This is a genomic window from candidate division WOR-3 bacterium (genome assembly GCA_039804165.1).
Taxonomy (GTDB): domain Bacteria; phylum Hydrothermota; class UBA3072; order UBA3072; family UBA3072; genus JAFGHJ01.
Genome location: JBDRZZ010000011.1, coordinates 1 through 52,992, shown reverse-complemented (window position 1 = coordinate 52,992; position 52,992 = coordinate 1). Strand labels below are relative to the sequence as shown.

General features: G+C 33.4%; 47 protein-coding genes, 1 rRNA gene and 1 pseudogene. 28 read left to right on the top strand and 21 right to left on the bottom strand.

All coding sequences use genetic code 11. The annotated features are described in order from the left end of the window. Positions 1 to 119 precede the first annotated feature (119 nt). Positions 120 to 305, top strand: a complete 186-nt coding sequence (locus ABIN61_05450) for a hypothetical protein (GenBank protein MEO0293649.1) — start codon at positions 120 to 122, stop codon at positions 303 to 305. Between the two features lie 21 nt (positions 306 to 326). On the opposite strand, the gene ABIN61_05445 is transcribed toward ABIN61_05450, so the two are convergent. Next, positions 327 to 1,967 carry a DUF5597 domain-containing protein gene (locus tag ABIN61_05445; GenBank protein MEO0293648.1) on the bottom strand — a complete coding sequence of 547 codons (1,641 nt, stop codon included), beginning with the start codon at positions 1,965 to 1,967 and terminating at the stop codon, positions 327 to 329. A 158-nt stretch (positions 1,968 to 2,125) separates the two neighbouring features. Between ABIN61_05445 and ABIN61_05440 the strand changes: the two genes are divergently transcribed. Further along, positions 2,126 to 3,004 carry a PD-(D/E)XK nuclease family protein gene (locus tag ABIN61_05440; protein ID MEO0293647.1) on the top strand — a complete coding sequence of 293 codons (879 nt, stop codon included), beginning with the start codon at positions 2,126 to 2,128 and terminating at the stop codon, positions 3,002 to 3,004. A 7-nt stretch (positions 3,005 to 3,011) separates the two neighbouring features. After that, positions 3,012 to 4,652: a hypothetical protein gene (locus ABIN61_05435; protein ID MEO0293646.1), complete on the top strand. Its 1,641-nt coding sequence runs from the start codon at positions 3,012 to 3,014 to the stop codon at positions 4,650 to 4,652. A 7-nt stretch (positions 4,653 to 4,659) separates the two neighbouring features. On the opposite strand, the gene ABIN61_05430 is transcribed toward ABIN61_05435, so the two are convergent. From ABIN61_05430 to ABIN61_05410, 5 genes are read right to left on the bottom strand one after another with little or no spacing between them, the layout of a single operon-like run. Next, positions 4,660 to 5,460 carry an MlaD family protein gene (locus ABIN61_05430; GenBank protein ID MEO0293645.1) on the bottom strand — a complete coding sequence of 267 codons (801 nt, stop codon included), beginning with the start codon at positions 5,458 to 5,460 and terminating at the stop codon, positions 4,660 to 4,662. A gap of 10 nt (positions 5,461 to 5,470) precedes the next feature. Beyond that, complete coding sequence (locus ABIN61_05425) at positions 5,471 to 6,232, bottom strand: ABC transporter permease (protein ID MEO0293644.1); 762 nt, start codon at positions 6,230 to 6,232, stop codon at positions 5,471 to 5,473. Positions 6,233 to 6,235: 3 nt separating this feature from the next. Continuing rightward, positions 6,236 to 7,006: an inositol monophosphatase family protein gene (locus ABIN61_05420; protein ID MEO0293643.1), complete on the bottom strand. Its 771-nt coding sequence runs from the start codon at positions 7,004 to 7,006 to the stop codon at positions 6,236 to 6,238. After that, positions 7,006 to 7,872, bottom strand: a complete 867-nt coding sequence (gene xerA, locus ABIN61_05415; protein ID MEO0293642.1) for a site-specific tyrosine recombinase/integron integrase — start codon at positions 7,870 to 7,872, stop codon at positions 7,006 to 7,008. Before xerA ends, ABIN61_05420 begins: the two co-directional genes overlap by 1 nt. A gap of 5 nt (positions 7,873 to 7,877) precedes the next feature. Then, positions 7,878 to 9,092 carry an asparagine synthetase B gene (locus ABIN61_05410; protein MEO0293641.1) on the bottom strand — a complete coding sequence of 405 codons (1,215 nt, stop codon included), beginning with the start codon at positions 9,090 to 9,092 and terminating at the stop codon, positions 7,878 to 7,880. A gap of 158 nt (positions 9,093 to 9,250) precedes the next feature. Between ABIN61_05410 and holA the strand changes: the two genes are divergently transcribed. From holA to ABIN61_05385, 5 genes and pseudogenes are all read left to right on the top strand, one after another. Continuing rightward, a complete protein-coding gene (gene holA, locus ABIN61_05405) occupies positions 9,251 to 10,210 on the top strand; it encodes a DNA polymerase III subunit delta (GenBank protein MEO0293640.1) in 960 nt (319 codons plus the stop codon). A 2-nt stretch (positions 10,211 to 10,212) separates the two neighbouring features. Further along, complete coding sequence (locus ABIN61_05400) at positions 10,213 to 11,055, top strand: zinc ribbon domain-containing protein (protein MEO0293639.1); 843 nt, start codon at positions 10,213 to 10,215, stop codon at positions 11,053 to 11,055. A 61-nt stretch (positions 11,056 to 11,116) separates the two neighbouring features. Further along, on the top strand, positions 11,117 to 12,364 hold the full coding sequence (rho, locus tag ABIN61_05395) for a transcription termination factor Rho (GenBank protein ID MEO0293638.1): 1,248 nt from the start codon (positions 11,117 to 11,119) through the stop codon (positions 12,362 to 12,364). A gap of 12 nt (positions 12,365 to 12,376) precedes the next feature. Next, positions 12,377 to 12,505, top strand: a pseudogene (gene rpmE, locus ABIN61_05390) (50S ribosomal protein L31). 354 nt (positions 12,506 to 12,859) lie between these two features. After that, positions 12,860 to 14,158, top strand: a complete 1,299-nt coding sequence (locus tag ABIN61_05385) for a UDP-glucose/GDP-mannose dehydrogenase family protein (protein ID MEO0293637.1) — start codon at positions 12,860 to 12,862, stop codon at positions 14,156 to 14,158. 4 nt (positions 14,159 to 14,162) lie between these two features. Here ABIN61_05385 and ABIN61_05380 read toward each other — a convergent pair whose 3' ends face one another. Genes ABIN61_05380 through lpdA form a run of 8 tightly spaced genes read right to left on the bottom strand, consistent with a single transcriptional unit; the run spans position 14,163 to position 23,181 of the window. Then, positions 14,163 to 16,277: a polysaccharide biosynthesis tyrosine autokinase gene (locus tag ABIN61_05380; protein ID MEO0293636.1), complete on the bottom strand. Its 2,115-nt coding sequence runs from the start codon at positions 16,275 to 16,277 to the stop codon at positions 14,163 to 14,165. Continuing rightward, positions 16,249 to 16,827 carry a phosphoribosyltransferase family protein gene (locus ABIN61_05375; GenBank protein MEO0293635.1) on the bottom strand — a complete coding sequence of 193 codons (579 nt, stop codon included), beginning with the start codon at positions 16,825 to 16,827 and terminating at the stop codon, positions 16,249 to 16,251. Before ABIN61_05375 ends, ABIN61_05380 begins: the two co-directional genes overlap by 29 nt. After that, positions 16,802 to 17,533 (bottom strand): orotidine-5'-phosphate decarboxylase, encoded by a 732-nt coding sequence (gene pyrF / locus ABIN61_05370; GenBank protein MEO0293634.1) that lies wholly within the window; start codon positions 17,531 to 17,533, stop codon positions 16,802 to 16,804. The genes ABIN61_05375 and pyrF overlap by 26 nt, the downstream gene beginning before the upstream one ends. Continuing rightward, on the bottom strand, positions 17,530 to 18,414 hold the full coding sequence (locus tag ABIN61_05365; GenBank protein ID MEO0293633.1) for a dihydroorotate dehydrogenase: 885 nt from the start codon (positions 18,412 to 18,414) through the stop codon (positions 17,530 to 17,532). Before ABIN61_05365 ends, pyrF begins: the two co-directional genes overlap by 4 nt. After that, positions 18,407 to 19,144: a hypothetical protein gene (locus ABIN61_05360; GenBank protein ID MEO0293632.1), complete on the bottom strand. Its 738-nt coding sequence runs from the start codon at positions 19,142 to 19,144 to the stop codon at positions 18,407 to 18,409. Before ABIN61_05360 ends, ABIN61_05365 begins: the two co-directional genes overlap by 8 nt. Next, positions 19,107 to 20,420 (bottom strand): tetratricopeptide repeat protein, encoded by a 1,314-nt coding sequence (locus ABIN61_05355; GenBank protein ID MEO0293631.1) that lies wholly within the window; start codon positions 20,418 to 20,420, stop codon positions 19,107 to 19,109. The genes ABIN61_05360 and ABIN61_05355 overlap by 38 nt, the downstream gene beginning before the upstream one ends. After that, complete coding sequence (locus ABIN61_05350) at positions 20,417 to 21,883, bottom strand: Rne/Rng family ribonuclease (GenBank protein MEO0293630.1); 1,467 nt, start codon at positions 21,881 to 21,883, stop codon at positions 20,417 to 20,419. The genes ABIN61_05355 and ABIN61_05350 overlap by 4 nt, the downstream gene beginning before the upstream one ends. Then, on the bottom strand, positions 21,880 to 23,181 hold the full coding sequence (lpdA, locus tag ABIN61_05345; protein MEO0293629.1) for a dihydrolipoyl dehydrogenase: 1,302 nt from the start codon (positions 23,179 to 23,181) through the stop codon (positions 21,880 to 21,882). The genes ABIN61_05350 and lpdA overlap by 4 nt, the downstream gene beginning before the upstream one ends. A gap of 125 nt (positions 23,182 to 23,306) precedes the next feature. Here lpdA and cmk point away from each other — a divergent pair, with 125 nt between their 5' ends. From cmk to rrf, 7 genes are all read left to right on the top strand, one after another. Next, positions 23,307 to 23,978, top strand: a complete 672-nt coding sequence (cmk, locus tag ABIN61_05340; protein MEO0293628.1) for a (d)CMP kinase — start codon at positions 23,307 to 23,309, stop codon at positions 23,976 to 23,978. Beyond that, entirely contained in the window at positions 23,956 to 24,558 is a 603-nt protein-coding gene (locus ABIN61_05335) for a lysophospholipid acyltransferase family protein (GenBank protein MEO0293627.1), read from the top strand. The genes cmk and ABIN61_05335 overlap by 23 nt, the downstream gene beginning before the upstream one ends. Beyond that, entirely contained in the window at positions 24,558 to 25,421 is an 864-nt protein-coding gene (gene ispH / locus ABIN61_05330) for a 4-hydroxy-3-methylbut-2-enyl diphosphate reductase (protein ID MEO0293626.1), read from the top strand. Before ABIN61_05335 ends, ispH begins: the two co-directional genes overlap by 1 nt. Further along, positions 25,411 to 27,147, top strand: a complete 1,737-nt coding sequence (gene rpsA, locus ABIN61_05325) for a 30S ribosomal protein S1 (GenBank protein MEO0293625.1) — start codon at positions 25,411 to 25,413, stop codon at positions 27,145 to 27,147. The genes ispH and rpsA overlap by 11 nt, the downstream gene beginning before the upstream one ends. A gap of 5 nt (positions 27,148 to 27,152) precedes the next feature. Continuing rightward, a complete protein-coding gene (locus ABIN61_05320) occupies positions 27,153 to 28,862 on the top strand; it encodes a CTP synthase (GenBank protein MEO0293624.1) in 1,710 nt (569 codons plus the stop codon). After that, positions 28,859 to 29,620 (top strand): energy-coupling factor transporter transmembrane component T, encoded by a 762-nt coding sequence (locus ABIN61_05315; GenBank protein MEO0293623.1) that lies wholly within the window; start codon positions 28,859 to 28,861, stop codon positions 29,618 to 29,620. Before ABIN61_05320 ends, ABIN61_05315 begins: the two co-directional genes overlap by 4 nt. A 41-nt stretch (positions 29,621 to 29,661) precedes the next feature. Then, a 5S ribosomal RNA gene (gene rrf, locus ABIN61_05310) occupies positions 29,662 to 29,776 on the top strand. A gap of 400 nt (positions 29,777 to 30,176) precedes the next feature. Here rrf and ABIN61_05305 read toward each other — a convergent pair. From ABIN61_05305 to ABIN61_05275, 7 genes are all read right to left on the bottom strand, one after another. Then, entirely contained in the window at positions 30,177 to 31,412 is a 1,236-nt protein-coding gene (locus ABIN61_05305) for a homocitrate synthase (protein ID MEO0293622.1), read from the bottom strand. A 17-nt stretch (positions 31,413 to 31,429) separates the two neighbouring features. After that, on the bottom strand, positions 31,430 to 32,623 hold the full coding sequence (locus ABIN61_05300) for a pyridoxal phosphate-dependent aminotransferase (protein ID MEO0293621.1): 1,194 nt from the start codon (positions 32,621 to 32,623) through the stop codon (positions 31,430 to 31,432). 23 nt (positions 32,624 to 32,646) lie between these two features. Beyond that, positions 32,647 to 34,419, bottom strand: a complete 1,773-nt coding sequence (locus ABIN61_05295; GenBank protein MEO0293620.1) for a phosphoenolpyruvate carboxykinase (GTP) — start codon at positions 34,417 to 34,419, stop codon at positions 32,647 to 32,649. A gap of 184 nt (positions 34,420 to 34,603) precedes the next feature. Further along, positions 34,604 to 34,969, bottom strand: a complete 366-nt coding sequence (locus ABIN61_05290; GenBank protein MEO0293619.1) for a DUF2294 domain-containing protein — start codon at positions 34,967 to 34,969, stop codon at positions 34,604 to 34,606. A 3-nt stretch (positions 34,970 to 34,972) separates the two neighbouring features. After that, positions 34,973 to 36,007 (bottom strand): aspartate--ammonia ligase, encoded by a 1,035-nt coding sequence (asnA, locus tag ABIN61_05285; protein MEO0293618.1) that lies wholly within the window; start codon positions 36,005 to 36,007, stop codon positions 34,973 to 34,975. Positions 36,008 to 36,018: 11 nt separating this feature from the next. Continuing rightward, positions 36,019 to 37,131: a SufD family Fe-S cluster assembly protein gene (locus ABIN61_05280; GenBank protein MEO0293617.1), complete on the bottom strand. Its 1,113-nt coding sequence runs from the start codon at positions 37,129 to 37,131 to the stop codon at positions 36,019 to 36,021. After that, entirely contained in the window at positions 37,128 to 37,886 is a 759-nt protein-coding gene (locus ABIN61_05275; GenBank protein MEO0293616.1) for an ABC transporter ATP-binding protein, read from the bottom strand. The genes ABIN61_05280 and ABIN61_05275 overlap by 4 nt, the downstream gene beginning before the upstream one ends. 359 nt (positions 37,887 to 38,245) lie before the next feature. Between ABIN61_05275 and ABIN61_05270 the strand changes: the two genes are divergently transcribed. The 13 genes from ABIN61_05270 to cmr5 all read left to right on the top strand — a co-directional run bounded on the left by ABIN61_05270 (position 38,246) and on the right by cmr5 (position 52,849). Next, entirely contained in the window at positions 38,246 to 38,527 is a 282-nt protein-coding gene (locus ABIN61_05270) for an RNA-binding protein (GenBank protein ID MEO0293615.1), read from the top strand. Positions 38,528 to 38,679: 152 nt separating this feature from the next. Next, a complete protein-coding gene (locus ABIN61_05265) occupies positions 38,680 to 39,987 on the top strand; it encodes a radical SAM protein (protein ID MEO0293614.1) in 1,308 nt (435 codons plus the stop codon). A 98-nt stretch (positions 39,988 to 40,085) separates the two neighbouring features. Further along, positions 40,086 to 40,862, top strand: coding sequence for a CRISPR-associated endoribonuclease Cas6 (cas6, locus tag ABIN61_05260; protein MEO0293613.1), 777 nt, complete (start codon positions 40,086 to 40,088; stop codon positions 40,860 to 40,862). Further along, positions 40,855 to 41,889: a hypothetical protein gene (locus ABIN61_05255; GenBank protein ID MEO0293612.1), complete on the top strand. Its 1,035-nt coding sequence runs from the start codon at positions 40,855 to 40,857 to the stop codon at positions 41,887 to 41,889. Before cas6 ends, ABIN61_05255 begins: the two co-directional genes overlap by 8 nt. Then, positions 41,886 to 42,821 (top strand): hypothetical protein, encoded by a 936-nt coding sequence (locus ABIN61_05250; GenBank protein MEO0293611.1) that lies wholly within the window; start codon positions 41,886 to 41,888, stop codon positions 42,819 to 42,821. Before ABIN61_05255 ends, ABIN61_05250 begins: the two co-directional genes overlap by 4 nt. Then, positions 42,818 to 44,512, top strand: coding sequence for a CRISPR-associated helicase Cas3' (cas3, locus tag ABIN61_05245; protein ID MEO0293610.1), 1,695 nt, complete (start codon positions 42,818 to 42,820; stop codon positions 44,510 to 44,512). The genes ABIN61_05250 and cas3 overlap by 4 nt, the downstream gene beginning before the upstream one ends. Continuing rightward, complete coding sequence (locus ABIN61_05240; protein ID MEO0293609.1) at positions 44,493 to 45,224, top strand: hypothetical protein; 732 nt, start codon at positions 44,493 to 44,495, stop codon at positions 45,222 to 45,224. The genes cas3 and ABIN61_05240 overlap by 20 nt, the downstream gene beginning before the upstream one ends. Beyond that, a complete protein-coding gene (cmr1, locus tag ABIN61_05235; protein MEO0293608.1) occupies positions 45,217 to 46,311 on the top strand; it encodes a type III-B CRISPR module RAMP protein Cmr1 in 1,095 nt (364 codons plus the stop codon). The genes ABIN61_05240 and cmr1 overlap by 8 nt, the downstream gene beginning before the upstream one ends. Next, entirely contained in the window at positions 46,308 to 49,061 is a 2,754-nt protein-coding gene (gene cas10, locus ABIN61_05230) for a type III-B CRISPR-associated protein Cas10/Cmr2 (protein MEO0293607.1), read from the top strand. The genes cmr1 and cas10 overlap by 4 nt, the downstream gene beginning before the upstream one ends. Before the next feature lies 1 nt (position 49,062). Next, positions 49,063 to 50,151, top strand: coding sequence for a type III-B CRISPR module-associated protein Cmr3 (gene cmr3 / locus ABIN61_05225; GenBank protein ID MEO0293606.1), 1,089 nt, complete (start codon positions 49,063 to 49,065; stop codon positions 50,149 to 50,151). Next, positions 50,148 to 51,332, top strand: coding sequence for a putative CRISPR-associated protein (locus tag ABIN61_05220; GenBank protein MEO0293605.1), 1,185 nt, complete (start codon positions 50,148 to 50,150; stop codon positions 51,330 to 51,332). Before cmr3 ends, ABIN61_05220 begins: the two co-directional genes overlap by 4 nt. Positions 51,333 to 51,334: 2 nt before the next feature. Continuing rightward, complete coding sequence (gene cmr4, locus ABIN61_05215; GenBank protein ID MEO0293604.1) at positions 51,335 to 52,411, top strand: type III-B CRISPR module RAMP protein Cmr4; 1,077 nt, start codon at positions 51,335 to 51,337, stop codon at positions 52,409 to 52,411. A gap of 15 nt (positions 52,412 to 52,426) precedes the next feature. Further along, positions 52,427 to 52,849, top strand: a complete 423-nt coding sequence (gene cmr5 / locus ABIN61_05210; GenBank protein ID MEO0293603.1) for a type III-B CRISPR module-associated protein Cmr5 — start codon at positions 52,427 to 52,429, stop codon at positions 52,847 to 52,849. Positions 52,850 to 52,992: the final 143 nt, after the last annotated feature.

The window sequence follows — 52,992 nt, the reverse complement described above, 5'->3', positions numbered from 1 at the left end:
AGAAAGGATAGAAAGAGAATTCTTTGATATAGAAGTCTTTGAAGGGAAAGAGCATTTCTTTCATAAAGTCAATAATTATCTATTTTTCTTTAATACGATGAGAAAGAACTCAAACAAGAATGATAAACACTTTAGAGACACTTATTGAGAGAAGCAAATCTCCTGAACTTGTCCACTTGTTTGTGCCGGATCTTGATAAACTCCTGGAGAAGAAAATGGATATGACTCTTGATCTGGAATTAGACCTTGTGAATGTTAAAATATCTCAAAGTGTCCACCACCTGCCTTGGAAGGTCTGGTTCTAATCTTATCCTTATAAATCTTAACTATTTATAAATGTACAATTTAATTTTCTGAATCCCATAAACACCTTTTGGTATCCGCAAATGCCTACCCTGATGACTTTCATCTCCATTTAGTCTTCTCCTAGGCACCCATTCACCGTTTTTAAATTCTCCTTCTTCAATTCTTAAAATACCAACTTTTGAACTACCATCTATTGTCTCAAAATTTATCACCACACCACTCCCGGCCACATAAAACTCATCCTGATCCGTATTTATAATAAGAACCCCTGATAAAGGCCAGGTTTCATTTTTTGATTCTTGGGACCAACCAAGAGTAAAATCGTGTTTAACAATAAGCTTATATCCTCCAAGAATCACTTCTTCTTCTTTTTTATTATGATCTAAGAGACACCCCCGCATCTTTCCCATTCCTTGATTTTCTAAGATAAGACCAGACAATTGCTTTATAATTTCATAAGCCTTAGATATTGCTTCTTCTTCCAAAGCTTTTATTGATTCTATAGAAAAAGGGCTAAAACCTATAGCATTATGATTACCAAATACATAAAAAGCTTTCATTCCTACCTCAGGTTCCAAGCGAGCTTCAGGAATGAAAAATGGATTCTCTTTTCTATCATATTTATGGCACCAATTTTCTATATCAGGGAAATAAATATCAGGAGAAAGAAAGTCAATCGAAGGAGCTCCGGCTCGCCATACATCCATTAAGTGGGGTAATGGACCTGCACTCGGATACTGCCCTGGCTCATACCCTTTCCTCATTAAAGCTGCATTCACAAACATAGGAATATTATGTTCCTTTTTTCCAGCCTTTGCCAATTCCTCTACAAAAATAGCGTAATGCCAAGCCATAAATAATTCATCCGTAAATTTACTTTTCCCAAATACCTCCTCCCAAGACCCTTCCTTCTTGAAACCATTTGTTGCCCATAAATTATATAATTCCTGGGTCAAATTATTTTTGTTCTTTTCCAAATAATCAATAAAATCCCTTGGAACATTTTGGTTAAAGGCCAATTTTGCCTCTCCACAATAATCTCTTGCAACTGGAATCATTCCTATCTCATTTTCAACCTGGACCATAATTACCGTATTTTTTTTCTTATCAATCTTCGCGATATGTCTCATTAATTGTTGAAAAGCTCTTAAATCCGCTTGAAGATTATTCTTGCTAAAAACTGTAAGAATTTCCATTGCGTTACCCTTATCATCTCTGGCTCTTGGAAATCTTTTTTGATCAATCTTTACCCACTCTGGGGCATAACATGACATACTATTTTTCCAACTACCAAACCATAAAAAAACAATTTTCAAGTTGTTTTCTCTTGCCATATAAATTAGAGTATCTACAATCCTAAAATCAAACTTCCCCTCTTCGGGCTCTATCAATTCCCAATAAACAGGGATAAGAACTGTGTTTAAATTCAACTTCCGGAGAATTGGCCAAATATTCTTCATATATGATAAGCTGGAAGCACTGGAATTACCCAACTCTCCTCCAAGAATTAAAAACGGCTTATTATTCACAATAAGTTGAAAAGCTGTGCCTTGTCTCCTCAAATGAGGCAAATTACTCTCTGCTTCACTTAAGATTGGTAAAGGAAGGAGAAGAATAAAATTCGAAAAAAGATTTATAAATAAACTCTTCTTAAAAATCATATTTTTATTATATATACAAAAAAGAAAAGCCTTGTCAAGTTAAATCAAACTTTTCTTTCATAATGAATTAAAAAGGACCTTTCTCAGCATTTCCAAGCAGAAAAGCTTATTGACATTTCCTAATCTTTCTTTAAAATTCAATAAAAAGGAGCATTAAATTGATTGAGAAATTTCAGTATACTCCAATTCTTGGATGGTCATTTAGAAGATACGAAATCTTCAAAATGTGTAAAAGACAATACTTCTATGAGTATTATCCAAAATTTGATGATTTTTATTCTGAATATAAAATCAAAGAACTAAAAGCCCTTACCTCAATTCCTCTTTCTATAGGAATTATTACTCATAAAATAATCGCTATAATCTTAAAAAGACTTATGAGATCGGAAAGAGAAATAAATATAAATAAGCTTTGGGAATTCGTAAAAGAAGAAATTGAAAGATACTGCAAAAATAACACTTTTTCAGAGATTTATTATGGAGAGACAAAAAAACTCAATAAAGAAAAATTATTTTCTTCAATAAAATTAAGCCTTGAAAATCTTCTTGATAGCAATCGTTTTAACTGGATAAAAGAAAATGCAATAAAAAACAAAAAAAATTGGATCATTGATCCCCCAGGCTATGGAGAATTTAGACTCTCAGGAATTAAATTATATTGCAAAGTTGACTTTCTTTTTCCTTTTGAAGATAATTTTTACATAATTGACTGGAAAACAGGAAAGGAAGACATAAAAAAGCATAAAAAGCAGTTAATGGGTTATCTCTGGTGGGGTATTTATCATCTACAAAAGGAACCAAAAAAATTCCTTACAATCTCAGCATACTTAACACCAGAGTATAGCGAAAAAGAAATAAAGTTTAAAGAGTATGAATTAGAAAACTTTATATATAACGTAAAAAAAGAGACAGAGGAAATGTTTTCTTTTTGCAAAGATATAGAACAAAACATACCTATTCCAAAAGAAAAATTTGAAAAAACTTCAAAGAAAAAAATCTGTAGTTTCTGCAACTATAGAGAAATTTGTGTAGATTAAATGTAAAATGTTCTTATTACTTATAAAAAATAGAATTAAAAGAGCCATTAAATCTATTATCCTGACAAAGAGAACAAATCTTCTTGTCTATTTTATTGTCCTTTCTCTTTTCTTTATAGGAATTTTCCTATTCTTTTTTAAGTTCTTTCTTTTCTTAAAACCAATTGAGATAATAGGGACAATAATAGCTGATAGAATCATCTCTTACTCTTTTTTTACTTTCCTCTTGCTTCTTTTCACAAGTAATGGAATCACAAGCCTCTCCACTTTATATCATTCAAGAGAACTTGATTATCTCAACTCGACCCCTATTGAGCCTTTTTATATATTTTCAATAAAATTAATCGAAACAATTTTCTACTCCTCATGGGCCACTTTAATTGGTGGGTTACCAATTATCTTTGCTTATTTAATTGCCTTTTCTTCATTTAATCCCAAAATAACATTTATCATCTTCCCTTTATTCGCTTTTATCCTTATCCCTTCCGGATTGGGAGTTTCAATTGTGATAATCTTAAAAAAGTTAAACCCAAATTGGACAGTAAAACAACTCGTTATTGTCCTTGGAAGTCTTTCAATTCTTTTCATCTATATATACATAACTTCAACACCTTATAGCTTTAATGTCCCTGATACTTTAAGTCTCGAAGCAATTAACCAATTTGTTCAGCAATTAAAAGTCTCAAATCCTTATTTCCCAAACGAATGGCTTTATAAATGTTCTTCGGCTCTAATAAACAACAACTTAAAGGAATTCACAAAAAATTTTGTTTTGCTATTATCCGCAAGTACAATCTCAATCTCTATTGCTTTTCTTTCTTCCAATCTTTTCTATAAGGTAAGTTGGTTAAAATCTTTAGATGTTTCTCAGAAAACATTAATAAAAAGTAAATTATTGGTAAGTAAATTCCCAAAAATACTTAACATTTTACAAAAAGATATAAAAGCTTTCCTCCGTTCTCCAATTCAATGGTCTCAACTTTTAATAATTGGAACCCTTTTAGTAATTTACACCTTTTCTTTAAGAAGAACCCCTTTATATGTAAAAGATCCATTTTGGCTATCTATTTTTGCTCTTATAAATACAGCTTTTATAGGGTATATAACTGTAACCTTATCTCTTCGTTTTGTATATCCCGGAGTAAGTTTAGAAGGAAGAACCTGGTGGATCTTAAGATCTTCTCCTTTATCCCCTTCTCTTTTTTTACAATCAAAAGGAATTTTCTTCCTATTAGTAAATATTCTAATCTCCCAACCTGTTGTAATTTTGTCAAATATTGCTCTTGTGAAATACACCAAAATAGTAGTGCTATCCGCTATTCTTTCTATTATATTTTCTATAGTTTCTATTTATTTATCAATTTCTCTTGGGACAATTTTCGCAGATTTTAGAGAAACAAATCCGGCTAAAATTGCTTCTGGAGCCGGGGGTCTTCTAACAGCTATAATAAATCTATTTTACATAGCTATCTCAATGGCTCTTTTTACAACACCAATCTCAATATACATAAAAAATCAACTCCAAGGATTTTTAATCTCTATAAAAAGACCTCTTCTTATATCCTCTTTAATCTTTTCTTTCTTAACAATCCTAATAATAGTAACTCCTTTTAAATATGCGAAAAAGAGAATAGAAGAATTAGGATGATTTACCTTTAAAAAACACTTATTCTAAGAAATCTCCCTGGATTTTTTCTCACTTCTAGAAGTAAAGAATCAAGATTTGCGGTTGCTTTCACCAAGTTATCATATAACTTCTCATCATAAATTAATTTTCCTAAAGATCCTTCCTTATTATTTATCTTTTTCAAGGCTAAATCCAATTCTTCAAGAGAAAGATTTAATTTGCTTATTAAATCTTCAGCCTTACTTAAGCTCCCTCCCCCACTTTCAACCAATTTCTTCAAGCCTTTCCTATTCTCCTTTAAAATAAGCTCTGCCTCTTTAAGTGTTCTTTGCAAATTAAGAAGTGTTCCTTCTCCTCCTTCAAGACCTCTTTTTAAAGCCTTAACCAATTCATCAAACTTCCCAGCAACCTCTCCAACTTGAACAGTGGAAAGCCCTAAACTTGGTTCTCCTTTTAAAGTATCTCTGATGTCAAAAAAATTATCAGAAACTCCCGGATCCATAACTATTGTCTTTGTTCCGCTTATCATTGCAACATCCTGAATTGAAGCTCTCGCATCTTCCTTTAGCACAATGCTTTTCTCAAGCCAAACCTTAACCATAACCCCATCTTTCCTCATTTCCATATTTACTACCTTTCCTTTCGTTATTCCATATACCCTAACAGGATCTCCTTCCTTTAGGCCGCTAACATCATTATAAAAAATATGAAGATAATAACCTCTTTTTCCAACATTAAAACTCAAAAGCCAAAGCTGCCCAAGGACAAATATTAGAATAACGATTGTCAGGAATATTCCAACTTTTATAGCTTTTTCTTTTTTTATCATAAAACCTCCTTCATCTAAATACCAATCTTGAAACGAAATAATCAAGGAAGAGAATAAGAATCGTTGAAGATATCACCGCCTTCGTTGTAGAGTCTCCAACCCCTTCTGCTCCTCCTTCTGTTTTAAGGCCATAGTGACAACCCATTAAAGTCAAAGTCAAGCCAAAAACCATAGATTTTATCAACCCTCCATATAGAGTAATAGGATAATAATTCAATCTGACTCCTCTCCAATAAACATCACTTGAGATATTCAAACTCACTAAAGAAAGAATCCACCCTCCAAAAATTCCAATAACTTCTGCTATGATTGTTAGGATTGGTAAAATAAAAATTCCTGCAAAAACCCTAGGAACAACAAGATGCTCAATAGGATTTATAGCAAAAGCTTCTAAGGCATCAATTTGCTCTGTAACCTTCATTGAACCTATCTCTGCGGCTATTGAAGAGGAAACTCTTCCTGCAATTATTAACCCTACGATTAGAGGACCAAGTTCAATAAAAAGTGCTTTACAAACAAACATTCCTACATAAACATCTGGTGCATATTGTTTCCCCTGATAATAAGCTTGATAGGCTGTCACCATCCCCATAAAAAGAGAAGTAAAAAGAACGATTGAGATTGATTTTACACCCTGGAAAAACACTTGCTCTATAAACAAATCAAACTTTCTAAATATACCCTTTACATTCAGAAAAGTTTGCCAAAGAAGTATAAAAATTTCTCCTATGTATTGCATACTTGAATTTATCTTTTCTTTTAAGAAACGCATGGTTTATTTATTAACTTTATTCTTAATAAAGTCAAGTAAAAATTTTTGTATATATGGAGTTCCAGAAATAATATTTCCATCCGAAATTTCATTTCCACCCTTTTCATTCGTAACCAAACCTCCAGCTTCTCTTACCAACAAAACCCCTGCGCTAACATCCCAAGGAGACAAAGAAAATCCTAAATTTCCATCAATTTTTCCTCTTGCTGTATCTGCTAATTGAAGAGCAGCAGAGCCAAACATTCTAAGAGAATTTACCTGCACAATCAGCTCTTTCAAAAAATTAAAAATTTCTTCCCTTCTATTATAAGCAGAAGAGGGAATACTTATAGAAATTAAAGCTCTTGAAATTTCTTTCTCTTTAGAATGCTCAATTCTTCTCCCGTTAAAGAATGCTCCTTTCCCTTTTTCGGCATAAAAGAGCTCTTTAAAAATAGGAGCATAAATAACCCCAATTTTAATCTCCGAACCTTCTACATATGCAATAGAAACACAAAAATAAGATATTTTATGAATAAAATTATGAGTTCCATCTAAAGGATCAACGAAAAATGTTCCTTTCCCAGGAATTAACTCCCTTTCCTCTGAACATATACCAACCCCCGGAAATTTCTTTACCAACTCTTTTACAATAAATTCTTCGGATTCTTTATCTGCTTTTGTAACAAAATGCCCTTCTTTTTTCCTTTGAATATCTTCTCCATCCAAAAGACCAAAATAATTCTTAAGTAAAATCCCAGCTTTTTTTGCAACCTCGATTATCTCTCGTAACATTATGCTCTTGGATGAGCCTTTTTATACTCTTCTTTCAACTTTTCTAAACTCATATGGGTATAAATCTGAGTGGTAGATAAAGATTGATGTCCCAAAAGCTCCTGAACAGCCCTGAGATTTGCTCCCCGATTTAAAAGATGGGTTGCAAAAGTGTGTCGTAACGTATGAGGACTCATTTGATTTAAAGTTGCAACCTTAATTATTGCTTTTTTTACAATTCTTTGTAGATCACGCTGAGTTAGTCGCCTTTTAGATTTACTCAAAAAAAGAGGACCATCTTTCCATCCCCTAACCTCTGAAATATACTTTTCCAAAGCAATTAAAGCATATGTGGTAAGAGGTAATATTCTCTCTTTTTTACCCTTCCCATAAACCCTAATTAATCTACTTTTAGGATCAAACATTGAAAGATCAAGACCCACCAACTCAGAGGCTCTAATCCCTGTAGCGTAAAGCAACTCAAGAATAGCCTTATTTCTAATATCAAGTTCATTCTCAGGAATTTCTTCAAAAATTTTCTTCATTTCATCTTCAGAAAGAAAAGAAGGAATTGGCTTATCTACTCTTGGGGTTTTTACCGAAAGAGAAGGATTTCCTTTCAAAGCTTTATTCCTAACAAGAAACTTTGAAAAAGATTTTATTGCAGAAAGTTTCCTTGCAACAGAGGATTTTTTATATCCATAAGATAGAAGTTCTCCCATAAAACCTCTAATATCTTTTTTGTCCATCTCTGAAAAATCCTTTTTCCCATTCTTTTCCAAATAAGACTTAAACTCTTCAAGATCTATCTTATAACTTTTTACAGTAAACTCTGAAAAATTCCTTCTTTTGAGTTCTTCAATATAAAAATAAATAAGATTATCCATTCAAGTTAAGTTTTGAGTTTCTTTTTCCTTGCAGCAGGAAAAAGTAGATTGTTTAATATTAACCGATAACCTGGAGAATTCTTATGAAATTCTAAATAGGTAGGGGGATCCCCTACAAGGTGAGTATAATCCTCAGGATCATGCCCGCCAAGAAAAGAAAAACTACCTTTACCAAATTCTCCATAAATATACTTAACTTCTTCTGTATTTGGATGCTCACCCAAAATTATTATTTCACTTCTTAACTTCTCTCTGTTAAATCCTGTATCTTGACCAAGAAATTCTTTTATTTTATTTGTGTGATTTTGAGTGAGAATTGCAGGGATTATGTCTCTTTTAGCCATAAAAGTTTTAAGAAAGAAATAACTATCCTCTCCCCTCTGCAGAGTAAGATGAGTAATATCCACATCCGAATGTTCATATATATTAATAGAAGTAATTAGTTTTATATCTTTGAGAAAAAGAGTATTATTAAAATTCGCTTTCTTATAAAAATCTGAAGTGATCCCATCTCCATCAATTTGAGAAGGCACAATGTCTACTCCATAAAAAGCAAGAGCGATATCAAGAGTAATTGGAGCAGAACACATTGCAAAAAGAAAACCTCCTTTCGAAACAAAATCTTTTATTCTCATTGCAACATCGTGCTTCATTTTCCAAACCTTAGAATATCCCAAAGAACGTGCTTTCATCTCATTAATCTTAACCACTTCCTTATACCAAGGAGCTTCCGAATAACTTCTGTAAAACTTACCATACTGTCCTGTAAAATCTTCATGATGGAGATGCAACCAATCATACTCTATTAAAGCCCCCTGGAGAATATCATCATCCCAAACCCTATCATAAGGAATCTCAGCATACTCAAGGACAAGCGCTACAGCATCATCCCAGGGCCCTTCTATCTCTGGGATATAAACCGCAACTTTAGGAGCTTTCTCTAATTTCACCCTTTCCATATTCTCCCTTTCAATTATTGCGTAAATCTCATTTACCTCATCGTCTTCCATCCAAATTGTGTAAATACCTCTTTTATCTGCCTCTTTCTTTATCCCCTGAAGTCCAGGAAGAAGAAAACTTCCGCCTCTATAATTAAGGAACCATTCGGCAGTGAGCCCTTCCTGCAAAATTTTATAAACAAGACCATACGCTTTCAAATGATCTTGTTGCTCATTATCCATAGGAACGAATAGAAAATTAGCAATAATTAAAAAAAACATTTTTAAAAATTACAATTAATAAATCCTAAAGTCAAGTCCTATTTCATTTTTTAAGCAAAACACACTTAGATTAGGATAAAATCAAAAATTAACTTAGGATATATCCCACATCAATAAAAGGTCTTGACTTACTGGGAAATAATGCTATATTTAAATTAATGGAAATCAAAAATACTGTAGAAGACCTAATAAGTTCTTATAAAAAACTCAATTTTAATTTGCTTCAAATTTGCGGCGACGAGTTTGATATTAAGGAAGTCTTGGCTTACATAAAGAAAAACTTTCTTCCAGAAAATATAGAAGTGTTTTTCCCTGAAGATAAAGAAGAAATAGTGAAAAGCTTATCTATTAAAAATATCTTTGGCCCTAAGTTAATAATAGTTTATGATATAGATTCAATTGGAGGAAGTTTAATAAAAGAAGTAAAAAAAGCTTTAGAAAAACCTGAAAGATTAAAACCAAATTTTGTAATCCTTATTTTTAAGAAAGAAGAAAATATCTTTAAGATTGAAAATAGTTTGGCTGGAAAATTTAAAAGTTTTTATGATTCAAATATTCCTACCTGGATTAAGAATTTTGTAGAAGAGAGGGGGTTCTCTATAACTAAAGAGGCAATAAATTTACTTCATTTTAAATGCGGCTCTAATAGAGAAGAGATAAAAAGACATATTGAAAGAGTTATTTTTCTAAAAGAGAATCAAAATAAAAGCATTACAGAAGAAGATTTAGAAAATTTAGGATTTTATAGAGATGATACAATATTTAAAATTTCTAATTCTATATTGGAAGGTAAATATAAAGAAGCTCTTAGATATTTAGTTGAATATTCAGATGAAATACCTCTTTTTCATTTTGTAAATAGAGATCTTAGGCGCCTTTTAACAATCCGAGCAAATATTGACGAAAAAAGAAAGGAAGAAGAAATAGATTTTCAAAGATTAAATATACACCCTTACATCTTTCACAAGGAATATTTACCATCCGCCAGGAAACTTTCCTACGATTTTCTCGAAAGCCAATTTGAGAAAATTATGGAAGGAGAATACAAAATAAAAAATGGATGGGAAGAGTTTAGCATAAACTTTAATTTCATTTGCGAATTTCAAAATGGAGGATAGTCGTGAGTGAAGATTTTGCAAAAATAAAGACAGAAATAGAGGATGTAAAAGAAAAACTCAGAAAAATAGAAGAAAAAAGAGGTAGTGTTAGTGAATCAGTATATAGAAAAGTTAAAGAAGATTACGAAAGAAGACTTAAAGATTTAACAGGGAAAATAGCAGGACAAAAAGAACTAATAAAAGAAAGCTTAAAAGAAATCACTACCAAAAAAGAATCACTTAGAACAAAATTAAATGAACTACAAGAACAACTTGAAGAAATTGAGCTTCGCCACTCAATAGGAGAATACACTGAAGATCAGTACAACTCACTCAGTCAAGAGATAAAGACAAAGATTCAGTCTTTGGAAGAAGAGCTGGAATACGCAAAAAAAGAAGAAAAAGAGGCAAAAACCCTTTTAGGAGAAGAAGAGCCTATTATCGAAGAGTCTCTAATTGAAGAAGCTTGGGAAGAACCAGAGGTAGAGGAAAAGGAAGAAAAAGAAGAGGAACCAATAGAAATAGAACCTTTACCAGAGGTCTCTGAGGATGAGAAAATCGCAGAAGAGTTATTTACCGGAGCAGAAATAACAGCAGAAGAAAACGAAAATGTTACTCCTAACGTATCAGCTACCCTTGAGGAAGAAGAAACACTCTCCGCTTCTTCAGAAGAAGATTGGCTTGTTACTCTTGAGAAAGAACTATCTGGAGAAACCGAGGAAGAGAGAACCCCCGAAAAGGTAACCCAAGAGAAAACAAATGCTGAGCCTAACTTATTTTCTGTATGCCCTAAATGTAATCACAAAAATAGACCGGACGCCTGGTATTGCGAAAATTGCGGAGGAGAATTAGCAACAACAGAATAAAAAATTTAAGTATGCCCTTGACAAAAGATAAAATTTAAATAATATATTTTACACACTTTCTATGTATATTTCCGAAATTCAAGATAAAGATTATACTGCATTGGCAAATACAGCCCGAAGGTTAGGAATCTCCTATACTGGCTTAGATAGGGAAGAATTAATATTTTACATTCTTAAAGAAAGAGCAAAAAAAGAAGGGAGAAACCTAATTCGGGGTGTGATTGAAATATTGAATGAGGGGTATGGATTTTTAAGATCCAAAGAAAATGACTATACTCCCACCCCTGAAGATATATACGTTCCACCAGCAATTATAAAGAGATTTGGAATAAGAACAGGAGATACAATAATAGGAGCAGCAAGACCTCCCCAAAATTCAGAAAAGTATCCTTCAATAGAAACAATAGAAAGTATAAATTACACCCATCCAGATAATGCTAAAAATAGACCAAATTTTAATTCTCTTACTCCACTACATCCAAATGAAAAGATAAATCTCGAGACAGAAGACGAAGATATTTCTACAAGAATTATAGATCTTATTGCTCCTATAGGAAAAGGACAAAGAGGTCTTATTGTATCTCCTCCAAAAGCTGGAAAAACAGTTCTAATAAAGAAAATTGCTCATTCTATCTCAGAAAATCATCCTGAAATTCACCTGATGGTTCTCCTTATAGACGAAAGACCTGAAGAAGTTACTGATATGGAAAGATCTGTAAATGGAGAAGTTCTATCGTCCACTTTTGATAAATCTCCTCAAAGACATCTCCAAGTTGCAAAAATGGCTCTTGAAAAAGCAAAAAGATATGTAGAAATGGGGAGAGACGTAGTGATCCTGCTTGACTCTATTACAAGATTTGCCAGAGCAAGTAATTTAGTTGTTCCTCATAGCGGAAAAACTCTATCCGGAGGAATTGATTCTGAAGCTCTAAGAACGCCAAAAAGATTTTTTGGCGCAGCAAGAAATATTGAAGAGGGGGGAAGCTTAACAATAATCGCTACTGCCTTAATTGAAACAGGTTCCAGAATGGACTCTGTTATATTTGAAGAATTTAAGGGAACAGGTAATCAAGAAATTGTCTTGGTTCGGGAGTTGGCAAACCAGAGAATCTTTCCTGCAATTGATCTACTTGCTTCCGGAACAAGAAAGGAAGAACTTCTTCAACCCTCAGATGTTTTAAATAGAATTTGGATTTTAAGAAAAATATTAAGAGATATGGCAAATAACGCTGAAGCTGTGGAATTCTTGATTTCAAGAATGAAACGCTCAGAAAATAACGCAGAGTTCTTAAAACTTATGACAGTTTAAGGAGGATAAAATATGAAAAAAGATATTCATCCAGAATATAAAGAAGCTACAATAACCTGCACTTGCGGAAATGTAATAAAAACTAAATCAACAAAAGAAAACTTACACGTGGAAGTCTGTTCTAACTGCCACCCTGTTTACCAACAACTTAGACAAGAAGGAATAATCCCAGACTTAAAGAACATTAATTAACCCCTAAAACCTAATAATCATAAAAACTTTACACAAGTAGTCAAAATGCGATTTTTTAATTATTTAAGTCTTTGATTTCAAAAGGCTTAAATTTAGGAATAATATTTGTATATTTTTTTATAGATATTTGACATTTATTAAAAATATTATTTGCCTATATTTTAAAGTAACCATAATACCTCCTTATCCCTACCTCTTCTCCTTAAGGAGAAGAGGTTTTTATTTTTCTTCTTGACTAATTATGGTTTTAGGTTATAGTTTATTTTGTCCTTCAAGAATAAAAAACAGAAATGGAGGAGAGATATGAAAATCTGTGTAATAGGAACTGGTTATGTGGGACTTGTAGTAGGAACAGGTTTCGCAGAAAGTGGTAACAAAGTTATTTGTGTTGATAGTGACAAAGAAAAAATTGAAAAATTAAAACGTAACATAGTTCCAATTTACGAACCAGGCTTAGAGGAGCTAATTAAAAGAAACTCAAAGGAAGGGCGATTATCTTTTACAACAAGAATTAAAGAAGGTGTTGTCAATTCTGAGATTATCTTCATTGCAGTTGGAACACCTGAAAAAGAAGATGGTTCGGTAGATTTATCTTATGTTTATAAAGTAGCTGAAGAAATTGGAGAAGCAATGGGAGATGAATACAAGATTATAGTTAACAAGAGCACAGTTCCTGTTGGAACAGCGAAAGAGGTCAAGAGAATAATAAAAAAGAAAACAAAGGCAAATTTTGATGTTGTCTCTAACCCGGAATTCCTAAAAGAAGGAAGTGCTCTACAAGATTTTATGAAACCTGATAGAATAATTATAGGAACTGATAGTAAAAAAGCCGCTGAAAAGATTAAAGAACTTTACGAGCCTTTTGTTAGGACTGGAAACCCCATTCTTGTTATGAAAATTGAAAGCGCAGAAATGACAAAATATGCAAGTAATGCAATGCTTGCCAGTAGAATCTCTTTTATGAATGAAATAGCAAATCTCTGCGAGAAAGTAGGAGCAGACATTGAAGAAGTTAGAATTGGAATGGGGAAAGATCCAAGAATTGGTTCAAAATTTCTCTTTCCAGGTATTGGATATGGAGGTTCTTGTTTCCCAAAAGACGTGAAAGCTTTAATCCAGAAAGGAAAAGAATATGGCCTCCCAATGAAGTTTTGCGAAGGAATAGATTTTGTAAATGAAAGTCAAAAAAGGGTAATTTTTGAGAAGATAAAAAATAGATTTAATGACCTCAAAGGTAGGAATTTTGCGGTCTGGGGACTTTCTTTTAAACCACAAACTGATGATATGAGAAATGCTCCTTCTATTGTCATTATAAATGCTTTACTCTCTGAAGGAGCCAAAATTAAAGCTTATGATCCCCAAGCAATTGAGAATGCTAAAAAAATCTTTGGTAAAAGTTTAGAATTTCCTGATGAACCTTATCTCTGCTTAAAAGACGCTGAAGCTCTTATTATTTGTACTGAGTGGAACGAATTTAGAAACCCTGATTTTGATAAAATGAAGAAGTTAATGTCCAAAAAAATAATATTTGATGGAAGAAATATCTACGATCCAGTTAAAGTAAGAAACTTAGGCTTTGAATATTACGGAATAGGAAGATAAATTCTCACTCTTCTTTCCTATGATAATAGTGATAATAACTGTAATAATATCCATATTCCTTACGAAGATCCACTTTATTCAGAACATAACCAAGAGGCTTAATAGAAAGCTGCTTCAACAATTGAGCTGTCTGAGCAATCATATGGCGAGTTGTCTTACCATAAGAAGCAACAAGTATTGTCTCCTCTACTTCGGCAGCTAAGATCAAACTATCACTTACCGTCATAAGAGGTGGAGAATCAAGAATTATTATATCAAATTCTTTCTTCCATTTATTTAAAAGAAATTTCATTCTATTAGAATCCAAAAGTTCTGAAGGATTTGGTGGTAATTTACCAGAAGGAATAACATTCAAACCATCTATACAAATTGGCTTTAAATCTTTTTCCTCATTTACAAGTAACTCAGTTAGACCTTTTCCTCTCTCTACTCCTAAGTATTTTTCAATTGAAGGTCTTCTAAGGTCTGCATCTACAAGCAAAACTTTCTCCCCACTGGTCACAAAAGAAAGAGCAAGATTCACAGCAACCATAGATTTTCCAGAACCCGCATCCGGCCCTGTAATTAGAATTGTAGAAGGGATCCCCTCTGCTCGAGAAAGTTTTATATTCGCACGGAGGGTCCTAAAAGCTTCCGCAATATAGTTTTTTGTATCCACATCTTTCAATCCATTTAACCCATTTTTATTTTCTGCAATTAAGGGAATCCTTCCCAGGATAGGCAACCCGGAGATTTTTACAATCTCTATTTCATCTCTTATAGCTGCGTCTACATAATCTACAACAAATGCTGCACCAATTCCCAAAAAAACACCAATTATAACAAACAATAAAAATTTTTTCACTTTTGAAATTATATTTGGGCTTTTAGGCAAAGAAGCAAGTTCAAGAACAGAAATATCACCACTTTCTCTAACCTCAGCGATTTTAGCCTGTTCTCTTTTCTCAATAAGCATAAGATATATATTTTTGTTTGCCTCCTTTTCCCTCTCTAACCTAATTAGCTCTAACTCTCTTTGTGGGATACGATTCAACTTTTCTTTATAATATTTAAGAGCTTCGTTTAAGGCTTCAACTTTACTTTTAGAAACAGCATACTCAATCGTTAAATTAACCGATTGTTCCATAAAATCTTCCATCTGAGCTAAAGGATCAAGAACTCCTTGATTTTGTAAAAGTTCCTTCACAACGCCTTCCATCTTATTCTTCAAAGATTGAATGGAATACTCTATTTTCTGAATTTTTTCATCATTAGAAGAATACCCCTGGATTAATAAGTTTGCTTTTTCATTTTCCAAGGCTGTTAGTTGTTTTTTTAAATCTATAAGCACTTCATAAGAAGTCTGGGAAGCCTCTGCAAGTAAAACTTTTTGCTGTTCATTTAATTTTGATTTCACTGCCGCAAGTTTCTTTTCTAAAACCTCTAACTCAATATTAGCAGCTTTTAGCTCCTTCTCTATCTCGGACATCTGTCTTATAAATTCCTCTGTTTCAGAAGGAACCCCAAGAATTCCATATTTTTCCTTGTATTCTTTTACTTTCTCTTCCGCTTCTTCCAAATCCCTCTGAACCTTTTCCGTTTGTTTTGTAATAAATTCGTAAGTGGAATGAGCATCCTTCTTCTTAAGCTCTACATCAAAATCCTTATAGGTTTCAGCAAGTCTATTGGCAAACAATTGAGAACGATAAGGATTTTCTTCCGTTACCTTTATTTCTATAATTCTTGATTCTCCCTTTATGCTTACTTCTATTTTTTTCTTTTCTATATCTTTTTTAAGTCTAATAAAGGCTTCTTCCTTGTTTTTAAAATTCATCTTATCAAGTTCCTCTTTGGTAAAACTATTAGCTGTCATCTGGAGCGCAGGATAACTCTTGATTAAAAAAATATGATTTGTTAACTCCTCCTCCGTAGGAGATCTATAATAGGTTGTTGTAAAGATGGATTCCACTCTCTTTACAAGAATTTTAGAGATAGAAGTATATTCGGGGGAAACGCAAAAGAAATAAAGAAGGGCAGAGAATAAGAAAAGTCCAATAATTCCTATAATAATTCCCTTTCTTCTTATTATTATTCGTAAATAATCCCTTATATCAAATTCGTAAATCTTGCCACCTTCCACTTCCACCTCTTTTTGTTAATTTAATTTTATTCATACAAAGATAACACTCATCTGGATAATAAATCCTCGTAGGATACCTAACAACCGATTTTATAGGTATATCAATATCTAAAGGCTCCATAGAGCGATCCACAAGAACTACTATTGCTAAGATCTTCCCTTTTTTAATCGCAGTGCAGGTTTCCACAACAGAAAGTCCTGTCGTTAACACATCATCAACAACCACTATCTTATCCATTCCTGTTATTCCAAAATCTCTTTTTAAAGATCTTCCCTCTCCATCTTCATTCCTTTCTGCAAAAGCACACTTTTTACCTGTAGCTCTCGCAAGCTCATAAGCAATTATTGCTCCTCCTAAGGTAGGACCTACAAACCAATCAGTTTCCGGAGAAAGTTCTATCATTCTTTTAACAAAAGGCGCCAGTAATTTGGGGTTCTCTAAAATTCTAATCTTTTCCACATATCTATCAGAATGCATTCCTGATGTAAGCAAAAAGTGTCCTTGAAGAAGAGCTCCCGCTTCTTCAAGAAGTTTTCTGTAATAACTCATTTTCAATCTCCTTAATTATGTTTTCTGTAACTTTAACCATATTTTTTGCTTTGATAATAGGTCTTCCTACAATAAGATAATCTGCTCCACTCCTAATTGCAAGAGAAGGCGTTGCAAATCTCTTCTGGTCGTCCTTATCTACGGATTCTGGTCTTATCCCTGGGGTAGCCACAAGAAATTCCTTTCCACACCTTTCTTTAACTAAGGAAACCTCAAAAGGAGAAGCTACAACACCTCCAAGACCTGCACTCTTTGCAATAGAAGCCAAATCTAACACTTCCTCCTTTAAAGATTTTTCTACCCCCAGAACGTCTTTCAAAAATGCCTCATCAAGGCTTGTAAGTATTGTAACTCCAAGAATAATAGGGGTACTCAATCTTTTATTCCATACTGCTTTTTGTGCTGCTTCCATCATCTCAAAGCCACCAAGAGTATGAATCGTCAACATATCTACTCCCATACGAACTGCAGCATTAACTGCTCCAGAAACCGTGTTTGGAATATCGTGCAATTTTAAATCAAGCAGAACCTTTTTCCCTTTATCTTTTAAAGTATAGACAATTTGAGGACCAACTCTAGTAAAAAGTTCAAGTCCTATCTTATAGAAATTTACTAAATCCTCCAATTCCTTTACTATAGATAAGCTCTCTTCAAGAGTAGGAACATCCAAAGAAACTATTAAAAAATCCTTTGGCTCTTTATTCATTTCGTTAAATCCTTTAAACTAAAATATCCTTTCTCTCTCATCCATTTTTCTAAATTATACAGAATCTCAACTGGAGCAAGGGGGTTATTGAAAATAATACTTCCAAGCTGAACAGCTATTGCTCCAGCAAAAATATATTCAAGCACATCTTTATAATTTGCAATTCCACCAGAACCTATAATTGGGATGTAAACTGACTTTTTAATTCTATAAACATTATATAAAGAAATAGGTTTTATAGCTGGACCGCTTAAACCTCCTGTTATCCCCTTAAAAAAAGGTTCTCTTTTTTCTATATCTATAGCAATAGCTGGAAAAGTGTTAGCTACTGTAACTGCCACCGCACCTCCTTCCTTAGCTTTCTTTGCCAATTCTTCAATATTAGTATAAGAAGGGGGAAGCTTAACAATGATAGGTAATGAAGTGCTCTTACAAACAGCCTTAGTTATCAAAAAAACCATCTCCGGATCTTTCCCAAAACTTTCTCCTCCCCTTTTCACATTTGGGCAACTCACATTCAACTCAATTCCATCTACATCCTTAATTTTTGAAGCAATTATTGAAAATTCCTCTATAGTCTCTCCAAAAATACTTACAAAAACATTGGTTTTTAAATTCTTCAACTTCGGAAGAACCTCTTTATTGAAAAAATTCACCCCTTTATTTTCCAAACCAATTGAATTAATTAAACCATAGGGAACCTCAGCAATCCTAGGGGGAAGATTTCCATCTCTCGGTTTTAAAGAAATGCTCTTATAAATAACCCCTCCTAACTTCTCAAAATCTATTATCTTTGTATAGGGAAAATCCCAAACTCCAGAAGCAAGAAGAACAGGGTTTTTTAATTTAATTGGTCCAATTTCTACTGAAAGATCAATCAAATTTTATCTCCCTCAAAGGAAAAATAGGACCATCTATGCATAGTTGCTTGTATCCTTCTTTTGTCTTTACAACACAAGATTTACAACCTCCTAATCCACAACCCATTCTTTCTTCAACATAAACATAGGTTTTTTCTAACTGACTCTTAGACAAAACTTTAATAACTGCCTTTATCATCTCTTCTGGACCACAGATAAATATTTCCTCATTAGAGATCTCTTCTAAATACCTTTCTACAAGTTCACTCACAACACCACCTTTTTTCTCTATAATAGTTCTTACTTTAAAATTTCTCTGTTCAAATTCCTTAACTAATATTATTTCCTCTTCGTTTTTTGCACCAAAAAATAGCTTCCCTCCCCGCATCCATTTTGATTGATAATAAAGAGGAGCTATTCCAATTCCCCCACCTATTAAAATTCCCTCCGAAGGAGGATCGAAACTTTTTCCTATTGGACCTAAAACCTTAACCTCATCTCCTCTTCTTAACTCTGCTAAAAGTTCTGTTCCTTTGCCTTTTACTTTTAAAAGAATTGAGAAAGAGTTGTCATTTACATCTAAAAAAGAGAAAGGACGTAAAAGATACGGATCTAGTCCTGGAAGTCCTATCATAAGAAAATTTCCACATTTTGCTCTCTTACTCATTTCTTCATCCTCTATTGTAATTTCGTAATAACTACCAAGTTTTCTATTACTGAGGACTTTCCTTATTCCGAATATAGGATCCATAAATCTCCTTTGCTTTTTCAGCAAATTGAGTGTTTTTAAATTCCTCCACTAAGATTGAAAATAGTCTGTCTGTCTCAAAAAAGTAAGTTGTATCTTCTTTAATATTCATATAAAAAAGAGTAAAAATGGCTTTTGGAGCATAAGGACTTTTAGGAAACATCTCATAAGTCTTTTTATACCATTCCGCTCCTTTTAATTTTTCTTTCAGATCCCAGAAATAAAGTTCTCCTATTCTAAAAAATATATAAGCAGAATCCTTATTCATCACATCATCTTTTAATTCCTTTTCTAATTCTTTCCTTTTTTCTTTATCAGAGAGGTCCTTTAATAATTTTAGTTTTTCCAAAATTTCTTTTTTTGCCTTTGCTCTTAAACCAAGCTCCCCAAAACTTCTCTTTGAATCTATCTCCTTATATATAAAAAGAGCAGAAGAGGTATCTCCTTTTATCTCTTTTATCTCTGCAAGGTTGTATTTTGCTATAGCTCCAAGACTATCAGTCCTATAAGAAAGAAAATTTAAAAATTTCTCGGATTCATCAAAATTATTCATTTTTTTCAATACTTCTCCTTTAAGAAGATTAAGAGAATCGCTTAATTTCCCTTCCCCTAAAGAAGAAATAACAGAAAGGGCTTTTTCTAAACTATCCATTTTCATATATAAATTGCCTAAACTAAATATAATTTTCCCTTTTTCTTCTTTTTTACTCTTCCCAAGAGCTTTCTTATACATTTTCAAAGCTTCCTCTTCCCTCCCCATTGATTCATTTGCATTTCCAATTATATAATAAATCTCTCCAGAATACTCAGAGTATTTCTCAACAAATTTCTCTCCTTCTTCTATCGCTTTTTGAGGTTCGCCAAACTCAAGGAATAATTTCAATTTTGTTTTAAATGTCTCCATTCTTATCCCCTGACGAGGAGACCTTGAAGCTTTCTCAAGAAAAAGAAGCGCTTCATCCTTATCTCTTTTCTCAACAGCTATTTTCCCTAAAAAAAGATAAGCTTCGTCTGTAAAAGGAGAACCAGGGAAATACTCAACCAATTGCTTAAAACTTGCCTTTGCTTCATCTAAATTATTTAAATAAAAATAACTTTTACCCATAAGGAAAAATGCATCATCTACATATTCCGAGTCCTGAAATCTTTCAATTATTTTTTTACATTTTTTTATACTCTTATCGTAATTCTTTTCCTCAAAATATTTTTCTGCGTTATAGAAAGTGTTATAATAAACACAACCAATAAAAAAAAGAAAAAATAAAAAAAATTTTTTCATATTTCTTCTCTTATAACTTCTCCATTATTATAAGTAATAACTTCTACAAATTCTAAAGGGCTATTCTCATTATAAACAAATTCTATATGCATATTATTTTTCTTGCAGGAATAATCAAGGGTATTTTTCCCTTCATTTTCAAAATAAATTGCCACTTTAGGATTTGCAATTATACGCAATTTTGCATTCGATAAAGAACTTCCCTTTTTCTCAAGCCAACTAGTAAATCTTGAAAATAGGTATGGAGCACTCAACGCATAACCCTTACCTATACAATAAGGACAAGGCTCAACAAACTTTTTAGCTATATTCTCTCTAACTCTCTCCCTTGTCATCTCAAGAAGTCCATTAGGAGAAAGCTTAGGGGCAAGCCTATACCTTGCCTTACTTCTTTTCAATTGCTTCCTGAACAATTCCAGCAAAGCTTCTTGGTTCTCTTCTTTTTGCATATCTATGAAGTCTATTATAATTATGCCTCCTATGTCTCTTAGATTTAATTGCCTCGCTATCTCAATAGCAGCCTCGCAATTTGTCTTAAATATCATCTCCTCTGTTGTTTCTCTCCCACGATAAGAACCTGTATTTACATCAAAAACTGTTAGAGCTTCTGTCTCATCAATTACAATATACCCTCCACTCTTAAGATAGACCTTTCTCCTAAAGATAGAGCGAAGCTCTTGTTCAATCTTATAGTAATTAAAAATTGGTGTTGGATTTTTATATAACTTTACTCTTTCTAGAAAAGGAGAACTCTTCTTTTTTAGATACTTTATTATTTTTTCAAAAGCTTCCTCCGAATCCACGATAACCTCTGAAATTGAATCATCTAACAAGTCCCTTACAATTCTTATAGGTAACTCTTCATCTTTCCATAAAATAAAAGGGGCAGATACTTTCTTGCTTTCTTCTAAAATTTTCTCCCAAATTCCTTTCAATTCCAAATAATCTCTTTTCAACACTTCTATATCTTCGTTATAAGAAGCTGTCCTAATAATAATTCCCATCTTATCCTCATGTAATTTTCTCGCAATCTCCTTCAATCTCTCTCTAACAACTTTATTCCTTATCTTTCTAGAAACCCCAAAGACTTTCTTAGAAGGCATAAGCACAAGATACCTTCCGGGAATCCCTATAAATGTCGTAAGTCTTGCACCTTTTGTCCCATAAGGTTCTTTCTTTACTTGAACAATAACTTCGGAATTCCCTTCTTTTCCTCTTTTTTCAGGAAAAGAAAGATAATAATCATTCATCGGCAAAAAGCCTGCAGTATCATCTCCTATATCCACAAAAATCCCATTTAATTCCTTTCTAAGACCAATTATCTTTCCTTTTATAATTGTCCCGGGAGAATAAATTATATCCCCTCTTTCTATATAAAACTCAATCAACTCTCCATTCTCCCGAACGGCAACTCTTACATCATCTCTTCTTACATTAAGAATTATTTGCTTTTCTCCATTCATTGATCCGCTAAAGCTATAGAAGAAACATCTCTTATAATTTCAGAAAATGTAGGATGAGGAAAAACACATTCCGAAAGTTCCTTTAACCCTAATTTATTAATAATTGCAAGACTCAAAATAGAAATTAGCTCTGAAGCCCTCTCCCCAATTATAACTCCTCCCAATATTTCACCATTTCCAGAATGAATGATCTTAACATAACCTGAGGTTTTCCCTTCCGCTATTGCTCTTCCATTTGAAGCAAAGGGTAATTTTGAAATTTTATAATTCTCCTTTAAGGTCTCTTTTTCCGAAAAACCAACTGATGCAAACTCTGGCTTTGTATAAAGGACTTTTGGTATTACATAATTATCTTTTCTAACTTTCCTTCCAAGAATGTTCTCCGCCAAAATCTCAGCTTCTTTAAACGCAGAGTGAGCTAAAAGATAACCTCCAATACAATCTCCAATAGCATAAACATTTTCAATTTCTGTCTCCAAAAATTCATTCACTTTCACTCTATCTTTTTCTACAATTTCTTCTGGAATACCTTCGATATTTGGAATCCTTCCAATACACACAATAACTTTCTCAACTATTATATCTTTATTTTTCCCTTTCTCTTTAAAAAAAACATTAAATTTTTCATTCTCTTTTTTAACCTCTAAAACTTCTGAAGACAAATGAAACTCAATACCCTTTCTTATAAGACTTTTTCTCAAAATTTTTGTAAATTCTACATCTTCCCCTGGTAAGATTTCAGCTTCTTTCTCTATAACCTGAACTTTACAACCCAAAGAAGAAAAAATATAGCTTAATTCTATTCCTACAAATCCAGCCCCTATTATCGCTAATGATTCTGGCAATTCCTTTGCATTAAGAGCATCCGTGCTATCCCAAAATTCTCCTTGGATAGGAAAAGGAGGTGGAATTGGTTTAGAACCTGTAGCGAGAACAACCTTATCAAAACTAAAAGTTTCACCATCTACTTCTATTTTTCTGTCATCTTTCAGTCTTGCTTCCTTTTTTATAACTTTTACCTTCTTTTCCTTCAATAAAGATTTAATCCCTAAAAGCCCTCTTTTAATCGCCAAATCTTTGCTTTCTTGAATTTTCCTCCAATTTGGTTTTTTCTGGTATGACTTGACCATTTCATAAATTTCTACTGAAGAAATGAGAGACTTTGTTGGAATACAACCTTTATTCAAACAAACTCCACCCACCTCCTCCTTTTCAAACAAAAAAACCTCATTATTATCTGCTACTTTAAGAGCAAAACTATATCCACTAGGCCCACCACCAATGATTCCTATTCGCATTATTGAAGAAATTATAACATTGCCCTTCAAAAGTCAAGGGCTTATTGAACCCCTCTCTTCCAGATTTCCAAAATTGGCAACTTGACATCTTGAATTTTTTTTATATAGTAGTATAATAAAAATCTATGGGGTTTGTTGTTGCAATTGATGGAACAGCAGGTTCAGGAAAAACAACCACAGCAAAAGAGGTATCAAGGCGCTTGGGTTGGCTATATCTTGATACTGGAGCAACCTATAGAGCAGTAGCTTACTTTGTTTTAAAGAGGGGTATAGACCCCAAAAATGAAAGAGAGGTCATCCAGAGTTTAGACAATTTGAAAATTGAGATTAAAAATTTAAATGGTGAGCAAAGAACAATAGTTAACGGAGAAGACGTAACAGAAAAATTAAGAACAGAAGAAATAAACAAAGCTGTAACTCCTATTTCAAAAATAAAAGAGGTAAGAAGACAGTTAGTGGAGATTCAACGAAAGATAGTTAACGATAAAAATGCAATAGTTGAAGGTAGAGATATTGGAACTGTGGTCTTCCCGGATGCTAATATAAAATTTTATATGGATGCCGATATAAATGTTAGAGCAGAAAGAAGAAAGCAACAGGAAGGTTTAAATAATTTAGAAAAAGTAAAAGAAGATTTAAAAAGGAGAGATCATCACGATTCCACAAGAAAAGAAAGCCCTCTAAAGAGAGCTTCGGATGCTCTTTTCCTTGACACAAGTTCTCTCACCATTGAAGAGCAAGTAAACATTGTGATTTCAGAGATAAAAAAGATTAATGAAGGCTTCTCTTCCTTATAAAATAGGACGCCCTTTATTTTATTGGTTTTTCAAAATAATTCTTGGTCTAAAAGTAGAAGGATTAAATAATGTTCCAAGAAAAGGAGGATTAATAATTGCTCCTAACCATCGCTCAAATTACGACCCTCCAATTATAGGCTCTGTGATCAATTTCCGACCGGTTTACTTCCTCGCAAAAAAGGGCCTCTTTATAAATAAAACAGTCTCGGCAGTCCTAAAGAGTGTAAATGCGATTCCGGTAGATACAGAAAAACCTGGGGTTGAAGTTATGAAGAAATTTATAAACTTATTAAAAAATGGTGAAGCAGTAATAGTTTTCCCTGAAGGAAGGAGATCCCTCACAAACGAATTTCTTCCTCCAGAGCCAGGCGTGGGATACCTTTCAATAAAAACAGGTGCCCCTATTGTCCCTACTTTAATTATTGGAACCCATGAATCAATGTTAAATCATTTCCTACGGAAAAGCCCTCTTTTTGTAAAATTTGGAAAACCTATTTATCCAGACAAAGAAAAACCTACTATAAAGAATTCGAAAACATTATCAGAAAAAACAATGGAAGAAATAAAGAGTTTGATGTAATGGAGATAAAATTAGCAAAAAATATGGGATTTTGTTTTGGAGTAAAAAGGGCTATAAAAATAGCCAGGGGAATCAGAAAAAGCACAAAAGAAAAAGTCTGGACTCTTGGTCCAATAATCCATAATCCTCAGGTTGTTAAAAAATTAGAAGAAGAAGGGATAATACCTGCTAATGACTTTTCTGAGATAGATTCAGGATACGTTATAATTAGATCGCACGGAATTAGTCCAGAGGTTATAAACAAAATAAAAGAAAAGAATCTAAAAGAAATAGATGCAACTTGTCCTCTTGTAAAAAAGGCTCAAGAAAGAGCCAAACAACTTGTTAAAGAAGGTTATGAAACTTTCATTATAGGAGAAAAAGAACATCCAGAAGTAATAAGTATAATAGCAGGAACAAAAGGTAAAGCTCAAGTTATAGATCCTATTTTTATTAAAGATTTAGAGTTCAAAAATAGAAAAGTAGGTTTGGTTGTTCAAACAACTCAAAGTAAAGATTCTTTGAGGAAAGTCGTAGAATTTATCTTACCAAAAATTTCAGAACTTAGAGTTTTCAACACAATTTGTGATGTAACAAGCAAAAGGCAAGAAGAAGTTAGAAAGCTTGCCAAAAACTCTGATGTTATGATAATAATAGGTGGCAAAAAAAGCGCTAACACCTCAAGGCTTGTTTCCATTGCAAAAGAAGAAGGTTGCGTAACATACCACATAGAAGAAGCAAAAGAAATAAAAGAAGATTGGTTTACCGATGTAAGAAAGGTAGGTGTCGCATCTGGAGCTTCAACCCCTGAGTGGATTATTAAAGATGTAGTTAAAAAACTAACAAAAATTAAAAATAAGGAGAGGGTATTAAATGAGCGATGAACTAAGCATAATTGAACCTATAAGTGAAAAAGAAGCAGCTAAACTTTTAGAAGAATACACAGAAAAAAGTTTCCCAGACTCAGGTGTAGTTAAAGGAAAGATTGTCAAGATTACAGACAAAGAAGTTTTGGTGAATGTGGGGCTTAAATCTGAAGGTGTTATTCCTATTGAAGATTTTGATTCTGAATCTAAGTCCGAGTTTTCTGTAGGTGATGTTATAGATGTTTATCTAGAAGATGTAGGCGGACATCAAGGGCTTGCAACAATCTCTAAAAAGAAAGCAGACTTTATAAAAAGCTGGGATCAAATTAAAGAAGCTTATAAAGAAGGAAACCCTGTAGAATGTGAAGTTGTAAGAAGAGTTAAAGGCGGACTTATGGTAAAAGTTTTCGGAACAGAAGCTTTTCTACCTGGCTCCCAAATTGATTTAAAACCTGCAAAGGAAGTCGATGTAAACATTGGAGATAAATTTCAAGTAAGAATAATAAAGGTAAACTTTAAAAGAAGAAATATAGTGGTCTCAAGAAAAGTAATTCTAAGCGAAGAACAAGAAGCAAAAATATTAGAATTCTTAGAAAAAACAAAAGAAGGAGACGTTGTAGAAGGAACTGTTAAAAATATCACCGAATTTGGAGCTTTTATTGAGTTAAATGGAGGAATAGACGGCTTACTTCATATAACAGATATGTCTTGGAGAAGAATAAACCACCCTTCAGAAATTCTTTCAATTGGAGATAAAATCAAAGTAATGGTTAAAGAAGTGGATAAAGATTCCAAGAGGATATCCTTAGGATTAAAACAACTCACACCTGATCCTTGGAAAAATATAAGCGAACGTTATCAGATTGGGAAACAAGTGAAAGGCAAAGTTGTTTCAATCACAGACTATGGGGCATTTATTGAGCTTGAATCAGGAATCGAGGGTCTTATTCATATTTCCGAGATGTCCTGGACAAGACATATAAAACATCCTTCAGAATTAATGAAAATTGGAGAAGAAGTAGAAGCAATAGTGTTAGAAGTGGATGAAAAAGCAAGAAAAATATCTTTAGGTCTCCGGCAAGCTATGCCTGATCCTTGGGAAAAAGTTCCGGAAAAGTATCCTGTAGGTTCAATAATTAAAGGAAAAGTTACAAACCTTACTTCTTTTGGTGCGTTTATTCAATTAGAAGAAGGAGTTGAAGGTCTTCTCCATATATCTGATATGTCTTGGACACAGAGGATTAATCACCCAAGAGATGTCCTTGAAAAAGGAGAAATTATAAAGTGTAAGGTGCTTTCGTTAGATGTAAAAGAAAGACGTATTTCTCTTGGGTTAAAGCAACTAAAAGATGACCCATTAACAATCTTTGCCGAGAAGTATCCTGTTGATAGCAACATAATTGGAACTGTGTTTGAGATACTGCCAAAAGGAATTGTCGTTTCTCTTGGTAAAGGATTAAAAGGATTTGTCCCATTTTCTCATCTTGGTAAAAAAGGAATAAAAAAACCTGAAGAAGGATATTCTCTTGGGGATAAGCTGAAATTAAAAGTTATAGAAATAGACTTAGAAAGAAGAAATATAATTCTCTCAGAAAGAGAGTATCTAAAAGAACAACAAATGAAATATGAAAAAATTAAAGAGGAAGAGAAAAAAATAGAAACTCAAGAAAACGCCTCTCAAGAGCTAACCTCTAAGGAATCTATTCAGAAAGAAGAACTAAAGGAAGGGGAAGAAAAATCATAAGATAAATGGCTTCTAAATATATAGTAATAGTAGGAGGGGTTCTAAGCGGAATTGGAAAAGGAATCGCCACCTCCTCTATTGGAAAAATAATAGAGAATTACGGATATTCGACCACCGCTATTAAGATAGATCCATATATAAATTACGATGCTGGAACGTTAAGACCAACCGAACATGGAGAAGTTTGGGTCACAGATGATGGAGGGGAAATTGACCAAGATCTTGGCAACTACGAAAGATTTCTCTGTAAAGACATACCAAAAGAAAACAACATTACCACAGGACAAATTTACAAAAGTGTAATAGAAAAAGAACGCGCTGGAGAATACTTAGGACAAACAGTCCAATTTATTCCCCACATCCCAGATGAAATCATAAGGAGAATAAAAAAAGCCTCTGAAGGGTTTGAAGTAAGTATTATAGAGATAGGGGGTACAATAGGAGACTACGAGAATATGCCTTATCTTTTTGCTGTAAGAAGCCTTATAAGAATGATTGGTAAAGAGAATTTAGCAATCGTTATGCTTTCCTACCTTCCCATTCCTTCTCATATTGATGAAATGAAAACAAAGCCCACGCAACAGGCAATAAGGCAACTTTCTGAACACGGAATATGGCCAGATATTATCCTCTGTAGAGCAAAAACCCCTCTTGATGACGTTAGAAGAAAAAAGATCGAAACTTACGCTAATATAGAAGCCGATTATGTTATATCTGCTCCTGATACTGACTGTATATATGAAGTTCCCTTAAATTTTGAAAAGGAAAACTTAGGGAAAAAATTGCTTGATAAATTAATGCTCTCCCCAAGGAAAAAACCTGACTGGAGTAAATGGAAACAATTGGTAGAAGGAATTATGAATCCAAAAGTAAAGGTAAAAGTTGCTATGGTGTGTAAATATCTTGATATAGGAAAGTTTTCTCTTAAGGATTCCTATATTTCGGTTTCAAGGGCTCTAATAGATGCAGGAGCACAAGATAAGATAGGAGTGGATATTAAATGGATTGATTCTAAAGAGATAGAAAAAGAAGGAACTGATTGCCTTAATGATGTTGAGGGAATAATAGTTCCTGGAGGATTTGGTGAAGCTGGTTTTGAAGGGAAAATTGAAAGTATTAGATATGCCAGAGAAAAGAAGATTCCCTATCTTGGGTTATGTCTTGGTATGCAACTTGCCTTAGTGGAGTACGCAAGAAATGTAATGGGACTAACCAATGCAAATACGAGAGAAGCCGATCCTAATGCATCTCATAAAGTCATTGATTATCTCGAAAAACAAGCTGAACTCATTGGAGAGAAAAAAATAGGTGGAACTATGAGATTGGGGGCTTATGCAGCACAATTAAAAAGAGGAACAAAGGTCCTTGAATGGTATGAAAAAACTGGAAGATTAAAGGCAGATGAAGAGAAAATAAAGGAAATAAAAGAACCTTTTAGACTTGGAATCCTAGATAAAGGAGAACCTGTTGTTCTTGAACGTCATCGTCATAGATACGAAGTTAATCCTGAGTATATAGAAGCTTTTGAAAAAGCAGGCATTATTTTTAGTGGTTTTCATCGTCCAGCTTGTGGCAAACCTTTAATGGAATTTATGGAACTTCCAAATCATCCCTTTTTTATTGCCACCCAATCTCATCCAGAATTTAAATCACGTCTTGAAAATCCTGCTCCTCTTTTTTTAGGTTTTTTAAAAAGCATTATTAATTATAAGTGAATTTTGCTTATTATCCTAAAAATTCCATCATTCATTCTCTTGATCCAAGGAGTAAATTATTCTTTGCCTTCTCCACTTTTATCTTTATTTTGCTTTTAAAAAATATCTATAGTTACTTTTTACTTCTTCTATTTATAATTTTTCCTTTTTCTTTCTCAAAACTTCCAATAAAAAAACTCTTAAAGAATTTTCTCCCTCTCTTTGGATTAATTCTCATAACTTTCTTATTCCATCTTTTCTTAACCCCTGGAAAAATCCTTCTTAAGTTAGGCTTTTTAAATGCAACATTAGAAGGCTTACAAAAAGGTTTTTTTTATTCTTTAAGAATAACCCTTCTCATCTTCTCTTCTACATTTGTAGGGCTTACTACTTCTCCGATTGACCTTGCAGATAGCCTTTCTCCGTTTTTTTCTCGCTTAAAGTCTAAAACCTTAAGAGACTTTCCCATGATTATGATTTTTACATTACGCTTTGTCCCTTTTATGTTCCAAGAAGGGAAAAGAATTATCCTTGCTCAAAAAGCAAGATTCGGAAATATTAGAATTAATAAAAATCTCATTTCTTTGATCTTCCCCATTATTCATTCTTCTATTAGAAAAGCAGAAACTTTAGCCCTTGCACTTCACGCAAAGGCTTATCAGGTTGGAGAGAAGAGGATAACTCTTAGAGAATTCCGTTTATCTTGGAAAGATTTCTTATTTATGATTTATGCTCTTTTCCCATTGTTTATTCTGTTCTTAGAAAAAAAATTCCTATAAAAGGTCTTGACAGAAATAAAAAATTTATTATCTTATATTTGCTCGGTGGCCATAACGGAGAGGACATACCCGTTCCCATTCCGAACACGGAAGTCAAGCTCTCCAGTGCCGATGGTATTGCCCTTTTTAGGGTGAGAGAGTAGGTCGCTGCCGGGCATTTTATTTTTGGCTTTACTCGAAGGTACTAAAAAATTTTAAAAATAGATTTTTCTTCCTTAGCAAACGATTAACCTTCTTCTTAATATTTGCAGAACCTTTTTATAGAATTAATTTTCATGAAGGAATCCCGCAATCTAATTTTCAGAAGATAAATTTATCTCAAAATTTCGATAAAAGAAGAAACTTTTCTATTCTCTTGAGAATTCTATTAATTTTATTACTCAGAAAATTCCTCAAAAATCTTTAATAGAAAATATACAAGAACATTACCATTTAAAAGTTATCATAGTGAATTTTATTTAGAAATAGAAGAAAGGACAATAAAACTTGCTCCATAAAAGTTTCTTAAATTTAAAAAGATAGCCTTTTAACTAAACTCTATTATAAATCCCTAATTTCAAGCTAAAGGTGACATCGTCATAATCTTTTTAGCGATTTCAGGATAACGAGCAATAAACTTTAACTCTTCCTCCACCAAAGGCTTTTGATTATGAACATTAGCAAACCTCACAAGTTCAAGAATCTTAGTTGCTTCAGCATCATCCTCGAAAGCTATCTCCAGCTTTTCATATACATTCCTAAAACCTTTTATTCCAGAATATTCCCCTACAGTGATCTGTCTCCCTGTTTCAATGATCTCTGGTTCTCCCCTTCCAAGCTCCTCAAAATCGTAAAGTTCATAATTGCGCCTATCTTTAAGAGCTCCATCTGCATGAATCCCTGATTCATGAGCAAAAGCATTAGCACCAACTCCAGGTTGATTAATTGGAATTGGAATACCAAATGCATAAGAAGCATATTTGCAAATTCTCCAAGCCATCTTCAAATTAATACTCTCATCCAGAGTATATTTATCCATTCCACTTCCATATTTAATTGCTAAGATCACAGAAACAAGGTCTGCATTCCCCGCCCTCTCTCCCATACCATTTATACAGGTATTAATATAAGCATCCACTCCAGCATCACAAGCCGCCATAGCTCCTGCTACTGAAGTAGCAACAACCATTCCAAGATCATTATGGCAATGCAATTCTATAGGAATTTTTATTTTTTCTGCAATTTTTTTAACCCTTTCATATATTGTAAAAGGGGTATCATATCCAAGAGTATCACAATAACGGAATCTATCCGCTCCTGCTTCCTTAGCCGCTAATGCAAAAGAAATAAGATAATCCATATTAGAACGAGAAGCATCTTCAGCATTTACTCCAATAGACTTTGCTCCTAATTCTTTAGCTAATTTTACCGCACTAGTCATCTCTTTTATAACTAACTCATGATCCAACTTTCCCTTAAATTTATGAGAAATCATCTGATCAGAGGTAGAAATAGACAAATTGAGATATTCAATCCCAGGAACCAATTTAAATGCCAACGCCACATCATCTTCAATAGCCCTAATCCATCCCTCTAAACGCATATCCCCAAAAACTCCCATTTTGGCTAACTCCAAGTTTGCGTTTAGATAATTTGTTTCATGACGAGTCGTAGGAAAGCCAAATTCAGACTGGAAAATTCCCATTTGAGAAAGATAAAGATTTATTATGGTTTTCTGTAATTTAGAAAGGCAAATACGGGAAGTTTGAACACCATCGCGATTTGTCACATCAATTATATAAATTTTAGGCATTTTTTAAATTTCCTCCCTTAACAAAGTTTACTTATAAATTCTTCAAATCTATTTATTCCTTCAACAATATCTTCCATAGATAAAGCGTATGATATTCTTATATAATCATCATCTCCAAAAACGCAACCCGGAACCACAGCTATTTTCGCTTCACTAAGAAGTAGTTCCGCCAAAGAAAGCGAATCCTTAATCAAACAACCATTATAAGACTTACCATATAAATTTTTTACATTCACCCAACAATAGAATGTCCCATTTGGCTTAATTACTTTTACTTCATTTATTGAATTTATTCTCTCTACTATATATCTTCGCCTCTTATCAAACTCTTCAACCATTTTTCTTAAATCTTCTTGAATACCTCTTAAAGCTTCTATACTCGCATATTGAGCAATAGAGGTTGGATTAGAAGTTGAATGATCCTGAAGATTTGACATTGCTTGAATTATTTCTTTTGGTCCTGCAGCATAACCAATCCTCCAACCTGTCATTGAATAGGCTTTAGAAACACCATTTATAACTATCGTTAAATTTTTTATCCCTCCTCCTAAAGAAGCAATACTGACATGTTTATACCCATCGTAGATTAATTTCTCGTAAATCTCATCAGAAAGACAAAAAATACTTCTTTTAATCAGAATTTCACTAATTGCAGTCAACTCTTTTTTTGTGTAAACCATTCCTGTGGGATTTGAAGGGGTATTTAGAATCAATAATTTTGTTTTAGGTGTAATTACTCTTTCTAATTGTTGAGGATCAATTTTAAAATTATTTTTCCAATCCGTTTTTAATAAAACCGCTTTCGCCCCTGTTATCTTAATCATTTCCAAATAACTCACCCAATATGGAGAGGGTAAAATCACCTCATCCTCTTCCTCACATAATGTTAAAAGTGCATTAAAAATAGAGTGTTTTGCTCCACAAGAAACAAGAATCTCTTCGGGAAAATACTCTAAACCATTATCTTTCTTAAGTTTTTCTATAATTGCTTCTTTCAATTCTCTTATTCCAGAAGTAGGAGTATATTTAGTAAACCCCTTATCAAGTGCCTCCTTAGCTGCCTCTTTAATATTAAGAGGTGTATCAAAATCAGGTTCACCAGCTCCAAAACCAATAACATTAATACCTTCTATTTTCATCTTCTTTGCTTTTGCAGTGATTGACAAAGTTGGAGATGGACTAATCTGACTTACCCTCTTTGATATTACCATCCTCCTTTTACCTCCTTTTCTCTCTAAAACCCCAACTCTTTCTTCAAAGTTTCGTATTGTTTCCAGAGCCCATTTGGTAAGCGATTACCAAACCGAGAAAAGAATTCCTTGATTTCAAGTAGTTCCCTACCCCATTCCGAAGGATTAATCTCAAACAACTTCTGTAGTTTCTCCTTAGGAATAGAAAGACCTTCCAAATTTAAATCTTCCGGATAAGGAACATATCCAAGAGGTGTGCTTTTTGCTCCAACCTTATCTTTGGTTCTATCTATAATCCACTTTATAACCCTTATATTTTCTCCAAATCCTGGCCAGATAATTTTCCCATCTTCATCAACCCTAAACCAATTCACAGAAAATATTTTTGGTGGATGTTTCAAGCGGTTCCCTATATTTAACCAATGTTGAAAATAATCACCCATATTATAACCGCAAAAAGGAAGCATTGCCATTGGGTCTCTTCTTAAAACACCTATCTCGTGGATAGCTGCTGCTGTTGTCTCTGAACCATTTTTTGCACCCATAAAAACCCCATGTTCCCAATCAAAAGCTTCCACAACTAAAGGAATAAGATGGCTTCTTCTTCCTCCAAATATAATCCCTGAAATTGGAACTCCTTTTGGATTATCAAATTCCTTGGATAGGATTGGAGAGTTATATATTGAAACAGTAAAACGAGAATTAGGATGAGCAGCTTTTGTTCCGGTCGAGCTATCCCAAGGTTTACCTCGCCAATCCAAAAGATTCTTTGGAGGTTTTTCATCTAAGCCTTCCCACCAAGGTTCATTTGTATCAATATTTAAAGCTGTGTTAGTAAATAGTGTTGGATAAAATTCAGCTGCTTTTAAAGTCTTCATCACATTGGGATTTGTTTTTGTAGAAGTCCCAGGAGCCACTCCAAAAAGCCCAGTCTCAGGATTAATGGCATATAGCCTTCCATCAGATCCAATATTTAACCAAGCAATATCATCGCCCAATGTCCAGACTTTATAACCTGGCAAAGCTGACTCTAACATAGCTAAATTTGTTTTACCACAGGCAGAAGGCATTGCAGCAGTAAGATAAGTAATATTTCCTTCAGGATCCTCTACACCTATAATTACCATATGCTCCGCAAGCCATCCTTCTTGAAAACTAAGCCAAGAAGCAATCCGTAAAGAAAAACATTTTTTTCCTAAAAGAGCGTTACCTCCATACCCTGAACCAATACTTAAAACTAGATTTTCTTCCGGGAAATGCATAATAAAACGCTTATTTGGATCAAAATCACCAACAGAATGAAGCCCTCTCACAAAATCATCTCTCTCCCCAATTTTCTCAATAACTTCTTTACTCATTCTGGTCATTATTCGCATACTCACAGCCACATAAGAAATATCTGTAATTTGAACACAAGCCTTTGCATAAGGAGAATCAGGGTGCCCCATCATATAAGGAAGGACATACATTGTCCTTCCTTTCATACAACCTTTAAATAAAGTTCGCATTTTCTCCTTGGCTTCCTCAGGATGCATCCAATTGTTATTAGGGCCTGCAGTTTCTTTATCAGGATGACAAACATAAGTAAGATGCTCTGTTCTTGCTACATCAGTAGGATGACTCCTATGAAGGTAAGCATTCGGCCAAATTTTGTGATTTAATTCTTGAAAAACAGGAGTTTCTCCTATCCTTTCTTCTTCAATACCAATTTCAACAATTTTGCGAGCCTCTTCCTCTGATCCATCACACCAAAAGATTTTCTCTGGCTCACATAACTCAGCCTGCTCTTCTACCCATTTCTCAAGTGGTTTCTTCATTTCTCCTCCTAAAAAACAAACTTAAAAGCAATAAAAAAGCCAACTCCTGTTCCCCGCTCTCTTAACTTTAAAAAGAGAACTAAGGGAACAATTCATTGGCTTACTCAGCAACCGCCACTTTCGGCTTTTGCTTACAGTCTTCCCAGGGAAAATTATAACAAAAAAACTAATTTTGTCAATCCTTTCAAAAGAAATTTTCCTCTAAATTTTTATCGAGTATAAAAATTATAACTCTTTCTCCAGTCCTTGTGCTTATATCAGTATGCATACTTTTCACGGTAGCTCCGGTATTTTCCAAGATTATCTTCTCTAATAAAGTCCTTCCATTTTCTAAAAGTTGCATCCTTACTCTCTTTATCAAATCTGCCCCTTCAGGACTCTGTGCCAATTTCTCCTCTGCTAAAGTAAGAACACCCTTAAGTCTAACAAAAACCATATCCTTTAGGATATAAGTCTTTGTTTCTTTTGGGCCTCTTCCCATATATTCCTTTTCAAACTTCGTAATTGCTTCGCTAATTTGAGCCTCAATTTGTCCTTTTGTCTTCTTCATCTTTCATAGTAAAAATATATTATTCTCCTCACAAATTCTAATCATCTCCGGAGGCCAAATTCCACATTGAACTTCTCCAATATGAGCTTTCTGAAGAAGTAACATACACAGACGAGACTGCCCAATTCCCCCCCCAATAGAAAGAGGCAATTTATCCTCAAGGAGCATTCTATGCCACATTAATTCCTTTCTGTATTCTGTATTTGTAATTTTAAGTTGCCTTAGTAAAGCCTCCTTATCCACTCTTATTCCCATTGAAGAAATCTCAAGGCTCTTATTTATTACAGGATCCCAAACAATTAAATCCCCATTCAACCCTTTTGTCTTCTCTGAAGTAGGGGTTGTCCAATCATCATAATCTGGAGCTCTTCCATCATGTGGCTTACCATCTGCCAATTCTCCTCCGATTCCTATAATAAAAACTGAGCCCTTTTCTTTAGTTATTGCATCCTCCCTTTCCCGTGGCGACAAATGAGGATATCTTTCTTGGAGTTCTTCACTATGAATAAAAGTTATCTCATCTCTTAAAAAAGGTTGCAATTGTGGAAATTTCTTGTATACAATCATCTCTGTTTCTTTTAAAACTTTATATATTTTCCTAACCACTTCTTTTAAAAAATCAAGATTTCTTTCCTCCTTTGAAATTACCCTTTCCCAGTCCCACTGATCTACATATATTGAATGCAAATTATCCAAAACTTCATCTCTCCTTATAGCATTCATATCTGTATAAAGCCCACTTCCCAAAGTAAAACCATATCTTGCTAGAGCTAATCTCTTCCATTTCGCAAGAGACTGAACTACTTCCGCTTTTATTTCCGGGAAGTTCTTCAAGTCAAAATCTACAGGTCTTTCTACACCATTAAGATCGTCATTAATGCCCGTCCCAGAAGCAACAAATAAAGGAGCACTCACCCTTGTTAAATTCAACTGATTTGCAAGTTCAACTTCAAAATAATCCTTAATCAACTTTATAGCTTCTTCTGTTTCTACTAAACTCAAATGATTAACATATCCTTCAGGGATTATGAGATTCATTTCACCTCCAATTAGATACCCTCAATAGAGGTTGCCTTCTCTATCAACGAATCTACTTTTTTCTTCAAACTATCTGGCAATCCCTCAATTCCTTTCTCAAGAAAACCTCTTATAAGAAGAGCTCTTGCACTATCTTCGTTTAAACCTCTTGCCATAAGATAATTTAGTTTTTCTCCTGCAATTTTGCCAATTGATGCCTCATGAGACAACTCAGTCTCCATATTAGCAGCCTTTAATTCTGGAATTGTATAAACCAAACTTTTTTCACTTAGCAAAAGACCATTACATTCAGTATGCCCTTTCGTATTTCTACCTCTTCCTTCAATATAAGCTCTTAAAATAAGATGACTGTTTTCTGAAGCTACTCTGCTTAAAATCTCACAACCTGCTTCTTCTCCATTCAAAATCCCCCTTGCTCCCATATCAAAGAATGAACCAGCCCTTCCATAGATAATAGTATTGAATTTAGCTCTCGCACCATCCGAAAGATAAGCTATTGGGTTACTTTGAATTCTTTTTACCCGAGTCAAAGCAATGTAATTGGAAGTAAAGGTAGCACTCTTCCCTACATCCACTCCAGCTCTTGGATAAACAACAACCTCAGTCCCCCAATCATGGATCATCGTGTAGGTAAGACTGGCACCTTCTTTCACAAACATTTCTGTAACTGCAAGATGACTTCCTAAAGAGACCATATTACCAGTTGCACAACCTGTTACTATATTGAGCTCTGAATGAGGTTCAAGAACTATAATATTATGCAAAACTTGTTTAAAAGATTGAGTATGCATAAAAAAGCAAGATTGAAAAGGAACTTTTATTTTAGCCCCCTCTTTAACATAAACAAAACTACCAAGAGGTTCTTCTTGGGAAGCGACTTCCTTTGTAACTTCATCCTCATCTCTGCCCACAAGAGAAAAAAGCAAGTCCCCTACCCAATCATAAACTTGGAGGGCAAAGGATATAGGCATAACAATTAAAGATTCTTCCTTGGACTCCGATTGGATTGTTTTATTATCAGTTATTAAGAAAGAACCCGCCCTTTCAGTTTGTCCTTTTGCATCAAATCCAACTCTATCTAAATTAGAAATCTCCTCTTTTAAATTCTCATCGATCTTCTTCATCTTTCTCTTGCCTCCTTTATGCATCTTTCGAAACCAAATTTTTTTATCTGATCAAAAATATCAAGAGGTGGACCAGAACACACTATTTTCCCATCCACAATTACATAACCCTTATCTGCATGTAGCCCTTCAAGGATTTGTCCCGAATGGGTCACAATTATTCCTCCATTTTTCCTCTCTCTAATTGGCTTATTTTTTTCTAATAATTTCATCATAATACCAATCATCAATTTTATACTATCAATATCAACACCTGAATCAGGCTCATCAAATAAAACAAGCTGGGGAGATTGTGCTAAAAGTTGTAAAAGCTCGTTTCTTTTTCTCTCTCCTCCTGAAAAACCAACATTTACCTCCCTTTCTAAATAAGCTTCCATTTTGACCTTCTTAGCAATTTCCTGAGAAATTTTTCTATTATTAGTAATTGCTCCCAACAGAACATCAAGAGTTACACCATCAACACTCGGAGGATGTTGGAAAGCAAGGCCTATTCCTGCTCTTGCCCTTCTTGTAATACTCCAATCTAATATGGAATCACCTTTATAAATTATATCACCTTCAATAACATTATATTGAGGCAATCCCATAATAGTATTTACAAGAGTAGTCTTCCCAGAACCATTTGGGCCAAAAACAATATGGGTTTCTCCTTCTTTTATAAGCATATTGACATTCTTAAGAAGAACACTACCTTCAACTTCTACTGAAAGATTCTTAATCTCTAGAAGAACATTCACTTTTTCTACATAAGACATATCGGAATAAATTTTAAACAAGAAAAAGAGAAAGTCAAGCTATTTTTAGAAAAAATCTTGTTTCTTGCCTCTTGTTTTTTAGCCTTTGTTAATTCTTCTTTGCTATCTTTTAAGGTTCAAAGTCTACATTCTAAATTATTTTCCCTTTTTACCCTTGACTTATCACAAAATTTATATATCTTATTATTAAAGAAAATATAACAAGACCTTTATAATCTTAAGGATTCTTAGCTTTAAATCAACAATTTAAAAATTTTCCTTACAGATTAAGGTCAATTTTCTAAATACTTTCTCCACGGAGGTATTTAGAAGAGGTTATATTTTTAAAACAAAAACATTCTAACCACAAAGGAGGCAGAATGAACATTTATGTAGGAAACATTCCGTGGGACTTAACAGAAGAGGAGCTTAGAGCAGCTTTTGAAGCTTATGGTAAGACAACAACAGTCAGTATCATCAAAGACAAGTACACAGGAAGATCAAGAGGTTTTGGGTTTGTAGAAATGCCACAGGAAACTGAGGCAGAAGCTGCAATAAACGGACTTAACGGAAAAGAACTTAAAGGTAGAGAGATAATCGTGAATAAAGCACGTCCTCGCACACAAAATCCGCGAAAAAATAGAAGAAGAGGTAGAGTATAATTTGACTTATTTTTCCAGTTGCTCTAAAGAATTGTATTTTTCTTTATTAAAAGAGCACAGAACTATTTACCGGAGGTAAACACTTAGTAAAAATTTTTCTTCACATAAATCCCTTTTAAAAAATCCTTTTTAATTAAGGAAGGAGTTATAAAATGTTTATTAAATTGATCTCGCCGCGCTCTCCTGTAAAATTTGTAAGCAAGCGAGAAAAGGCAATAAATTTTTCTCGCTTAACCCTTACAACTATTGCAGCTTTATTTCCCAAAGAGGATAAAATTGAGATAATAAACGACAGCATAGAGGAAATTAACTACAACGAGAAGGTGGATCTTGTAGGCATAACCTCCATAACTTCAACAGCACCACGTGCTTATGAAATCGCTGATAAATTTAGAAAAAAGGGAGTTCCAGTCATAATAGGAGGAATACACCCTTCTACATTACCAGAAGAAGCTATAAAACACGCAGATTCAGTTGTAATTGGAGAAGCAGAAGGACAAATTGAAAATTTAATTAGGGATTTCAAAAGAGGAAAACTGAAAAAATTCTATCACTCAAAGAAAAAGCCAGACCTTACTAAAATCCATCCACCAAGAATAGATTTATACGAAAATAAAAACAAATACTATGACGAAATCCAAATGATTCAAACCACTCGTGGATGCCCTTTCAATTGCGACTTCTGTAGTGTAACAAATTTCTTTGGAGAAACCCACAGAGTAAAACCCATTCCTATTGTTATTCAAGAAATTAAAAGATTTAAAAGACATACCTTAATATTCTTCGTAGATGACAATATTATAGGTAATCTAAATTATGCCAAAGAACTATTCAAAGCTCTAATACCTTTAAACATAAAATGGTTTGGGCAAGCTTCTATAACTATTGCAAAAAATAAAGAACTCCTAAACCTTGCAGCAAAAAGCGGTTGCTTATCACTTTTCATTGGGTTCGAATCAGTTTCCCCAAGTTCTCTTAAAGAAGTCGGGAAAAATATTAATATTGTAGAAAACTACAAAGAATCAATAAAAATAATACACGATTATGGAATTGGAATTATAGGAGCCTTTATATTTGGCTTTGATTCTGATAAGAAAAACGTTTTTGAAGAAACAGTCTCTTTCATAGAAAGAACCCAGATAGAGCTACCAAGTCTTTCAATCCTTACCCCTCTTCCAGGAACCCGACTATACAAAAAATTTGAAAAAGAAAAAAGAATAATAGACTATAACTGGGAAAAATACACAAATGGCGAAACGGTATTTATTCCAAAACTTATGAAAAAAGAAGAACTGCAAGAAGGTTATCTTTGGGCAAGAAAACAACTCTCCTCCCTAAACTCAATATTTAAAAGAACCTTCCACCTAAGAAAAATAGCAATACTATACATCCCAATTAACCTAATAATGAGAAAAGCTTCTCTCGCAACTCTAAAAAATATAGAGAAAAAATCTAAATAGAATTCTTTGTTACATATAATTTCTTCTTCAAAAATAATTTTTCCTATTGACAACTCAATAATTATGTTTAAACTTATTAATTATTAAAATTAGTAAATATGAGAATTAGAATAAATTTTTTACCTGAAAATAGTTTATTTAAGATTCCTGTGAACTACAATTATCTTATCCAGTCTTTTATTTACCGAAATATTTCTAAAAATCTCTCAGATTTTCTTCATGGGAAGGGTTACTCATTAGGGAAAAGAACTTTCAAAATGTTTACCTTTTCAAGAATTTCAGGAAAATCCATTTACGAGAAAGAGACTAAAACTCTCATTTTTAAAGATAATTTTGAATTTTGGGTTTCCTCTCCTCTAAGTGATTTCCTTGAATCGTATGCAACAGAACTCTTAAAAAAGCCTGAGTTATGGATAGGAGAGCAAAGAGTGTATGTCCACTCTATAGAAATAGGTATAACTCCAACTTTTGGAGAAGAAATAACAGTAAAGATGCTCTCGCCCATAACAGTTTACAGAACCTTAGAAGATAAAATAGGAAAGAAAAAAACATATTATTTTCATCCTCGTGAATCAGAATTTTCAGAGCTAGTTTCCGAAAACATCAAGAGAAAATACAAAGCTTTATACAAATGTCAACCACCCTCTCAGGAATTCAAAATAATCCCAGAAAAGTTGAGCAAAAATAGCGAACAAATCACCTATTACAAAAACAAATATGTAATAAAAGGATGGCTTGGAGTATATACACTCAAAAGCCATCCAGAAATGTTAAAACTTGCCTGGAATGCAGGGATTGGAGCGAAAAATTCAGAAGGTTTTGGAATGTTCGAGATCCTTAATCTCCATGGCAAAGAAGGGAGCAAAAGTGAGTAAAATAACAAAAGACATAACATTAGAAGAATGGGAGAAACTATATACTGCAGCCGTAGATTTTAGAGACATAGAGTGTTGGAACTGGATGTTTGACACAGACCTATTTGGGGTTCAAGACCCAGAAACAAAAGAAATAGGATATTGTAGTGTTTTGGGAAATCTTGGAGAATTTTTTTCCTTAAATGTCTACCTTGGAGAAGAAGGGCTAAAAAGCTATCTCAAAATGCTAACTCAAGAAGAAGCTTCCTTTGATTCAGAAATACTTTATGTTCAAGATTGCCTTGTAGCTTCATTTGTCAATAAAGAAGTTCTACATAAAAAAGACCTAGAAGTTATCGAAAGACTTGAATTAAAATTTCAAGGAGAAAATCAATGGCCTATATTTAGAAGATATAAACCCGGTTTTTATCCTTGGTTTCTTACAAAAGAAGAAGTGCGATTTTTAACAATTATGTTAGAACAAGCCAAAAATGTTGCTTTGCTTTTCAAGAAAAACGAAACACTTTTTACACCTCCCCAAAAGGGATTATTATTTGTGATGACTCCAGAGAAAAAGGGAAAGAAAATTAAATGGGAAGAAAAGTGGATAAGACCAGAATTCAAACCAGAAGTGATAAAAATCCCAATCATAGATGATTATTCTATAAAAGAAGCGAAAGAAAGTATTAACTCAAAAGAAGGTGAATGGGAAATTGATTTCTTTTATGCACCTTTTACAATTCAAGAAAAAGAAGAGGAAGTGCCATATTATCCCCTTGTATGTTTATTCATTGACCACTTATCAGGCTTAATTATAGATTTCCAACTATCCAAATCCCGGGAATACCTTAAGGAATTTCTTAATAAGTTCTTAGACATAATAGAATTCAAAAGGATAACTCCCTTGAGGATTCTTGTAAAAAAGAAAGAATGTTACTTATTATTTAAACAAATTGCAAAGGAATTAGAAATCGAGCTAATGGTAATAGAAAGCCTTAAAGAATTAGAAGAAGCTAAAAAAGAACTGTTTAGAAGGAGGTTATTTTGACAGGCGACTATGATTTAGTAAAAGAATTCTTAGAGTTTATAGAAAAGGTAAAAGAGACGCCATCCGAGGAATTTTATGGATTATCACCCTTACAAATGTTTAAATTACTTACTTTTGAAGATTTTAAATCTTTAAGTCCTTTCCTTCAATTTAACAAAAACATCCCTGAGGAAAAATTACTAAAAACCCCAATATTAGATCTGGAAGAAAAACTTGTTGGAATCCTTAAGGCAAACGGGGGAAAGCTAAAGCTCACCAAGAACAAAAATCTTAAACTTAAAGATGTTAACAATTTATTCTTTTCTTGTAAAATTTTTGAAAATTATGAATTTCATCGTGGTAGCGAACAGAAGATTACCTCTGAAGAAGCAGTTACCCATTTATTTAGAATAAGAAACATTATAACTTTTAATAGAGAATTTTTTGAAAAAGGGAAAAGAACGTTGGTTTTTAAAGAAAAAGAGTTTATTAAACACTCTTCTTACGAAAGATTTCTAAGTTACATAGATATTGCAATAAATTCAATAAATTGGTCTTATTTCTACTGGGATAAATTCTTCTATTTTATAATTCAAAAAGGATTTCTATTTTCTCTTTATCTCTTACACAAATTTGGAGATATTTATAGGGAAAGCGAATTTTATGCCCAGAAGTTTTTGGAGGTATTCCCTCTAAAATCTTATTGGTTTTCTTATGACCTTCCCTATTATGAGGAGTTCTTCAATGAAGAAGAAATTGAGAAATTATCCAGAAAAGATAATGAAGATGAGAGAAGTTTGTGTTACATTTTGAGAACTTTTGACCTAATGGAATATTTTGGATTTGTAGATAAAAAGATAGAAAAAGAAGGTCCATGGAGAAAGAAGGTTTTCAAAAAATCTGAGTTTTTCCAAGATTTTGTAAAGTTTGAGGTAAGAATGGAGATTAAATGAAATTCAAAGAGTTTTATAAAAACTTTTTAAAAATTTCCGAACCTTACTCTCACCAAGAACAAGTATGGAAAATATTTGAAAATTGGGAAAAATTCAATTTTCCATTATTGGTTAAAGCGCCAACTGGTTCTGGAAAAACAGAAGCACTAATCGCTCCATTTCTCAATCAGTTTTTGGAAAATAATTTCTTTGCTCCACGATTAATCTATGTCCTTCCTATGAGAGTCCTTGCCGATTCAATCGCCAAAAGGATTGAAGGTTATGCAAAAAAAGTTTCTCCATATATTTCTGTTCAAATTCAACACGGAGATACGCCGAATTCTCCATTCTTTATTGACGACATTATAGTCACTACCCTTGACCAGTTTCTTTACGGTTTCGCCAGAACAAGCAAACAGGTGGGAAAACACATAGATTTACCCGCTGGTTCTATTGCATCCTCAATTGTAGTCTTCGATGAAGCCCATATGTACAGGGACGAGTTTACTTTTTCTATAATGCGGGCAATAATGGAAATACTTTACCAGAGTAAAATTCCCTTTATCTTAATGACCGCAACAATGCCTCAGACATTGGAAAAAAGTCTCTTTGAAAATATCCCACTTGATACCAAGCAAAAAATTTTTGGTGAGGTCCCCTTTTATACCACCGTTAACATTAAAATTGAAAAAAAGCCTTTAGTTATTGAAAACGGCGAACTAAATATTCCTGACTCAATCTTCAAGTTAATAAAAAAACATAAGACATTGATCGTCCTAAACCAGGTCAAAAAAGCACAGAAAGTTTATGAGGAAATTAAAAAGAGGCTCAAACTAAACAATGATCAAATTGTCCTCCTTCACTCTCGTTTTACAAGGCTCGAGCGAAGAGCACACGAATATAAAGCTCTTTCTTTGCTTCCCCAGAAGAAAAATGGAGAAATAAAAGTTCCTAAAGGTGTAGGTGTAGTTGTATCAACTCAAGTTCTTGAAGCAGGTATTGATTTTTCTGCAGAGCTTTTACTCACCGAACTTGCTCCAGCAGATTCACTAATCCAGAGAGCCGGAAGATGTGCAAGATATAATGGTGAAAAAGGAGAGATGATTATTTTCCCTGTAGAGGACGATAAAGGACATTTACCTTATGAAAAAGAGAGTCTAACAAAAACATTAGAATGGTTAAAAAGAAATAGAAATTTCAACATCAGAGATTTCAACCAAGTAGTTACTTTTGTAGATGAAACACTTGATTATCAGGCTAATGACTATGAGGCAAATGATACTCTGATTGACCTCTATGAATGCGTTTTATACGCAGATTCAGAGCCTAAAAATATACAGTTGAGGAAAAATAAATCTGCAAAAGTTATTGTGGTAGAACCAAAAATAGGCGAGAAAAAAAGAGAAAATAAGGAAACTCAATTAGAGAATGGGATAAAGGAGATTCTAAAAAATAATAGACTCGGTGATTATGCCTTTGAGGTTGACATAAAAGTATTATGGGGCTGGTATAAGGATGGATTGATTCGTTATGAACTAAAATGGGAAGAGAAAGAAAAAGAAAAATATCAACCTAAGGTCGTAGCGATAAAAGAGAAAGTGAATGAAAAAGAAGAAGAGCAAAACATTTCACCATTTAAGACTTATATTCTTGAAAGTTCACTCTATAACTCGGAAAAAGGAGTAGATAAAGATGCCCCCATCTATATTTAGCGCACCAAACGAACAATATCTCACGCATATTGAATTATGCAGAGAAAAATATGAAATTGTATTTCCTTTATTCCTGCATCCAATAAAAAGGATTCTGGGTTATACTGATGAAAAAATTCTTTATAATTCATTTTTAAAGATGATTTGTTTCCATGATCTTGGAAAACTTACAAAAAGATGGCAGGAAAATCTGGGTAAAAATGCCAAAGTATCCCATGCTCCTATTGGTGCTGCCTTTCTCTTCAAGATTCTACCTACGGGGCTTAGAGAACCAATAAGTTTTGCTATTGCCATTCATCACACAGACAAAGGGCTTCTTGGAGATAACATTGAAAGACCAGATGTACAGGCAGTATTGGAAGGGATTGTTGATTTTGATGGAAATATTATATGGCATAAAGATGCTTATAAATTGGAAAGTGATTGGTTTCCTGGGGAAGCGAAAAATCTAACTATTCACGAGTTAAAAGAAATGGCAAGAGGGCTTAGAATTTGGGCTAAAGGAGGTGGATTGTTAGAACAGCATCAGAGAAGGCTTCAAGCATCATTGGCACATCATATACTTAAACTTTGCGACATCTCTGCTGCTGGAGAGAGAAAGGATTACCAGAAGAAAGACGATGAAGATTATTATGGAGGTTGGTTGATGGTGGAAGAGATAAAAAGGTATGTGGAAAATAAGAAATTGCTTATGGGAGGCATAAATGAATAGGTTAATTTTAAAGTGTAGACTTATAACCCCTATGTTTATGGCAGGGGCAGATGGAAGAACACCCGAACTTAGACCTTCAGAATTCAAGGGCATGATGCGATGGTGGTGGAGGGCGATTAAGGCAGAAGAGGATATTGAAAAATTAAGAAAAGAGGAAGCAAAAATTTTCGGTGGAACAGGGGAAGGAGAAGGGAGAAGTAAAGTGCAAATGATAATTAAAGGGATATCTCAGCTAAGTATAGGCAATAATTTAAAAAGGGACTACAACTTAATATGGCGTTTTGACAGAAATACCAACTCACTAACTGGAGAAAATGCAGGCATTGGATATTTACTATACTCTACCGCATTGCCTAACAGAGAAAGAGCTTACGTAAAGGAAAGTCATAGTTTTGAAATAACTCTAACCTCTTGGAATGAAGAAGCATTTAATAAAGCCTGTGCCTCCCTTTGGCTTGCTATATACCTTGGTGGATTTGGAACAAGGGCAAGAAGAGGAGGGGGAAATATAGAGATAACAAAAGCAGATAAGAATAACAATATAAATCTTGATTTTATTTGTGATGCAAAAGATACTTCTCAATTGAAAAAGTTTTTGGAAAGGAATCTAATAGAAGTTAAAAAAATCTGTGGAATTAATACAAATTCTGCAAAACCAAACTATACGAATCTTAAGAATGCAAAAATTTTAATCTTTGCTCCAAATAATGATTGGAAAGAAGCTTTAAACCCTTTAGGCGAAAAATATAAAAATTTTAGAATTAAGAACAAATCTCAAATTTTCGAAACAGCTACCTTTGGTATGCCTGTAATGCATTCAGGAGGTTCTATCAGAATGGTTCCCTACGATAATAATAGGAGACGGCTCTCAGAGAGGTGGGCTTCTGCCCTGATTTTTAAGGTCATTAAATCATCAGGGAGTTTATATTTTCCAGTGGTAGTAAAATTGTCGTCTGGAGGAGTAAAATTAATTGGAAAAGAAGTAAGAAGAGGAGATTGGAATAAGAAGAAGGTTGAACTATTTACTGAAGAACTGGTAAACAGTTTTTTAAATAATTTACCTCAAAAAGAGGAGTTAGTCCTATGAGCAACTTTACTGAAAAACTAAAAGCTTTCTTACATGATCCAATTGATAAATGCTTTGACATTCCTAACCACATTGAGAGGGCTAAGAATTATGCTCAAAAACTTGCTATTTCAGGAGTTGAAGAAGGAAAGGGACCTGACCAGATTGCCTCATGCATGGAAAGAAGTTTATTAGCAAAAGGAATTATTCAAGATTTCAGCGAGGTAAGGCATCCCCTCTGTAAAGGGAGTTTAAAAATTGAAAATTATAATAAAGAAAAGATCTTTAAAGCCTTTGAAGAGGTATATGAAAAAATTGGTAAAGAAATTTCAAATCTGGATGATAAGAAAAAATTTTTATATCTCTGGAGAAATCTTCAAGATAAAATATTTCAGGATTTAAAAAATGAAGGCTGGATTAAATACTTACCCCTTCTTCCAGCAGATACAAGAGTTCCAGACCACTCAATCTGGGAACATATAAAAATTGCCTCTGCAATCAAGGCCTATCTGGATGAAGAAGAGAAAGTCCTTTATCAAAACAATTCACTTTTTCTATTTACAGTAGGACCAGTTCAAAGTTTTATCTCTCAGGCAAGAAAGACTCAAGATTTTTATATGGGAAGCTTCATCCTTTCATTTCTTACTTTTAAAGCAATGGAAATAATAATTGATGAATACGGACCTACAAACATAATTTATCCAGACCTTTATAAACAGCCACTTATGGACTTTTGGCTTAAGAAAAACGGAATTGAGCCAGTTGATTTTGATGTAAATTCAATTCAACTTCCGACCATACCAAATAGATTTGTGGCTATATTGCCTGTAACTGATGGGAAAGAAATAAACGAGCTTGTCAGGGAAATGCAAAACAGTATAAGAAACGCAATTAATAACGCTAAAGATCTGATATTTCAAGAACTAAATATAAATCCTTCAGAAAGAGCCAATAGCAAAATCAACTCTCAACTTTCGGATTTTCCAGAAATATACTGGGTTGCCGTCCCATGGAAAATTGGTGACAGAGATGTTTCCTTTGATGACCTAAAAGACTATTTTGAAGATGAAGTTTTAAAGAAATATCGTGAGTTATGGGACTTCGCAACTAATAATGGTGAATTTCCACCTAACATAGGGCTCCTTTACGAGATTTTATATTCAGCTCTTGAAAAATCAATGGGAGCAAGGAAGAACTTAAGAGAGTTTAGGCAGGTAGAAGAAAAAGGTAGAAAATGCTCAGTGTGTGGGGAAAGAGATGTAATTTTCTTTAGAGAAACTACTAATAAAAATAAATTCGAAAGATTTAATCCATATGCTGTTGATTTAACTGACAATGAAAAAGTTCTATTAAAATATCTTGCTGATGGTGAAGGTCTTTGTGCTATTTGTTTTATCAAAAGAACATTTGAAATTTACCTTGAAAAAGAAGCATCACAGGTTTTTAAAGATTTAACTTTCCCATCCACAGCAGAGGTTGCCTTGGCTGATTTTAAAGAAAGAGCGTTAAGAATCGCACAAAATGAATTTCTCAACTATCAGAGAGAGATGTTTCAAAATAATCTTCCAACAACTAAGCCACTGCCAAGACTGGATATGAAAGAAAATTTAGAAGGATATTGGTTTTACGAAGAAAATTTAACAGAAAAGCATATTAAGGAAGAAGTTGGAATCCAAATCGATGAAACCAAATTAAAAAAGATAAAAGAAAACTTAAAACAACTTATTAATAGAGTAGGAAAACCAAATTCCTATTATGCCATACTTCATCTTGATGCTGACAACATGGGCAAATGGCTTTCAGGTGAACTCTTACCTGATATTGAAAATGCCTATAATTCCGAGGTGTGGCAAAAGTTACCCGATGATTTTAAAATAGGTTTGACGAGGATATTACCCCAAAAATTTCTAACCCCTGCCATCCACGCCTCTATTTCAACAGCGTTGAGAAACTATGCTCTTGAATTTGTGAGAAAAATAGTTGAAGAAGAACATCTCGGTAAACTAATCTATGCAGGTGGTGATGATGTTTTAGCCTTTGTCAATCTTAAAGATTTATTTGATGTTATGCAAAAACTTAGATGGGCCTTTTCAGGTCAGGTAAAAGTTGAAAATGGAGAAATTAAAATAATTAAAATTGAACCGAACAATCAAAGCAATCAAAAAAGCAATCAAACAGGTTTCGTAGAAAAAGATGGAAGATACATTCTTACAATGGGTCCAGAATCTACTGCCTCTATGGGAGTTGTGATTGCTCATTATAAAACACCGCTTCAAATTGTTATTGGAAAGGTTTTTGAGATGGAAAAGAAGGCAAAGAAAGAATGCAGAAATAGATTTGCCATATGTTTAATGAAACGATCTGGTGAGGAAAGAATCGCTACTGCACAGTGGAAATATGATGACAAAGATACCATTGAGACATTAAACGAAATAGCAAAATCTTTTGATGAAAATAATGAAAAAGGTTATATATCAAAGAGCTTTATTCAAAAATTTGCCTTAGAATTTGCGCACTTAAAAGACAAAGAAGGCTTTTTTATAGGAACAGGAGATATTATTAACAAGGAAATATTGAGACTTCTTGATAGATCTTATAACTTTCCTAAAGAACAAAAAATATCGGAGAGAGATAAAAAGAAGATAAAAAATGAATTTATAAAAGATTTGTTCACGCACTTAAGCGATTTATTCTGGAACTTAGAAGAAAACATAGATTGCTTTATTAATTTCTGCACTATTGCAACCTTTATCCATAGAAGGGAGGATTAAAATGTGGATAAAGATTTCTCCAAATGATACCTTATTCTTCCGCTCCGGAAGACCCTTTACTATGGGCTCTGAAACATGGACAGATACCATTTTTTCACCATATCCTTCTACCATTTATGGAGCACTGAGAACATTCTTAATTTTTGAAAGAGGCAGTTTAAAAGATTTTAAAAATGGAAAATATAAAGATATTGGAACACCAGATGAAAAAGGGACAATGAAAATTTTCGGTCCACTTATCTTTAATTCTAAACATAGCCTTACTTATTTCCCAGCTCCATTGGATTTGGTAATGAAGAAAGAGAATAAGAAAAATGATAAACTTTTTCAAATCAGCAAAGTTAAAAAACCAGAAATATTTTATTCTGAATATTCCCTTGAAGATATGCTCATTTATCCAAAAAAGGAACAGGTGGAATCTACCGAAGGGTATTTAGATAATATCCCTTTCAAAGAATACCTTCAAGGGCAAAAAGGAGAATATTCTTTTATATCGGAATTTTATACACCAGAACCCCAAATAGGTATTGCAAGGGACGACATAACCCTTTCTTCAAAGGAAGGTTATCTTTACAGAGCCCAAATGATAAGGTTAGAAAAAGATTATTGTTTTTTAGTAAAGATTGACGGAATAGAGAATATGCCGGAGAAAGGTCTCTTTGCTCTTGGTGGAGAAGGAAAAACTGCAAAATTTGAGAAAATAAATGAAAATCCCTTGGGAAAATTAGAAAATATTAATTTTGAACTTAGTGATGGAGTTTTTAAAATCTATCTTGCAACACCTGCTATATTTAAAAATGGATGGTTACCTGAATGGATTAATCTAAATTCGTTAGAAGGCGAAAAAGATGGAGTTAAGTTAAAGCTCCTTACCTGTGCCGTAGGTAAATTTTTAAGAATTGGCGGCTGGGATATGGCAAAAAATGAGCCAAAGCCAATGTATAAGGCAGTGCCATCAGGAAGCGTTTATTATTTTAAAGTCTTAAATGGTTCGCTTGAGAAGATTAAAGAGGTCTTTCATCTTAAAAATATTTCAGATATAAATCCAGAAGAAGGTTTTGGACTAAGTTTAATGGGGGTAGTGCTATGAAAAAAGTAATTACAATGGTTGGAGCATCAATTTTTGAAAATTATTTTGAGAAAAATTGTGACAAAACAATTAAAAATTATTATGATAACCTTAAAGAAAAAAGGGAAAAAGATTGGGATAATGAAAAAAGCAGAATTGCACGATTAAAAAATGCGGTAAAAAACTGGATAGAAAGTGAATCTGATAAGAAAATTATATCTGCAGAAATAAAAAGCCTTGTAAAACTTAAAGAAGAACTAAAGGATGACTTTGAAATTTATCTTTTATCTTCTGATACAATCTTAAGTAAACTTGCTGGCGAAATTTTAAAAGATATTTTACCGCAATTAATTAATAACCGGCGTATTGAAGCCGAGGTAATCAGTGGTCTTCAAATTTGGGATAGAAAAGAATTTAACACAGGCATGTCAAATCTAATTAGCAAAATTTATAACATTGCTGGTGGATACTGGGAAAATGTAATTATTAACATCACTGGTGGATATAAAGCAACAATACCCTATCTTACAATTCTTGCTCAGATTAATAGATGCCCAATTTATTATATCTTTGAAGATACAGATGCATTGATAAAGATACCAATTATTCCAATTGATATAAAATGGTCAATTTTTGAAAACAATGAGAAATTCTTTTTTGAATTAGAAAAAGACAAAATAAAAGAAATTAATGAAAAATTAAAAATAGACCCGGATATAACTTCATTACTTGAATTCGTGGATAATCTTTATACTCTTAATCCATTAGGAGTTGCTTTATGGGAAAGATATAAATCAAATTTTGAATTTTTCTACATATCTGAAGAGGTCAAAAATTATCTCGAAAGAAATCAAGGAAGAAAGAGAATATTTGAAAAATCAGTGTGTGAACTTAAAAGAAGATTAAAAGAAAATCCCGCTCACCCGGATCTTAATCATTCTTTAAAAAATGTAGATTTACCAGAAGGTTTTAAGACCTTTAAACATAAAGAAGAAGATTTACAGGTAAGAATTTTATATAATGATGAGCGGTATAATACAGTTTATGGGTCAGTTGAGACATCAGTTTACATAGAACTAATAGCAATTGGCAGTGAAGTTCATAATGCAGAGAGTGAATATGTAGAAGCATTTAGAAGGTATGGAGAAAAAATTAAAAACTTTGAAACATACGAATTTTATAAAATCAAAAAGGAGGTATAAATATGTTTAAAGAAAAAAGGGTGCTATTTTTAATAGCAGAAACACCTGTTCATGCAGGTAGTGGAAGCGAGGTTGGAATAGTTGACCTGCCCATTCAGAGGGAAAGATATACAGGTTTCCCCAAAATTGAAAGTTCGGGACTTAAGGGTTGCATAAGGGAAGCTTTTGAAGGATACAGAGTATTTGAAAATAAGGAAAGTAAATTAATTGAATGTGATAAAGTGAAGGAACTTAAAGAAAGTTTTCCACATATCTCTGATCAATGGACATTAAAAGTTAAAGATGAAACCGGCAAAGAGAAAGAAGTAAGAAAAACTGATAAAGATGGTAATAAGCTAATTAAATTTGATGAAGCGGTCGTCCTTGTTTTTGGTCCGGAAGGAGAAGAAGCCCATGCTGGTGCTATGAGCATAACTGATGCAAAGATTTTGCTCTTTCCTGTAAAGTCCCTAAAAGGTGTATTTGCTTGGATAACCTGCCCGATGGTTCTTGAAAGATTCAAAAAAGATCTTGAACTCGTTGGGATAAGGGATTTTAATTTCGGTAACTTATATTATAATTTGAAAGATACCTTGCCGAATCAAACAAACATCTCCATCTCCTCTAAAGTTGTGCTGGAGGAATTTACATTTGAAGTAAATGAAAATCAAACCACCTCACAAGTAGCAGAATGGCTTGCCAATAAAATTTTCCCAAATACTGATACCTATAGTTTCTGGCGTGAAAGGTTAAAGAAGGACCTTGTAATTTTAAGTGATGATGATTTTAAACAATTTGTGAAGACCTCAACAGAAGTTATTACAAGGACAAAAATTGATGATGTAACAGGGACGGTTGCCTCCGGTGCTTTATGGACAGAGGAGTATCTTCCTCAGGATACAATTCTTTACTCACTCGTTATGTTTACCTCTCTAAGGGTAGAAAAAGATGCCCAAAAAGGAATTTTTAAAGCAGGTTCCCCAGACAAAGAGGCTAAACTTGTCTCAGAATTCTTTGAAAAAGGTCTTCCATCAGTAATACAGATAGGTGGAAGTCAAACCATAGGGAAAGGATTTGTAAGAGTAAACCTTTTAAAATAAAAAGGAGACTTAACCATGTCTGAAAAAGAAACATTAATTACAAAACTTGAGAAAGGAAGAGCTGAGTTTGCGTATAGGTGTGTAAGAAATGCAGTAAATAACTTAGATGATAAAAGAGAGAAGGAATATCGTTCCTATACCCGTAAAATCCCGCAGATGATTCTTTCAAATGGTCTCGGTCAAACTCTTGCTTTTGTTTATGCAAAAAAAGAAGAGGGAAATGCTTACGATTTAATCTATAAGCAACTAACAGATTACCTTAAAAGTGATTCAACTGCCAGAATAAGTATGCCTGAAAATCAAAATGAACTCATTGAATGGGTTATTTCACTTGATACTTATAACTATAGATATGTAACAGAAGAAGTGCTTGCCTTCTTAAACTGGCTCAAGAAGTTTGCTGAAGGAATGATTGAAGGAGAAGGGGGAGAAGAATGAGAATAAATTTTTCATTAAATGATTTAGGCAATAGATATTTGCCAAAGGATACTCTTAATTTATTCTCAACCCTTTCATCGTTTTCTTCTGAAAATAACTTTTTCTATCTTTTCCATCTCCCGAGCATCAAAAATTGGAAAATA

Coding starts and splice junctions, on each gene's coding strand:
- cmr3 (MEO0293606.1), top strand. CDS start 49,063: ATGTGGATAAAGATTTCTCCAAATGATACCTTATTCTTCCGCTCCGGA.
- cmk (MEO0293628.1), top strand. CDS start 23,307: ATGGGGTTTGTTGTTGCAATTGATGGAACAGCAGGTTCAGGAAAAACA.
- rho (MEO0293638.1), top strand. CDS start 11,117: ATGTATATTTCCGAAATTCAAGATAAAGATTATACTGCATTGGCAAAT.
- ABIN61_05275 (MEO0293616.1), bottom strand. CDS start 37,886: ATGTCTTATGTAGAAAAAGTGAATGTTCTTCTAGAGATTAAGAATCTT.
- ABIN61_05425 (MEO0293644.1), bottom strand. CDS start 6,232: ATGCGTTTCTTAAAAGAAAAGATAAATTCAAGTATGCAATACATAGGA.
- ABIN61_05355 (MEO0293631.1), bottom strand. CDS start 20,420: ATGAAAAAATTTTTTTTATTTTTTCTTTTTTTTATTGGTTGTGTTTAT.
- ABIN61_05265 (MEO0293614.1), top strand. CDS start 38,680: ATGTTTATTAAATTGATCTCGCCGCGCTCTCCTGTAAAATTTGTAAGC.
- cmr4 (MEO0293604.1), top strand. CDS start 51,335: ATGTTTAAAGAAAAAAGGGTGCTATTTTTAATAGCAGAAACACCTGTT.
- xerA (MEO0293642.1), bottom strand. CDS start 7,872: ATGGATAATCTTATTTATTTTTATATTGAAGAACTCAAAAGAAGGAAT.
- ABIN61_05220 (MEO0293605.1), top strand. CDS start 50,148: ATGAAAAAAGTAATTACAATGGTTGGAGCATCAATTTTTGAAAATTAT.
- ABIN61_05445 (MEO0293648.1), bottom strand. CDS start 1,967: ATGATTTTTAAGAAGAGTTTATTTATAAATCTTTTTTCGAATTTTATT.
- lpdA (MEO0293629.1), bottom strand. CDS start 23,181: ATGCGAATAGGAATCATTGGTGGTGGGCCTAGTGGATATAGTTTTGCT.
- rpsA (MEO0293625.1), top strand. CDS start 25,411: ATGAGCGATGAACTAAGCATAATTGAACCTATAAGTGAAAAAGAAGCA.
- cas3 (MEO0293610.1), top strand. CDS start 42,818: ATGAAATTCAAAGAGTTTTATAAAAACTTTTTAAAAATTTCCGAACCT.
- holA (MEO0293640.1), top strand. CDS start 9,251: ATGGAAATCAAAAATACTGTAGAAGACCTAATAAGTTCTTATAAAAAA.
- cas6 (MEO0293613.1), top strand. CDS start 40,086: ATGAGAATTAGAATAAATTTTTTACCTGAAAATAGTTTATTTAAGATT.
- ABIN61_05305 (MEO0293622.1), bottom strand. CDS start 31,412: ATGCCTAAAATTTATATAATTGATGTGACAAATCGCGATGGTGTTCAA.
- ABIN61_05420 (MEO0293643.1), bottom strand. CDS start 7,006: ATGTTACGAGAGATAATCGAGGTTGCAAAAAAAGCTGGGATTTTACTT.
- cmr5 (MEO0293603.1), top strand. CDS start 52,427: ATGTCTGAAAAAGAAACATTAATTACAAAACTTGAGAAAGGAAGAGCT.
- pyrF (MEO0293634.1), bottom strand. CDS start 17,533: ATGAATAAAGAGCCAAAGGATTTTTTAATAGTTTCTTTGGATGTTCCT.
- ABIN61_05335 (MEO0293627.1), top strand. CDS start 23,956: ATGAAGGCTTCTCTTCCTTATAAAATAGGACGCCCTTTATTTTATTGG.
- ABIN61_05430 (MEO0293645.1), bottom strand. CDS start 5,460: ATGATAAAAAAAGAAAAAGCTATAAAAGTTGGAATATTCCTGACAATC.
- ABIN61_05385 (MEO0293637.1), top strand. CDS start 12,860: ATGAAAATCTGTGTAATAGGAACTGGTTATGTGGGACTTGTAGTAGGA.
- ABIN61_05450 (MEO0293649.1), top strand. CDS start 120: ATGATAAACACTTTAGAGACACTTATTGAGAGAAGCAAATCTCCTGAA.
- ABIN61_05280 (MEO0293617.1), bottom strand. CDS start 37,131: ATGAAGAAGATCGATGAGAATTTAAAAGAGGAGATTTCTAATTTAGAT.
- ABIN61_05320 (MEO0293624.1), top strand. CDS start 27,153: ATGGCTTCTAAATATATAGTAATAGTAGGAGGGGTTCTAAGCGGAATT.
- ABIN61_05375 (MEO0293635.1), bottom strand. CDS start 16,827: ATGAGTTATTACAGAAAACTTCTTGAAGAAGCGGGAGCTCTTCTTCAA.
- cas10 (MEO0293607.1), top strand. CDS start 46,308: ATGAGCAACTTTACTGAAAAACTAAAAGCTTTCTTACATGATCCAATT.
- ABIN61_05270 (MEO0293615.1), top strand. CDS start 38,246: ATGAACATTTATGTAGGAAACATTCCGTGGGACTTAACAGAAGAGGAG.
- asnA (MEO0293618.1), bottom strand. CDS start 36,007: ATGAATCTCATAATCCCTGAAGGATATGTTAATCATTTGAGTTTAGTA.
- ABIN61_05240 (MEO0293609.1), top strand. CDS start 44,493: ATGCCCCCATCTATATTTAGCGCACCAAACGAACAATATCTCACGCAT.
- ABIN61_05410 (MEO0293641.1), bottom strand. CDS start 9,092: ATGTTTTTTTTAATTATTGCTAATTTTCTATTCGTTCCTATGGATAAT.
- ABIN61_05300 (MEO0293621.1), bottom strand. CDS start 32,623: ATGGTAATATCAAAGAGGGTAAGTCAGATTAGTCCATCTCCAACTTTG.
- ispH (MEO0293626.1), top strand. CDS start 24,558: ATGGAGATAAAATTAGCAAAAAATATGGGATTTTGTTTTGGAGTAAAA.
- ABIN61_05290 (MEO0293619.1), bottom strand. CDS start 34,969: ATGAAGAAGACAAAAGGACAAATTGAGGCTCAAATTAGCGAAGCAATT.
- cmr1 (MEO0293608.1), top strand. CDS start 45,217: ATGAATAGGTTAATTTTAAAGTGTAGACTTATAACCCCTATGTTTATG.
- ABIN61_05295 (MEO0293620.1), bottom strand. CDS start 34,419: ATGAAGAAACCACTTGAGAAATGGGTAGAAGAGCAGGCTGAGTTATGT.
- ABIN61_05360 (MEO0293632.1), bottom strand. CDS start 19,144: ATGGATCCTATATTCGGAATAAGGAAAGTCCTCAGTAATAGAAAACTT.
- ABIN61_05350 (MEO0293630.1), bottom strand. CDS start 21,883: ATGAATGGAGAAAAGCAAATAATTCTTAATGTAAGAAGAGATGATGTA.
- ABIN61_05435 (MEO0293646.1), top strand. CDS start 3,012: ATGTTCTTATTACTTATAAAAAATAGAATTAAAAGAGCCATTAAATCT.